Source organism: Salinisphaera sp. C84B14, from assembly GCF_040361435.1.
Taxonomy (GTDB): Bacteria; Pseudomonadota; Gammaproteobacteria; order Nevskiales; family Salinisphaeraceae; genus Salinisphaera.
Genome location: NZ_APNL01000019.1, coordinates 1 through 55,889, shown reverse-complemented (window position 1 = coordinate 55,889; position 55,889 = coordinate 1). Strand labels below are relative to the sequence as shown.

Sequence of the window (55,889 nt, the reverse complement as noted above, 5' to 3'; positions counted from 1 at the left end):
CATGCGCACCGACGGTGCTTTCATACCTGGAAATAACGGCCAAAGTGCGAAGAAGTTGAACCCTCTCAGCGCCCGTACGGCTTAGAAAAGACGGCTCAGATCCGCCCCTTCTGCCCTGGCGAACTGCTCGGGCTTCGCGGCGGGCGCCGGCGTATCCGCAGGCAGCGTGCTCATGATAGAAACCAACTTGTTCGCATAGGCCGGATCGGTCGCATAACCGCAGTTCTGCAGTGCCCGTGCGGCGTGTTCAGCCGTGGGCGCATCGACCACCGGCTTGTAGCGCGGCGACTGGGTCAACAGACGCGCATAGTCCGAAAAAGCCTGCTCGTAGGAATCGTAGGCACGGAATTCGGCCTGCGTGGTGTAGCGCCGCGAGCCGGCATATTCGGTAGTCGTTACGCGCGCGGCGTCGCCGTCCCAACCGTTGGCCTTGATATTGAACACGTTAAAGCTCGGGCGTCCGTCGGCACGCGTGATCTCGTGCTTGCCCCAGCCGGTTTCCAGCGCCGCCTGAGCAAGAATCAGGCGTTTCGGAATGCCGGTTTCGCGGGCAGCGACCGCGGCCGCGGATTCCATGCGATCCAGAAAAGCGTTGACGTGATCGGGCAATACGGCGCGACGTACTGTGTCGGTAGCCGACGCCTGAGTGTCCGCCACGCTACGCCGGGTCGCGATGGCCTCGTTGACCGCCGCCTGCAGGGGCGGGCGCGGAAATTCCTTGCGCGCAAGATCGTCCGCGGGTGCGTTATCGGCACGACGTGGCTCGACCGGATCCGAGGCCCGCAGCGGCTGTGGCGTGGCATTGGGAATCGAAGCCAGAAAGGAATCGACCTGACTTTCAGGAGGCGTCGATGCCGTGTTCTTGCCCTGCAGCTGCTGGGTCAGCATATCGGCCAGGCCGATGCCGCGCTGCGACAGCGTCTGTGCCCACTGCTGATCCATGAGCGACTGATACATTTCCGAGCGCTGGCTGTTGAGCAGGCCACTCTGCGGGATGGCATCGCGCATCTGCTTGAGCATCTTCTGCAGAAACACGGCCTCGAACTGCTTGGCGGCCTCCTTGATGCCTTCATCCGGCGAGTTGCGTGCCGAATACTTGAGCTTGGAGACGCCATTCATGCTCAGGGCGAAATCGCCGCTCATGCCTGTGTTCGTCATCTAGATGATCTCCAGCTCGGCGTTCAGCGCACCCGCGGATTTGAGCGCTTCCAGAATAGCCATCAGATCGTTGGGCGTAGCCCCCAGGCGATTGAGCGCATCCACCACCTCGCGCAGCGACGCGCTTTCGGTGATCGTATGCAGCGTACCGCTGCCCTCCTGGACCGAGATATCGGCATTGGGCACAACCGCGGTCTGACCGCCCGACAATGCGTTCGGCTGACTGACGATCGGGTTCGAGTCGATTACCACCGACAGGCTGCCGTGGGCGATCGCGGCGCTGTTGAGGGTGACGTTGCGATTCATCACGATCGAACCGGTACGCGAATTGATCACCACGCGCGGTACTTCCTGGCCCGGGGTTACGTCCAGTGCCTGCACACGGGCAAGAAACGCTACCTTGGCGCCTTCGTCCACCGGCGCGCGCAGGGTGATGGTGCGGGCATTCTTGGCGGTGGCGATATCGGAACCGAACGCCTGGTTGATGGCATTCATGGTGCGCAACGCCGTGTTGAAGTCGGCACGCTTGAGGGCAAGGTCGATTTCACCACCCATGGCAAGCTGCGTAGGCACGGTGCGCTCGATGGTCGCGCCTTCCGGGATACGACCGGCGCCGGTCTGGTTGACCTGCACGCTGCTGCCGCCCGCGCTGGCGCTGATGCCGGGAGCAAGAATATTGCCCTGGGCCAGCGCATAGATATTGCCGTCTGCGCCCTTCAAGGGCGTCATCAGCAGGGTGCCGCCGCTCAGGCTCTTGGCGTTACCCACCGAGGAAACCGTCACATCCAGCTGCTGGCCGGTGCCCGCAAACGGCGGCAGGTCGGCCGTGACCATCACCGCGGCGACGTTCTTGAGCTGCATGTTGGTGCCGGCCGGCACGGTCACACCCAGCTGGGTAAGCATGTTCTTGAGCGCCTGGCTGGTGAACGGCGTCTGCGTGGTCTGGTCGCCGGTATTGCCCAGGCCCACGACAAGGCCGTAGCCGACCAGCGGGTTGGAACGCACGCCGCTGAAGGTGGCGATATCGCCCAGGCGCGCGGCCTGGGCGGTGCCGACCATCAGCACGGCGCCCGCGAGTGCCAGCAGCAAACGTTTGCAACGGCCGATCTGGATCATGTCTTGTCTCGCTCGTAAAAGGAGGAACAAACGATTCATCAAAGAGTTAAAGCGGCGACAGGTTCAGGAACACGCGCTGCAGCCAGCCCATACGCTGGGCCTCGTCGATATAGCCATCGCCGTAGTACTCGAGCCGCGCGTTGGCCACCTGGGTGGAGATGACGGTGCTGTCGGCCGAGACCGTGCGCGGATTGACCACGCCCGAGAACAGGATGTATTCCACGCCCTGGTTGATGCCGATACGCTTCTCGCCGGCCACCTGAAGATTGCCGTTGGGCAGTACGTCCATAACGGTCACGGTGATCGTGCCGGTGAAGTTGTTGGAGGCATTCGCACCGCCGCTGCCGTTGAAGCTGTTGTCGCCGGATATATCGGTCCCCTGAGCTTCCAGCAGGCTCTGCAGCGCTTCCGGGATCTGGGTGGGCGTAAACTGGACCGACCCGTTGCGGCTGGCCTTGGCCGCCGAACTCTTGGACGCGCTCACCGCCTCATCCAGCACGATGGTGAGAATATCGCCGACCTGGGTCGGGCGCCGGTCCTCGAACAGCGGCTTGGTATAGCTGGCTCGGAAGATGGAGCCGTCGGCCGGCGGCGCCGGCGGCAGCTGCGGCGGCGCCGTGGTCGGACCTTCGACCACGTTCTTGCGCGGCAGCTGCGCACAGGCCGAAAGCACGCCCAACGCCGCCACTATGACGACCAGACGAAGAATCCGCGAAAGCAGGCGCGTGCTGGACATCGTCGGCTCGTTACAGCTGGGCCAGACGCTGAAGCATCTGGTCGGAGGTTTCGACCGCCTTGGAGTTGATCTCGTAGGCGCGCTGGGTGGCGATCATGTTCACCATTTCCTCGACCACGTTCACGTTCGAGGTTTCCACGAACTTGTGCCGTAGCAGACCCGTGCCGTTCAGGCCCGGAATGCTGTCGTTGCGCGGGCCCGAGGCCGTGGTTTCGCGATACAGGTTGTCGCCGATGCTCTGCAGACCGGTCGGATTGATGAACGTGGTCAGCTGCATTTGGCCCACCTGGACGTTCTCGGCCGTACCCGGCTGGGTCACCGATACGGTGCCGTCGGTGGCTACGCTGATCGACAGCGCGTTTTCCGGAATGGTGATGGCCGGCTCGACCGGGAAGCCCGTGGCGGTGACCAGCTGACCGTTCTGGTCGATCTGGAACGAGCCGTCACGCGTGTAGGCGTTGGTGCCGTCGGGCATCTGCACGGCAAAGAAGCCGCGGCCGTCGATGGCGACATCCTTGGAGTTGCCGGTTTGCTCGAGGTTGCCCTGCGAGTGCAGACGTTCGTTGGCCACCGGCTGCACGCCGGAGCCGATCTGCAGGCCCGAAGGCAGGTTCGTCTGGACCGACGACAGCGCGCCGGGCTGGCGCATGTCCTGATAGAGCAGATCCTGAAAGACCGCGCGCGAGCGCTTGAAGCCGTTGGTCGACACGTTCGCCAGGTTGTTGGCGATGGTGTCGAGTTTGACCTGCTGGGATTCCAGACCGGTCTTGGCAATCCAGAGTGAGCGAATCATGCGTTTTCCCTCGTTGCGCCGGGCGGTATGCCCGTGCGCGATTCGTATCTAAAAAAACCTAGCTCAGCGAGAGCAGCTTGTTGGCGCTCTGATCGTTTTCATCGATGCTGCTGATCATCTTCATCTGCATTTCGAAGCGACGGGCGTTTTCGATCATCGACACCATGGCTTCCGTGGCATCGACGTTGCTGGCCTCGATCGCGCCACTGACAACGCGTACCGTGTCGTCCGCCGCAAACGGCGCGCCGGGCGTGCCGTCTTCGTTGTTGCGCGGATGGAACAGGTTGTCGCCGCCGCGTGCGATCTGACCGGGCTCCGGGTTGACCAGCTTGAGACGCCCGATCTCGGCGATCGCGTCGGGCTGATCGCCCGCACCGATGGCCGAAATCGTGCCGTCCGGCGCGATCGTGACCTGGGCCCCGAGGGGCAGCACCAGCGGTGCACCGAACTCGCTGAGCACCACATTGCCGTTGCTGCGCAGCAGACCGGTCGAGTCCATCTGCAGCCCGCCTGCGCGGGTGTAGGCTTCCTCGCCGTTCTCGGCCTGTACCGCCAGCCAGCCGTCACCGTCGATGGCCACATCGAGACTGCGGCCGGTGTTGGTGATATCCCCGGGGGTCAGATCGGCCCCCGGGGTGGTGCTGGCCGTGATCGCACGCGTCGCCAGACCGTCGCCATTGACGGGCACGGCCCGGAACATCGACAGCTGGCCACGAAAACCCGGGGTCGAGGCGTTGGCCATGTTGTTGGCCACGACGGCCTGGCGTTCCAGGGTCTGGGTGGCGCCGCTTAGCGCGGTATAAAGCAGTCGATCCATGGCGTGACGTCCGGCGGTTGAAGCGTGCTAACGAAACGATCAGCTGCGACTAGCGCAGGTTGACCGCGGTCTGCAGGACCTGATCCTGCGTCTTGATGGTCTGCGCATTGGCCTGATAGTTACGCTGCGCGATGATCATCTCGACCAGCTGCTGGGACAGATCCACGTTGGAAGCCTCGAGGGTCGAACCCAGCAGGCTGCCGAACTGACCGGTACCGGCCACACCCAGACCGGCCTGACCGGATGCCGCGGTTTCCACCCAGGCATTGCCGCCCACCGGGGACAGCCCCTGCTCGTTACGGAAGCTGGCCAGCGCGATCTGGCCCAGGTTGATGGCCTGACCGTTTGAGTAGCTGCCACGGATCATGCCGTCCTTGCCAACGTTGATCGCGGTCAGATCACCCGACACATAGCCGTTCTGCTGCGGCGTGCTGGCAGAAAATTCCTGCGCGGTCTGCGAGGAGCCGGCGAAATCGAAGCTGAAGTCGATCGGCGCCGAACCGTTCTGCGCATTCAGGCTGTAGGACACCGACGAGCTGCCCAGCGTGTCGGCCTTGTTCTGCTGACCGGCTTCGACCAGGTTACCGTTGGCGTTGAAGCTCAGGGTGCTGGCCGGCAGCTGCTGCACATAGCGGATCTGGCCGCCCGAGAAGCTGCCATCCGGGTTCGCACTCGCGCCCGATACATAGGCGGTGTAGTTGTTGCCGCCGTCGCTGAAGCTATAACGCCCGTTGCCATTGGTCACCGGGTCGAAGCCGTTGTAGGTTTCGTTGGCATCGACCGTGCGCGGCAGGTTGGACTCATCGCCCAGCGCCATTTCGCCGTTCACGCTCCAGCTGTTGGACGCGGTCTTGGTGAAGAACAGGTTCACGCTATGCGCGTTGCCCAGCGAATCGAACACGGTGTTGGGCGTGCTCCAGTTGTAGCTTTCGGCATTGTCGGCGTTGAACGGGCCCGTCTTGGTCTCGGCGCCGGCATCCAACGCGGTGGCCAGGGAAGCCTCGGTGGTGGCCTTGGCGTTCATGCGCTCGGTCGGAATGACCAGAGGCACCGGATTGCCGCCAGCCGCCACGGTGGGCTCGGCCGCCGGATTGTTGAAGTTGGTCACGTTGTACCCGGTCAGCAGCGCGCCCTGGGCGTTGGCGATATTGCCGTCCTTGGTCTGCTGGAATTCGCCGTTGCGCGAGTACAGGGTCTGGGCGCCGTCGGTCAGACGGAAGAAACCGCCGCCGTCGATCGCGATGTCGAGGTTGCGGCCGGTGTTGTTGAGCGCACCGCCGGCAAAGTTCTGGGTCACGCCGGATACGGTGGCGCCCAGGCCGGTCTTGGCACCGGCATAGATGTCCGCGAATTCGCTGCGACCGGACTTGAAGCCCACGGTCTGCGAGTTGGCGATGTTGTTACCGATACTGCTCAGGCTGCTGTTGGCCGCGTTAAGACCGCTGACCCCTTGCGAAAAACTCATGGTGCTTTCCTCGTGATTCGAGTGTTGAGTATTGCCCGATCGCGGGCGTGATGATTGATCGATTAGCGTGCGTTTACGCCCGCAATTCGCGATACCTGGAACTAGATGATCTGGCGGATGGCGTCGAGATCGACCAGCCCCTTGTGCGGGCCGAGATCGAGCTTGGCCCCGTTCTCGCCGGCGACCACGCCGCTGACATAGCCGGTCGATAGCGGCTCGACCGGCACCGACTCGCCGTCGGGGCCGACGGCCTCGATGGCAAAGCGATAGTTGCCCTTGGTCACAACGTTTCCAGAGGTATCGGTGCCATCCCAGGAGAACGACTGGGTGCCGGCCGGCTGGTCCTTGTAAGAGGATTCGTGCACCACGGTGCCGCTGCCGTCGGTGATGGTGAGCTTGACCTGGCTCGCCGGGCCATCGAGATCCATGCCGAACGGCAGCGACGAGCCCTGCTCGCCCACGCTGATGTCGTTGCCCGGCACCAGTACGCCGCGCCCGATCAGGGCACTGGCCTGGAGCTGCTGCGACTTGCCGATCTGGCCGTTGATCGCGGCCAGGGTGTCGTTGAGGTCGTTGATGCCGCTCACGGTGTTGATCTGCGCGATCTGCGAGGTCACCTGCGAGTTGTCCATCGGGTTGAGCGGGTCCTGGTTCTGCATTTGTGCAACCAGCAGCGTCATGAACTGCTCGCTCATGTCCTTGGCGCGGGTACGCGACGCCGAGGTCGTGGCGGTGGCGCCGCTCGACGCATTCAAAGAACCCAGAATATCGGTAGCCATAATGATTGGACCTTGTGGTTATTCGCCGAGCGACAACGTACGCAGCGCCAGCTCTTTGCCGGTGTTGAGCACTTCGATGTTGGCCTGGTAAGAACGTGACGACGAGATCATGTTGATCATTTCGTCGGTGGGATTGACGTTGGGCATCTGGACATAGCCCTTGTCGTCGGCCAGGGCATGCCCCGGGTTGTATTCCTGACGAAAGGGCGCATCGCTTTCGATGACGTTGGATACGCGCACGCCGCCGATGCCCTCGGCGCTGCCGGCATTGAGTTCGAACATCACCTGCTTGGCGCGGTACGGCTCGCCGTTCGGCCCGGCCACGCTGTCGGCGTTGGCCATGTTGCTGGCCGCCACGTTCATGCGCTGCGCCTGGGCGGTGAGCGCCGAACCCGCGGTGTTGAAAAGATTGGAAATCGACATTCTTATCCCTCGTGGTTAGACGCTGATCAGCGCTCGGGCTGCATGGCGGCACGCAGACCCTTGATTTGCGAGCCCAGAATCTGAAGGTTGGCGCGGTAGTGGACGGCGTTGTTCATGAACTCGACGCGTTCGACGTCCATATCCACGGTGTTGCCGTCCAGGCTCGGCTGGTATGCGTTGCGATAGGCCAGCTGGGTGCCATCGATGCTGCCGGGGCTTGCCGCGCTCATATGCCCGGCCGACGTGGTCTTCAACGGCACCGCCGGCGTGGCGTTATCGCCGGCGGCTCCGATTACGCGGTCGAGTTCGGCGCGAAAATCGAAGTCCCGCGCCTTGTAGCCCGGCGTATCGGAGTTGGCGATATTCGCCGACAGCACGTCCTGGCGCTTGTCGCGCAGATCGAGTGCGTTCTTGTAGAAACTCAGCGATGCTTCGAGTCGATCGAGCATGGTGGCTGCTCCCCTCATGGCCTGCAGATGGTTTTGCGAGGCTCATACTAAGAGGAGGTCTGGCAAGTCCATGACCAGAACAGGCACCAATTTGGGCTCTAATTCACCGAATGGTACGACCGCGACCGGCCCTAGAATTCGCCAACACGAGATCACCGCTGCCCATACGAGCCACTACCGCATGAACCCGGCCCCCGCCCGTCGCAAAGCACGCATCGCACTACGGCTTCTGGCCGTGGCGTTGCTTGGCTGCGTCACGTGGTCGGCCCAGGCCGACGACGCGGCGTTGCAGCAGCTGCTGACCGATTATCTGCGCAGCCAGACGGCGGCCGAGGGCGAGGTGGACATTTCGGTGACCATGCCCGCGATCGCCATGCCAGCATGCAAAAACCCGCGACCGTTTTTGCCGGGGCGCAATCCGCGCGTTGCCGGCAATATCACGGTTGGCGTGCAGTGCCCGGGCGATCGCCCGGCCACGCGCTATTTCCAGGCGCGCGTGAACGTGATCGCCGACTACTACGTAGCCGCCCGCGACCTGATGCCCGGCGATGTGATCGGCATGGCCGATATCCGGCGCGAACAGGGCGACCTGTCGCGCCTGCCCGGCAATGTCGCGACCCGCCCGGAGGCGCTTGTCGGCATGTCGGCAAGCCGCCGCGTCGCCGCAGGGCGCGCTTTGAGCGAATCCATGGTCCATGCGCCCGTGGCGATCAAGCGCGGCGAGCTGGTACGCGTCGTGGCCGTGGGCCCCGGCTTTTCAATCACCACCGAGGGCAAGGCCCTCAATGCCGCACCGCTGGGTGGCGACGTGCGGGTGAGCACACAGGAGGGCTCGATTGTCATCGGCCGGAGCACGAACGAGAATACGGTAACGATCACGCGTTGATCCGTTGTGCGCGATATCGACGTTTCTGGATTAAAGAAATAAATCCGAGCGCCGATGTTTGCGCCATGGCACGCACAATCGTTCCAGCAGGAACGTTCGAGGAATACAGCCGTGAATATCGACCCGACCCAGAACACACCGCGTATCGTCAACACCGAGACGCGCGACATCAAGAAGACCGACGAAGCCAAAGCCGGCGCCCAGGCGCCCGCAGCGGCCGCCTCGGCCCGTTTTCAGGCCTCCGGCATTTCGGATGCTTCGCAGGATATCGACATGGCGCGCGTGAACGAGATTCGCGACGCAATCAGCCAGGGCAAGCTCGAGATCCGTTCCGACAAGATCGCCGACGGCCTGATTGCCAGCGCCCAGGCGTTGGTTTCCGGCAAATCATAACCAGGACAACATCATGAACGACCCCTTCGCGATCAATCTGCAACAGCATCACGACGCTCTGGGCGAGTTCATGACCGTGCTCGACAAGGAGCAGGCGTTGTTCACCGAGGCGCCGGTCGCCGTCGACGCTCTGGCGCGGCTGACCGAGCGCAAGGCCGCCCAGGCCAACACGCTGGAGCAGCTCGACGGCCAACGGCGGGCAATGCTGGCCGAGCGCGGCTACGACACGGGCCGTGACGGCGCCGGCCAGCTTGCCGCTTCGTTGGGCTGCGATGCCATCTGGCAGGCACTGCTCGAACGTATCGAAGCCGCGCGCGCCCAGAACCAGATCAACGGCCTGGCCATCGAAACCCGGCTGGACCACACCAATCGCACGCTGAGCTTTCTTCAGCGTGAGACGGGCCAGACCCTGTACGGGCCGAACGGGCGCACCCGTGCCTATGGCTCAAGCCACAGCCTGCGCAACGGCGTCTAGCCGAGTTGTTGTTAGGCCGACACCAAGACAGCTGACTGCGTCAGCTGTTTTCAACCTCATAGAAAAATAGACGCCGGGCGCTGCCCGGCGTTTCTGTTCAATGGCTTCGCAGCGGCTCGTCAACGGGTTTACGCCGCCTGCTGCATCTAAAATGTGCTTACCTAGGGCGTGTCGCCATGAGATAAGGCGGCGCATCGGCCGTGGCGATTGATGCCACCAGCCCGCCCAGCGAAGCTCTGCACAACCTGTCGCGGTCGCGCCGGCGTGCTTTGCGCGTGGCTGGCGAGGAAAGGCGCGCGTCGGGTGCTTGTTGCACGCGAGCGCGCCTTGACGAAGACCAGACGCGCAAAGCCCCGGCCCGCAAGGGGTTCGGCCTCAAATGCGATCCGCGCGAGGTTATGCAGAGCTTGCCTAGCGGAAGTTGACCATCAAAGTCAGTTCCTTGCCCTCGAGCGGCGCGCGCGTTGCCGGCGGGCCGTCGATCAGGAATTCGAACCGAAACCCGGTCGCCACCGGCAGACCCTCGAACGCCATGCTCTGACCCCGCGCCTGGGCGGCATCGATACAGCGACCGCCACCGCATAGCCGTACCTTGAGTGCGCGCGGCCGCCAGCCGGCGAAGTCGTAGTGCCATTCCACCCGGCTGATCGCCCTACCCGCCAGTGGCGTATCGCCCTTCGGCGATAGCGTGTCGCTGGTGTAGCGCAGGCCCTGCTGGCGCAGGGTGGGCGTCTGGCTTTCGGCAACCCAGCGCCCGGCCGCCATGGCCGGCACGCATGCGCTGGCCAATAGCAGCGCCAGAATCATCGCAGGGCAACGTTTCGTCGCCATGCGCCAGCGCCTAGCGCCCACCGATAAGCATATTCACGCGCACGCTGCGATCGTCGGGGATTTCGTTCTGCGACAGCACCACGAGCTGGCGCATGCGCCGGCGGAGGAAACGGGTCAGCAACGGCCGCAGTTCGTGCTGGACCACCAGCACCGGCGGCAGTCCCCGCTCTTCCTGACGCGCGACCGAATTCTCGACCTGCTGGACGAGCGTATCGGCCAGACCCGGCTCCATGCCGCCGCCGTTGTGCAGCGCCTGCATGAGCATCTGCTCGAGCTTGGCGTCGAGCGTCATGACTTCCAGCTGCGGGGCGGCCCCGTACCAGTGCTGCACGATCGAACGACCGAGCGACATCCGCACCATGGCCGTGAGTTCGTTGACGTCCTGGGTATGGCCGGCGTTGCCCGCCAGCACATCCAGAATACGGCGCATATCGCGAATCGAGACATCTTCTTCGAGCAGGTTCTGCAGAATGCTCGTAATCGTGCTCAAGGGCACCAGCTTGGGCACCACGTCATCGACCAGCGCCGGATTATCGGCCTTCACCCGATCCAGCAAGGACTGGGTTTCGCTGCGCCCGAGCATGTCGCTGGCGTGCTGGGCCAGCAGATGATTGATATGCGTTGCAATCACGGTCGAAGCATCGACCACCGTATAGCCCTGGACCTCGGCCTGCTCGCGATGGCCGTCCTCGATCCAGACCGCCGGCAGGCCGAAGGCCGGATCGGTGCCGGCCCGGCCTTCCAGCGTGCCATGGGCCTGCCCGGGATCGATGGCCAGCCACTGGCCGGGATAGGCCTCGCCACGGCCGATTTCAACGCCGTTCAGGGCCAGGCTGTAGCTATGCGGCTGAAATTCCAGGTTGTCGCGGATATGTACCACCGGCGGCAAAAAGCCGACTTCCTGGGCAAACTTCTTGCGTACGCCCTTGATGCGCTTGAGCAGCTCGCCGTCCTGATGCGCGTCGACCAGCGGGATCAGCCGATAGCCGACCTCCAGGCTCAAGGGATCGACCAGCTGGACATCGTCCCAGCTCGCTTCCTTGGTTTCGGCGGTGATCGGGGCGGCCGGGGCCTGCTGCTCGGCCTGCGCCTGGGCGACGCGTGCCTGCTTTTGCAGATACCAGCCCAGCCCGCCCAGCAGCGCGGTGAAGAACAGGAATACCAGGTTCGGCATGCCCGGTACCAGGCCCAGCATGCCGAGCACGCCGGCCGACAGATACAGTACCTGCGGATTGGTAAACAACTGCGCCAGCATCTGCTGGCCGACGTCCTGTTCGGTGCTCACGCGCGACACGGTCACGCCGGCCGCGGTCGAAATCACCAGCGCGGGCACCTGGGCGACCAGGCCGTCGCCGATGGTGAGCAGGGTATAGGTCCGGGCGGCCTCGCCGGCCGACAGGCCGTGTTCGCCCATGCCGATGATCAGGCCGCCGATGAGGTTGATGACCATGATCAGGATGCCGGCGATGGCATCACCGCGCACGAACTTGCTGGCGCCGTCCATGGAGCCGAAGAAATCGGCTTCCTGGGCGATCTCCTGACGCCGTTCCTTGGCCTGCTGTTCGTTGATCAGGCCGGCGTTGAGGTCGGCGTCGATGGCCATCTGTTTGCCGGGCATGGCGTCGAGAGTGAAGCGCGCGCCCACCTCGGCAATACGCCCTGCACCCTTGGTGATCACCATGAAGTTGATCACGATCAGGATGCCGAACACGACGAGACCAACCGCGAAGTTGCCCCCGACCAGAAACTGGCCAAAGGCCTCGATGACCTGGCCGGCAGCACCCGCGCCGGAATGGCCGTTCATGAGCACGACCCGGGTCGACGCCACGTTCAGCGACAGCCGCAGCAGGGTGGCAAACAGCAATACGGTGGGGAACGCGGCAAAGTCGAGCGGCTTCTTGGTGAACATGGCCACCAGCAGCACCATGATCGACAGCGCGATATTGAACGTGAAGAACAGATCCAGCACGAACGGCGGCAACGGCAGGATCATCATCGCCATGATCATGAGGATCAGAATCGGCCCGGCCAGCATCTTGTACTGGCCGGCGCCGCCTGCCCCGAGGCGGCCGAACATCGTGTTTAAAGCGTTCATGCGTTGCTGTCTTCCTCGTCCGGGTCGAGCCCGGGGGGCACGGCTATTGCCGTGGGTTTGACCGGCGGCACCCCGCCGCCCTGTTGATAGCGCTTGAGCTGGAATACCCAGGCCAGCACTTCAGCCACCGCGGTATACAGCGCGGCCGGAATTTCCGTATCCAGATCGCCGTGGCGATACAGCGCGCGTGCCAGCGGCGGCGCCTCAAGCAAGGGTACGCCCGATTCCGCCCCCAGTTCACGGATTTTGGCCGCTACATTGTCCGCGCCCTTGGCGACCACCCGCGGCGCGTTCATCTCGCCGTCGCGATAGGACAACGCCACCGCGTAATGGGTCGGGTTGGTCACGATCACGTCGGCGGTGGGCACTTCGCTCATCATGCGTCCGCGTGCCATCGCCTGCTGCTGCTGACGGATCTTGGCCTTGAGCTGCGGATCGCCCTCGGATTCCTTGTGCTCGTCCTTGATCTCCTGGCGGCTCATGCGCAGCTTTTTGTGGTGGCTCCACAGCTGGTAAGGCACGTCGATACCCACGACCACCGTGAATGCCAACAGCATCAACGCGCAACAGGTCACGATCAGGGTCAGCGCGTGCAACAGCGCGCCGTGGCCCTGCTCCTGGGCGAGCGCCAGCAGCTGGTCGAGATGGGTATAGACAAACCAGACGGCCACCGAACCAATCAGCACCGTCTTGGCAATCGCCTTGACGAGTTCGATCAGCCCCTGGGAGGAGAAGATGCGCCCCAGACCCTTGATAGGGTCGAGTTTCTTGGCATCGAACTTGATCGACTTGGCCGAAAACAACCAGCCGCCGAGCAGCGTAGGCGCGAGCAGCGCAATCACAACCAGCGGCAGGGTAATGGGCGCGAGCGCGCCGAGCGTGGTCAGAACCTGCGCCCACTGATGACTCAGCAGGCGGCTGCTGTCCATGGCCATGGCGGCATCGAAGCGCATGCTGGACTGCATGACGGTCATCATCTGCTCGCCCATCCAGCTGGACATCAGCCATAGGCTGGCCAACCCCACGCACAGCAGCAGAAAAGTAGCCAATTCGCGCGAACGCGGAACCTGGCCGTCCTCGCGCGCCTTTTCCAGGCGTCGCGGGGTTGCCGGTTCTGTTTTTTCCGCATCGCTTTCGTTGGACATGCGCTACTCGAGGGGCCGCTGCCCATTTGAGCAGGCAACGGCCGAAGTTTCGAGTGGGCATTATGCAAAGCGCGCGCGCAATGCGATTGCGCGAACAGCGGCGTTAATGCGCGCTTATCGTCGGATGCGGGGGATGCGGGCGCCGTCGCGCCCGTCTTTGTCAGAACCCGAGGCTGTCCAGCAGGTCGTCCACCTGTGACTGATCGGTCACGATATCGGCGTTGCCTTCGGTCTGGATCTGCGGACCGTTGAGCAACGAGGCGTTCTCGCCGTTCTTGTCGCGTAGTTCAGCCTCGCGCCCGCGTACACGGTCTTCCGGCAGATACTGCAACAGCACGTCGATGAGCTGCTTTTCGATATCGCGAATAACGACCACGAGTTTCTTGATCACCTGCCCGGTGAGATCCTGAAAATCCTGGGCCATCATGATGTCGTGCAGCTGGGCGCTGGTTGCCTGTGTCTGCTCCGGCACCCATTGCAGGTAGCTGCGGGTATCGCGAACGAGTTCGCGCGCGTCGGCCAACTCGATCGGCGACTCGAACCACGACTGCCAGCGCTCGTCGAGCTTGACCGCACGGTTTTCTATCTCGCTTTGTAGCGGCTGTGCGACTTCGATCGACGACAACGCCGTCTCGGCCGCCTGCTCGGTCATGGTGGCGATATAGTTGAGCCGATCACGCGCATCCGGAATGGCGTCGGCCGCTTTTTCCACCTCGCGATCGAGTCCCAGCTCGCGCATGCTTTCGTTGAGCGCGCGGGTGAGATGGCCGATACGATCGATCAGCTCCTCGGCCTGCGCGGGGGAGGCCTGTTCGGCCGAATGACTGTTTTCCATGATGCTGCCTTCTCCTGCCCGTCGGGCACGCGCTTACATGCCGAGTTTGTCGAAGATCCGCTCGAGTTTTTCTTCCAGCGTCGCCGCCGAAAACGGCTTGACCACATAGCCGCTGGCGCCTGCCTGGGCCGCAGCGACGATGTTTTCCTTCTTCGCTTCGGCGGTGACCATGAGCACCGGAAGATGCTTGAGCGTATCACTGGCACGAATACGCTTGAGCATTTCCAGCCCGTCCAGGTTGGGCATGTTCCAGTCGGAAACCACGAACTGGAACTTGCCGGTGTTGAGCTTATCCAATGCCTCGGCCCCATCTTCGGCCTCTTCGACATTGTTGTAGCCCAGTTCCTTGAGCAGATTGCGCACGATGCGGCGCATCGTGGAAAAGTCGTCGACGACGAGGAAGTTGAGGTTCTTGTCCGCCATGGCGATATCTCGGTTTGTTAACTGGCCTGTGGGTGTGTGAGCGGTCGTGCAGGGCCTGGCCCATGCTGTGTTCAGATGCGCAATGCGCGACTTTCCGGACCGGCGAGCAGCGCCAGCGCATGGCGCGCCATCTCGTCGATCGGCACCACCGCCTGGGCCGCGCCGATGGCAATGGCTTCGCGGGGCATGCCGAAGACCACGCAGCTGGCTTCATCCTGGGCGAGCGTGGCCGCACCGGCCTCGCGCATCCGCAAAAGTCCTTGCGCGCCATCCTTGCCCATGCCGGTCATGAGAATGCCGATCGCATTGCGCCCGGCATGTTTTGCGGCCGAGTCGAACAGTACATCGACCGAGGGCCGATGACGGTTGACCGGCGGCCCCGCCTCGAGGGCCACCACGTAGTTCGCGCCGCTGCGCGCCAGGCGTAGATGGTTCTCGCCGCCGGGTGCGATATAGGCACGCCCGGGCAGCACCCGTTCGCCGTGCTCGGCTTCCTTGACCTGGATACGGCACAGCGAATCCATACGCTTTGCAAACGAGGCCGTGAACCCGCCCGGCATATGCTGGGTGATCAGAATCGCAGGCGCGTCGGCAGGCAGAGGTTCGAGAAACTCCCGAATGGCTTCCGTACCGCCGGTGGATGCACCCACGATAAACAGCTTTTCGCTGGACACGCGCGGCGCGGTCAACGGCTGGGCGTCGGCAGGCCGGCTGGTGGGTCGACGCAGGGTCGCCCGGGCGGCGCCGCGGATCTTTTCCACGATTTCATGGCCGCTCTGTACCAGCCCGCGGCTGAGATCGAGCTTGGGCTTGGTGACGAAATCGACCGCGCCCAGCTCGAGTGCCTGCAGGGTGATATCCGAGCCGCGTTCGGTCAGCGACGACAGCATGATGACCGGCATGGGCCGCAGTCGCATGAGCTTGCCGAGAAAATCCAGGCCGTCCATGCGCGGCATTTCCACGTCCAGCGTGAGCACGTCGGGGTTGTGTTGTTTGATCAACTCGCGTGCGACCAGCGGATCCGGCGCGGTGGCGACCATTTCCATATCGTCTTCGTTATTGACGATTTCGGTCACGAGCTTGCGAATGAGTGCCGAATCGTCGACACACAGCACGCGAATGGGGCGTTGAGCAGTTTTGGTCACGAGGCCGTCTCCTTGCGCCCAGTCTGGGTCGATGCCTGCGCAGGGACAACCCTGGCCGCGACCGGCAGCACGGGTACGAGCTTGTTCGCCAGCAACACATCCTGCTGGACCATGCGGCGCTCGCCGCCGCGCAGTCGACGCAGCTGTACGCGGCCGGTGGCCGGAAAATAATGCACCTGTCGGGCGCAGTCGCCCTTGAGTTCCTGGGACAGCACGGCGATACCGCAGTCGTCCAGATATTCGAGAATGAAAGCGGAATTGGCCTCGCCCACGCGGGCACCCTGCATACCGCTCATGAGCATCGCGCCGCCGAATACCTTGGCTTCGATCCGCTCGCGGCGCGCGCCCTGGCGGTAGAGCGCCTCGAGCAGGGTGTCCATGGCGTAGTCGCCATAGCGCATGGACCGCGCCTCGGCAGAGTCCATCTCGGCGCCTGCCGTAGGCAGCATGAAATGATTCAGCCCGCCGACACCGGCCACCGGGTCGCGCAGACAGGCCGCAACACAGGAGCCCAGCACCGTGGTCAGAACCACGTCGTCCCGGCTGATGGCATATTCGTTAGGCAGCACCCGAATGGCATCCATGCCGTGACGCTGATCGAAATAGGTGTGCGTCGACGCTTTCTCGATCGGCCTGCCTGACTGGCGCGCGCTCATGCCGACACCTTCGTCGCACGCAGGCCTTTGCCGAGAGCGCGCTCGTAGACGGTATGACTGCGCAGACGCAGCGACTGCGTGATGCTGGAGAAATTCTCCGAATGCCCCGCAAACAGCAGACCGTCTTCGCGCAGCAGCCCCGCGAAGCGTTCCAGCAGACGTGCCTGGGTGGCCTTGTCGAAATAGATCATCAGATTCCGACAGAAGATCACGTCGAGCGGACCTTCGATATTCCAGTTCGCGTCGAGCAGGTTGAGCGCACGAAAAGTGATGTTCTGGCTCAGGCTCGGCTGCACGCGCACCATGCCGGCGCGCTCGCCCGTGCCCTTGAGAAAGAACCGCTGCAGCCGCTCCGGGCTCATCTTGCTGACATCGTTCATCGAGTAGATACCGCGGCGTGCGACTTCAATGGCGCGCGTATCGATATCGGTGGCGAGAATACTCGCCGCACGCGAGCCCGTGCCCATCGCCTCGGCCAGCGTGATCGCGATCGAGTAGGGCTCTTCGCCGGTAGACGCCGCACAGGTCCAGACCTTGAGCGGCTCTTTTCGTGCGTTCGCGTGCGCCGCCAGCAACGGGAAATGGTGGGCTTCGCGAAAGAACGAGGTCAGATTTGTCGTCAACGCGTTGACGAACTGTTCCCATTCGGGGTGATTCGCATCGGCCTGAAGCATGGCCAGATAGTCGCGAAAACGCGTATGGCCGAGCACGCGTACGCGTTTGGCCAGCCGGCTGTAGACCATTTCGGTCTTGTGAGGGGCCAGTGAAATACCCGCGCGCGCATGTATGAGCTTGCGCACGCACTCGAAGTCCTCGGCGGTGAGTAGTAAATCACGTTCGGTCTGAACAGCCAGCACGGGTGTGCCTCCTTGCGGTACGTGGCCTGCATGAACCACCGCCGAATACACGGGGTATCGACGGATGAGCGGGCCTGTAGCTAGCATCGACCGAAAGCGGTTTTTCTTTAATACACTACTTAATCAGAAGGTTATGAAAACAAAAAAAACGCCACGCCCAGACGGCGCAGCGCTTTTCGGCGATGCCATGAACCCATCGGCTTCACACGACGCCGGGCTCAGGCGATGGCCTCGACCTCTTCAACGATGGCCAGTTCGCTGCTGCTCATCATGCGATCGATATCCACGAGAATGAGCATGCGGTCATCGACGCTGCCCAGGCCAAGCACGTGCTCGGTCGCCGCGGCGACGCCGAAATCCGGCGCGGGTTTGATCTGCTCCGGGGTGAGCGTGAGCACGTCGGACACGCTGTCGACGACCACGCCGACCACCCGCTCGCCCACGTTCAACACGATTACGACGGTATGCTGGTCGTAGGCCGCATTCTCCAGACCGAACTTGATGCGCGCATCGATAATGGGAACGATACTGCCGCGCAGGTTGGTCACGCCCTTGACGAAATCGGGCACGTTGGCGATACGGGTTACCTGGTTGTAGCCGCGAATCTCCTGCACTTTGAGGATGTCCACGCCGTATTCTTCGCCACCCAGCGCGAAAACCAGGACTTCCATGTCCGCAGCCGCATCACGCGCTGCGTCGTTAGCAATGACTTCAGCCATGTCGTTTACTCCGTATAACGTCATGTATGTATGAGAATCAGGCCAGCGCTGCCCGCTGTACCTGGGTTTCGCTCTGACGACCTGCGCGGGACAGCGCAACCACGTCGAGAATCAGGGCGACGCTGCCGTCGCCGAGGATGGTGGCGGCAGAAATGCCGACGACCTTGCGGTAGTTCGTTTCAAGATTCTTGACCACTACTTGGCGCTGACCGAGCAGCTCATCCACGAGTAGCGTGAAATAGCGGCCCTCGCTTTCGATCACCATGACGATGCCGCGCAGCACGTCGCTCTGGGCATTGTCGATATCGAATACGCGATGCATTTCCACCAGCGGCAGATATTCGCCGCGCACGTAGACCAGCTGTTTGTCCTGGCCCACGCGCTTGAGCTGGTCGGCCTGGACCTGCATGGATTCCTTGATCGCGCCGAGCGGCATGATGAACACCTCTTCGCCCACGCGAATGAGCATGCCGTCCATGATCGCCAGCGTTAGCGGTAGCACGATGCGAATGGTCGTGCCCTGGCCGAACGTGGACCGAATATCCACATGGCCGCCGAGTTCCTGAATATTGCGCTTGACCACGTCCATGCCGACGCCGCGTCCCGATACGTCGGTGACCGCCTCGGCGGTCGAGAACCCCGGCGCGAAGATCAGCTGCCAGACTTCGTCATCGCTCATCGAATCGCTGACCGCCAGCCCGTTCTGGCGCGCCTTGGCCAGAATCCGTTCACGGTTGAGCCCGGCGCCGTCATCGGAAATATCGATGAGGATGCTGCCGCCCTGATGCTGGGCCGCCAGTGTCAGCGTGCCGGCGGCGGGTTTGCCGGCGGCCTTGCGCCGTTCCGGCGTTTCGATGCCGTGATCGAGGCTGTTGCGCACCAGATGGGTCATCGGATCCATGATCCGCTCGATCAGGCCCTTGTCGAGCTCGGTCGATTCGCCCTCGGTGACCAGGTTGATTTGCTTGCCCAGCTTGCTGCTGAGGTCGCGTACCAGCCGTGGGAAACGGTTGAAGGCATAGTCCATGGGCATCATGCGCACCGACATCACCGCTTCCTGCAGATCGCGCGCGTTGCGCTGGAGCTGGTTGAGCCCTTCGAGCAGTGCCCCGTGGGCCTCGCTGTCCAGACCGCCAATGGTCTGTTCCAGCATGGACTGCGTAATAACCAGCTCGCCGACGAGGTTGATGATTTCGTCGACCTTCTCGGTGGATACCCGCAACGAACTGGATTCCGCCGACGATTTATTAGCCGCTTTGGGCTTGCCGGCGGCCGCCGGTGCAGCCGTCGGCGCCTTGTCCTCGGATGCGCTGGCCTTGTCCTGCGGCTTGTTGTCGCGTTCGGCGGCCACCGCTTCGCTGACCGCCTGGGCCACCACATCCTCGGCCTGGGTATCTTCGGATTCGGCGCTATCGGCGACCACCGCTTCGGCCGCGCCGAAGCTCAGCTGCTCGGCATCGATGATGAAGCACAGCACCGATTCGATATCATCAGCCGCGGCCGGCTGGGCCAGCATCACGGTCAACGTATCGCCTTCGTAGGTCTGGCTTTCGATGTCGCCAAAAAGCCCGAGCTCTTCGACCAGCGTCGAGCACTTGTCTTCTGCGATACCGCTGATCGAAACCGACCGGACCATGCCTTCAGGCAAGGCAAGCGGGCCGGCCGCTGCCACGTCGCCTACCGGCTTGTCGACGGCCGACGCGACGTTCGCCAATGCGGCACTGCCCTGCTCGTCGAGCGTTCGTAGCCGCTGGGCCATGTCTTCGTATGCGTTCTGGTCGGGCTCTTCCGAGGCCCGATAGGCATCGATCTGGCCGGCGAGCACGTCGCGGCATTCGAGAAACAGGTCGATCGCGGGACGGTCGAGCACGAGTTCGCCATGACGCGCTCGGTCGAGCAGGTTTTCCAGCAGATGCGTGGTCTCCTGCAAATGGGTAAACCCGAAGGTGCCCGCCCCGCCCTTGATCGAATGGGCGGCCCGAAAGATGGCGTTGAGGTCTTCGCTATCAGGCGCATCAATATCGAGATTGATTAGCAGACGCTCCATTTCATCGAGCAGCTCGTCCGCCTCGTCGAAAAAGGTCTGATAGAACTCGGCGATATCTAGTGTCATGCTTGATTATTCCGCTTGCACTGGTGAGCGAACTGTCCCAGCAAATATCGTTCAATCGCGCGCGACCTTTAGCCTTCGATCAAACAATTATTAATTCGTCATCCGGGCAGCTGCCTTGATCCGCTGTTTTCAAGACGATGAGAAAACAGACGCCGCCACCTGCCGGTCGTTTATTTACAATGACTGCACGACCGCTGGACGCCGCGCTCATGCATTCGCATACGCGCGTTCAGCTCGAAAATCGTCTGTCGGCATACCCGGCGGATAGATGGCAATTTGCTGCGATTCAGCCCGATTGCCCTTCAACGACGACCTTATTCGCATCGGCCTTCACCATGCGATCGGTATCCGGCACTTCGGCATCGACAGACAACGTGTCGCCGACCGGCAGGCTCTCTTCCTCGAACCGGTGCTGGGCGTGCTCATTGAGTACCAGAATGCTGATCCGACGGTTGCCGGGCGCGGCCGGTGAGTCGATACCGGGCCGGCTCGCGGTGGCGGCCGCGCCAATGACCCGTATCAGCTTGTCGGCCTGCATGCCGCCCTGGATGAGCGCACGCCGCGCCGCGTTGGCGCGGTCGGTCGACAGCTCCCAGTTGCTGTACTGGCGATCGCCCGAGGCAAATCGCAGATCGTCGGTATGCCCGGTCAGGGTGATCGGGTTGGGAAACTCGTTGAGTTTGGGCGCGATTTTCGATAACAGCGAACGGATATAGGGCGCCGGCTCTGCGCTGCCCAGCTCGAACATCGGCCGCCGGTTATCGTCGCTGATCTGAATCAGCAGTCCGTCTTCCACCACCTTGAGACTGAGCTGCGAGCTCAGGTCGTCCAATGCGGGATCCGAATGAATCATCGATTCCAGGCTGTCCTGCAGATCACGCAACGGCCGATGACTGGGCCGGTAGTTGGTCGCATTCGGGGACGTCAGCGATACCTCGCCTTCCGAATGCATGGGATCGTCGCCGCCGCCGGGAATGGCGCTGTTGCTGGCCGAGGCCTTGTCGCCCCCCATCATCGCGACCTTGAGCGGCGTACGGAAATAGTCGCCGACTTCTTCGCGCTCCGAGGCACTCAGGCCGGACAGCAGCCACATGACCAGAAAGAACGCCATCATCGCGGTCATGAAATCGGCATAGGCGATCTTCCACGCGCCATGGGAGCCATGACTCGCCGCCTTCTTGCGGCGAATGACGATCGGTCGTTTATGCGGATCGCTCACGAGGACGCCTGGGCCGAGCCGCCGCTCTTGACGCCGCGCACGTGCTCTTCAAGCTCGCTGAAGGACGGGCGCTCGGTCGAGAACAGGGCCTTGCGGCCAAACTCGATCGACAGCGGCGGCGCGTAGCCGTTGAGGTTGGCCAGCAGCGTCACCTTGACGCTCTGCATGATCTTGACGACCTCTTCCACCTGCGAACGCACGCGCGCGGCCAGCGGACTGACAAAACCGTAGGCCAGCAGAATGCCCAGGAACGTGCCGACCATGGCATGGGCGATCAGCGGGCCGATTTCGGACGGGTCGAGCGCGGCCGAGCCAAGCGCGTGGACCACGCCCATGACCGCGGCCACGATGCCGAAAGCCGGCAACGAATCGCCCATGGCCGCCAGGCCGTGGGCCGGAATCTCGGCCTCGTGCTGGAAGGTTTCGATCTCGTGGTCCATCAACGCTTCGATTTCGAAGGCGTCCATGTTGCCGCTGATCATCAGGCGCAGATAATCGGTCAGGAAGTCCATGACCAGCTTGTCCTGAACCAGCTTCGGATAGGCCGAAAACAGCGTGCTTTCGCTCGGGTTCTCGATATCCTGTTCGAGCGACATCATCCCGGACTGGCGCGCCTTGGCCAGCAGCAGATAAAGCAGGGTCATCAGATCCACGCAGATCTCCTTGGAGTACTGCGAACCGCGCATCAACCGCGGCAGGGTGCGCATGGTCGCGCTGATGCCCTTGCCGTTATTGGCCGCAACGAACGCGCCGATACCGGCGCCGAAGATAATGACCAGCTCGGCCGGCTGATACAGCGCGCCCATATGCCCGCCGACCATAGCGTAGCCGCCGAGCACGGACCCGATGACGATGACGTAACCCACGAGTATTAGCACTGTCGCCTTCCCTGACTGGACATGGCCGTAGATACGGACCGGCAATCTCTAGGAAGGTTAGCGGCCGACAGGCGACGAGCTTGAATGAATCGATACCGCGAACTGGCGTCGATAGCGCGTGCTTATTCCTTGGCTGCGCGCTTTTTCGTCTTCTTGAGCGTCTTGCCGGCCCGCGATGGTGGCTGGCAAATACCGCAGACAAAATCCTGATCGAGGCTATAAGCGCGATTCACGAACTTGCCCTTGCAGCGGTTGCATACCGACAGCATCATCATGTCGCTTTCGAAAAAGCGCACCAGCATCCAGGCCCGGGTCAGGCTGAGTACGGGCTTGCCATCCTCCTGCAACGGCGTCTGCTCGTTGTAGAGACGATAGGCATTCACCACCGCTTCCATGCGGCTGCGTTCCTCGCGGCGCCGCAGATAGCGATAGGTGTTATAGAACAGCGACGAGTGGATATTGGGCAGCCAGGTCACGTACCAGTCGGTCGAGAACGGCAGCATGCCCTTGGGCGGCGAAACGCCGTGAATTTCCTTGTACAGGTTGATCAACCGTCGCCGACTGATGTCGGTTTCGGTCTGTAGCACCTGAAGACGCGCGCCCAGCTCAATAAGCTCGATGGCCAGGCCGATCTGCTTGGCTTCGTCTATGACGCTTTTGCTGGTCGTGCTCATGCGGCTCGTGGCTACCCTTCGCCGCTACCGCTTTTACGCTCGGCTTCGCGATCAGCTTCACGGCGCGGCTGCTTGCGCCGCGCGGGTACGTCGCCGCTTTCAGCGGCTACCGGATCGCGGCGATCGCCGCCCTCGCGACGTTCACCACCGCGGCGATCGCTTTTGCGCTTGTTCTGCGACGACAACAGAATGCCGGCATGCAAGCGCCGCATGTCGTCATCGCGCGGTGCGTTGACCAGCGCAAAAAGCTGTTCGGCGCTATCCAACGAGAAATGGCAGAGAAGCTGATTGCAACGGGCGAGTTTGGCCAGATCGGCCACCGGAATCTGGCTGAGCAGATCCGCCATGTCCTCGTCGATTTTCAGCCGGAACATGGCCAGCTCCCGATCGGTATTGATCAGACGCTGCATAAGAATCAGATAGGACAGATTCAGATCGCGAACATCATCGAGTAGATGATCAACACTCATTCATGCCTCCCCGCAGAAGCGCCGTGCTGCACAAAGCGGCCTCTTGAATTGTGGGCGAATCGCCTGCTTGAAACGGCCGTCCTCTACGTGTGCGCCCTGCCTCTTCGCACCGACCGTGGATTATGTACGTGAAATTTTCCACGTTTCAAATGTGAAAACGCACATTTCCCGGTTAAATATTCCCAAACACCATCATCAAAATGCTACAGGGCGCTGCAAAAAGCAAAGACATACAGCGCCGACCTGTCGCCATTAGGCGACAGCCCATTATTCCATATTGAATTGTGTACGGGTAAGACGAGCGCAAAACGGTCGTCTATGACGCGATCTGCGCTGAGTTCTACGCGTTCGCTTCGGCTGCGGTTTCCAGCCGGTATACCCAGGCCAGCAGCTCCGCCACGGCCAGATACAGCTCGGGCGGGATACGATCGTCGAGATCGACGCGCATGAGCAGACGCACCAGTTCGGGCGAACGGTGCACATGCAAACCGTGCTTTTGCGCGCGGTCCATGATGGCCTGGGCGATGTCGCCATAGCCCTTGGCCACGACGCGCGGTGCGTCGTCGTTTTCGCCGTAACGCAGGGCGACGACGCTGGCCCGGTCGTCTTCTGCACTGGATCGATCGAGAGCGCTCATGACAGGCCTGCCTCCAGTAGTTCGACGTAGGCACGGGTGAATCCGGCCTGTTCGAAGCGTTCCTTCAATTCACCGGTTGCAGGCGAAACCGCCGCGGCCCCCTGCTCGCTCGATGCATAGGCATAGACCTCGATGCCCCCACCGGCGAGATTGAGCGCGACTTCGATCGTACCCAGCCGGGGCAGATCAAGGCTCAGGCGAGTCGAGAAAGAGGGCTTGTCGTCTGCTTCAGACTTTCGTCCCTGGCCGTCGGCGGCGTCGTCGCTGTTCTCGTGAATCTCCCAGCGCATGTCGACACCCGGCCAAGCCGCGCCATGCCAACGAAACACCGGATTGCTGAGCACGTCGAGCTGCTGACGTACCACCGAGAGCAGACGCTCGTCGACGACATCGCCGCGGCCGTTGTCGCCGCGTGCGTCAGCCGCGCCGCGCTCGAACGCGCCCGGGGCGAGCAGCGCATTGGCCTGGGATTGCGCCGCCACAGCCTGGCGGGCGCCTGGGCCCGACATACGAGCCGAGGAGGAAGCAGACTCACTTGCGGCAGACGCCGGCTGTTTCTGGTTATGCGGTTCCTGAAGCAGTTCCGACAACGGACGCTGGCCTTCGAACCACTTGCTCAGATGCGACTCGTAAAACAGCCCGCTATGTGCGACCTGCTGCCCAAGAATGGAGGCCAGAATCGGCGTGGCCGGCACGCGCGCAGCGCCGAACAGCGCGGCCGCATGGGCCGGCGTGGTATGCGCCACGGGTGCGTCGCGGCGCGCCAGCAATGAAGCGATCAAGCCACCCTCGCGGCTGAGCTGGGCACGGGCGGATTCGCCGCTCGTGTTAGAGGACTGGCCCGGCTCGGGCCGGGCTGCGGGCAGATAACGCCCGCTCTGTGCGATTTCACGCGTAGCCGGCCCGTTGGGCGCGCGCCGCGCCCCCGCGTTGCCGGCCGCGGCGTCCTCGGTCGGCGCGCCGCGACCGCGCAGGCCGTCCGAAGCCGTGCCCGGAGTCGGCCGATCGAAGCCGTCCGTTCTAACGCTGGCCACGGGGTCCACAGGGCCGAGCGGGACATTCGCTCGCGCGCCGGTAAACCGCGCCATGTCCGCACGGCGCCCGAGCACCTGCGGCAACAGCGTATCGAGCATCGGCGTGATCGTGCTCACAGCAGCATCATCGCTTGAACGTTAGAACCGGCACGACCGGCGCTAGCCGATCGCGGCCTTTTCGTAGGCGTTCTTGACCCGCCGCTGCGAGCGCGCCTGACAGATGGCGCCGGATAGTTCGTCCATGCGCTGCTGTAGCCGATCGCGCAGCTCCTGCTCGCTGGCCGCGATCTGGATCAATACGGCACGCTTGGCTTCGCGAAACGCTTCGTTGACGGTCACGTCGTATTCGATGTTCATCAGCGTTTCCACCTGGCAGAGGTGTTCGCTTTTCATCTCGACCAGCTCTTCCCAATCGCCGGCGACGGCGATCTCGATCATGCGCTGGTTGAGCTCGAGCAGCGCGGCGTAGCCGGCGACGATTTCCTGTTGCTGTTGATTCATGGCCTCAAGCCTGCTGTAGCGAAGGGGCGGACTGGACGGCAGCAACCGACGGCATCGACGGGGCGGTGCCGATCTGCTTCCATGCCGAACCGATATCCTCGAGCAGCGTGTCCACGTGCGCGATCTTCGACGCATCGCTATGGATATTGGCACGGATCAAAGTGCGGGTCATATAGTCGTAAAGCGAATCCAGACGCTCGGCGATCTCGCCACCGCGCTCGATATCCAGCGCTGCCCGCAGGCCGAGTTCGATGATGTCGATGGCCTTGGACAACGCCTGGCCCTTGCCGGCCGCGTCGTTCTGGGAGATCGCCCACTGCGCACGCCCGAGAGCGCTGCGCGCGCCGTCGAACAGCAGTACGATCAACTGGTGCGGGCTGGCACTCATGGCGTCGGTCTCGACGCCGAGTTTCTTGTATGCACTTGCCGCGCGATTTGCGTAAGAAGCCATGAGCGTTCCTTGCTATTAATGCCTAATCGCTCGATTTGTTGAGCGATGCGAATTGCTGGGTGAGGTAATTGCTGGTCGAGTTGATCGACGCCATGATCGAGTCGAGCTGCACGAACTGCTTTTGATAGCGCGCGATGGTGGAATCGATCGACTCCTGTTCGCGCTCCATGCTTTCTGTGAGATTGTCGATGCGGGTTTTCATGCCGTTGCTGGCCGACTGCAGCAGACCCTGCTCACCGGCAACGGCATCCAGCGTGGATACCAGCACCTTCGACAGACCGCCGCTTTCGTCCTTGCCGGCCAGCAGCTGACCGACATCGGCGAGGTTGTTCGCCAGCGCCTTGTCGAGCTTTTCGTCGTCGATCTTCATGGTGCCGTCGCGCTGCAGGCTGATGCCGATTTCCGCCAGGCTGGAAAAGGCACCGCCGCTGATCGGCGTGTTCAGCGCACCGCGCACGCGCGTTTCCGCGGTTCGCGCGGTCGAGTCGCCCAGCAGCACGCCGCTGATCTCTTTCTCGCTGTCGAAGGCGGTGAGCTTGTCCGACAACGTATTGACGCTGTTATAGGCCTTGACGAACTTTTCCAGCGCGGCTTTCACGGAATCCGTGTCGCGGGTGGCGGTCAGCGACTGGGGCTCGCTGGTGGTCTTGCTCAGCGTGAGGGTCACGCCTTCGATGGCTTCCTCGACCCGGTTGGTCTGGCTGACGATCGCAATGCCGTTGACCGAAAGCTTGGCGTCCCGCGCAGCCACGGTCTGGCTCATCGCACCGCTGCCCGCCGTGCTGTCGTAGTTGAGCAGATCGCCCAGCGGGGTGGAACCGTCACCGTTGCTTTCTGCAACGCTCACCGAGATCTGCGAAGCCGTGCCGGTGGTGTTGGACGACAGCACCAGACGGTACGGGGTGCCGCTGCCGTCGTTGACGATGGAGGCGTTAATACCGATATCGGCGCCGTTGATCGCGTCGCGGATGCCGGACAGGCTGCTGTCGGCGCCAGCCAGATCGATATCGACCGTTTCGCTGACGTTGCCGGACGCATCGCCCAGCGAAAGCGTGATCGTGCCGCCGCTGCCGATCTTGTCGTCCACACTGGCCTGGCCGGCGCTGACCAGCGACTGGCTGCGTGCCAGCTGCTCGACTTCGATGCTATAGCTGCCCGGATCGGCCTTTTCGCTGGCGACCGCCTTGAAGGCATCGCTATCGGTGGTGGTCTTGACCCCTTCGTAGAGGCTTGCCTTGCCCAACGATTCGGCCGCGGTCTGGAAATTGGCCAGCGAGCTCTGAAGCGTGCCGTAGGCGGACAGCTTGGTGTTGTAGCTGCTTGCCTGTCGCTGCAAAGGAACCAAGCGCTGCTGCTCGGAGCTGCGTAGCCCGTCGAGCAACGAGCTCAAATCCAGTCCGGAGCCGATTCCGAGTGACGATGTAACTGCCATGGCGTACCTGCGAATAACACGTGCTCGATACAACGAGCTGGGTTGCAGAGCCTATCGGCGCCGGGCCACGAATCCTTTAACGTATGAGCCGCCTTATGAAACTTTTTTTGCCGCGCCCTACAACGGGGCGACGGCACAAGGGGTTTCAGGGCGTGGTGGACCAGCGCCGCCCGCCTTCGACGGCCTTCTGACCCTCGGGGCACTCGACCTGGCGTGTTGAATAGGTACGGCCGCTTTCGCCCGCGCAGCGGGTGGGCCGATCGGGCTGACCGTCGTAGCCGTCAAGCTGATAGTTGTCCGGCCAGTAGTTAGACGGCCAGTGCTCGGTTTGCGGCTGTAGATAGATATGCACGCCGGCATCGGAATCGCCATGCCCGAAGCCGGGACGTGGCCCATGGCCATGGGCTCTCGTATGCGGCTGCGAGGTTTGCGGCTGGGCGGGCTGGGCCCATAGCGGCAGCGCGCCCAAAGCGGGCAGCCCCAGGATCAGGGCAGCAGCGCCGGTAGCGATACGATTGAGGCGTTTCATCCTGCGATTAACGGCGGCGCGATTTCATTCTTGAGCCCAGCGGCCGCGACGCGTGTCAGGATTCGTCGTCGGCGCGATCGCGCCGAGCGGTCGAATCCTGCTTCTCACGCCATTCTTGCAGGCTTTCACTGCGTTTTTTCGGCCCCGGCGCGAACAAACCCGACAGGGCCCGGCCGACATTGCGATTGAATGCACGCACGTTGTCGTAGATGCCATCCGCGCTGTGCTGCGTGCCGAACCAGCCGGATATGGTGCGATGCGCGGTCTGCAGGCCAACGGTGCCGGTATCGACCACTTGCTCGACGCTTTCCTGGCGGCGACGAAAGCGGTTCCGTGCACTCACCAGCAGCCCGGCATCGCCATAGCCGGCTGCCAGCACGCGAAAGCGTTCCCGGGTGTCGGCGATGGCCATGTTCAGCCGTATCGCGGCGACGATAACGACGATGAAGGCAAGACTTACCGCGGCGACGACGATCATGAGCCGGTGGGGTGGAAAATATCCAGATGGGCTTCGACACCCTGCGAGGCGAGCTGTTGCTTCATCTCGCGCGCCACGATCTCGTACACCCGTCGTCGGATCATGCGCGGGGCCACGCCCACCAGCGCCGCGCCCCAGCGTGAACGCGCCCGGGCCAGGGTCATGGGGTTGATCACCTCCACGATGATGCGACTGCCGCTGACCTCGGCCAACACCCCGGCGAGCTCCTCGTTGGCGTGTTCGAGATCGTGCGCGAGCTGCGCGATCTGTGCATTGAGCGCATCGAGCCGGCGATAGGCACGCCAGAGCAGATACCCCGTCCCTGCCAGAGCGAGCGCGAATACGATGCTGATACCGACTGCAAGCGTCATGGACCGTGTTCCTGACCGTGCCAATAGTCGATGTCAGTGTGACGCCATCCGTCACGCCATGGCAACTGTCGTGCGCGGCGGCACTCGGTACACTGACCTTATTGCACCCATGGACGCACTCATGACGACATCCCCCGACGCCAGAGATCTCGAAGGCTGCCGTATCGGCGTGCCCGAATCGCGTCAGCTCGACCTGTTCGCCGACATGCTCGAGCGACGCGGCGCGCTGACAGTGCGCTGCCCGCTGGTGGATATCCGCGACACGCCGGACCAGGCGCACGTGACGCGCTGGCTCGACGACGTCATCGACAACGGTCTGGACGAGATGATCTGGCTGACCGGCGAAGGCCTGCGCCGCCTGCGCGACTTCGCCGAACGCGACGGCCAGACGCGACTGACGGCGTTCGTCGAACGGCTGGGTCAGGCGCGCACGATCACGCGCGGGCCCAAGCCCGTACGCGAACTGCGCGCGCTCAAGCTACGCAGCGACGTGGCCGCGACCCAGCCAACCACGGCCGGCGTCATCGAAGCGCTCGCCGATGCCGACCTGGCCGGCCATCGCGTCGGCGTGCAGCTGTATGGCAGCGATCCGAACACCCCGCTGATGGATTTCCTGGGCGACAAACAGGCCCAGGTGAAGGCGGTGGCACCCTACGTCTATGCCGACGAAACCGAAACGCCGCAGGTTCTGGCGTTCATTGACCGTATCGTGGCGGGCGACATGGATGCGGTGGCATTCACCAGCTCACCCCAGATCAAGCGGCTCTACAAGGTCGCCCGGGCCAACGACCAGGCCGAGGCGCTCACGCGCGCCCTGAACGGGCTCTGCGTGGCGGCGGTCGGTCCGCTCGTGGGCGAACGCCTTGAAGCCGAAGGCGTACAGGTCACGCTCATGCCCGAGAGCAACTATTTCATGAAACCGCTGGTACGCGCGATGGTGAGCCACTTCAAGCCGGCATGAGCGGGTAAGATCGCGTTTCGCCCACTGCTCAACGCTTCCCATGGCCAAGAAAAGATCCGCCCTGCCCGTTGCCTGTGCCCTCGGCCTGCTTGCGCTGCTGCCGTTCGTCGCCGGCCTCTATCACGCTTATAGCGGCTACTCTCTGGATGCACGCACCGCATTGCGCTGGCTGCTGCCGTATCTGGCCACTATCGTGGCCTTCATCGGCGGCGTGCAATGGGGGCGCATGCTCGCCGCCGGGCGGGCCTCGGCGCTGGACATGACGTTAGCCGTGTCGCCGGCCATCGTGGCCTGGGGCGCGCTGCTCACTGCCGCCCCCTGGCGCGCCATCCTGCTGATCGCCGCCCTGCTTGCCGCCTGGCTGATCGACGAACACGGCGCGCGGCGTGGCTGGCAGAGTCGCGGTTTCCTGCAGCTGCGTCGGCTGCTCACCCTCGTGGTGACGTTCTGCGTGGTCGCCATCGCCTGGCGCGTCGCCCGTGGCTGACACGCGGCTGCCGCCTCTCGAGATCGCCGAGCATACGCTCGCGGCCGGCGACGGCGGCTGTTGTCTTGTCACCTCGGTACGCGCCGAACGCGTAGCAACCCGGGCGCCGGTGGTTCTGGTATCCGGGATGTTCACCGGCCGGCGCTTCTGGCTGTCCGAGCGACAGATCGGGCTGGCCGCCTATCTTGCCAGGCGCGGCTACGAGGCATTCATCGTTCAGCGCCGCGGGCTGTCGGATTCGCCGCCCTGCAGCGCCCGCGCCGGGCTGATCGACCACGTCAAATACGATCTGCCCGCGGTACAGGCGCACATCAAAGAGCGCTACGCACAGCCGGCGTTCTGGATCGGTCATTCCTTCGGCGGCGTGATGTGCGCGCTTGCCAGCGCCCGCTATCTCGAAGCGCAGGCGATCGCCGGACTGGTGCTAATTGCCAGCCAGTTCGAGGTCGACAAGCGTATGCTCGATTGGCCCGCCAATCGGCTCACCCGTGGCCTGGCCTGGCTGCTGGGGTATTTCCCCGCCCGCGCGGCCGGTCTTGGCCCGGAAAACGAGCCGACCGCAGCGTTGATGGATGCAACCCACTGGGTCGAAACCGGCCGCCGAAATGCCTATCTTCGCGACACGCTCCGGCGTATCGACCAGCCCGTACTCGCGGTGTCCGGGGCGGCCGATCGTGTCGATCCCAGCGCCGGCTGCCGGCGTTTCATCGATCACTTTTCCAGCGTCGACAAACGCTTCGAGCAGGCGGGCACCGCCACCGGCTACAGCATCGACTTCGATCACCCCGGTATCGTGGTGAGCAAGCCTGCCCAGGCAGAAATCTGGCCGTTGGTGGCCGACTGGCTGGACCGCCGTGCGGCCATGAAAAAGCCGGCCTGAACACAGGCCGGCTCGATATCATCGCAGCAAATAGCGGCGATTTTAGGCGCCGATCAGGCTCTGGCCGCAGACACGCAGCACGTTGCCCGAAATACCGCCTGCACCCGGCGTCGACAGGAAGGTAATCGCCTCGGCCACATCGCGGGGCGTGCCGCCCTGCGACAGCGACGACAGCCGCCGGCCGCCTTCACGCACGCCAAACGGCATCTCGGCCGTCATACGGGTTTCGATGAAGCCCGGCGCCACGGCATTGACGGTCACGCCGCGATCGCGATCGGTGGCGCCGCGGCGTTCGACAAAACCGATCAGTCCGGCCTTGGTGGCACCGTAGTTGGTCTGGCCGCGATTGCCGGCGATACCGCCGATCGAGCACAGACAGATCACGCGACCATATTCGTTGATGACGTTCTCTTCGCCGAGCAGGGCATCGACCTTGATGATTGCCTGCAGGTTGATGCTCATCACCATGTCCCAGTAATGATCGGGCATGTTGGCCAGCGTCTTGTCGCGGGTCACGCCCGCGTTGTGGACAACGATATCCACGCCGCCAAACTTCTCCTTGAAGAAGTCCGCGATCTGGCGCGGCGCGTCATCCGCGGTGATATCCAGCGGCAGCGCGGTACCGCCGAAACCGGCGACGGTTTCCTCGAGCGTTTCCTGATCCTGGGGAATATCCAAGCACACCACGGTCGCGCCTTCGCGCGCCAGGCGCTCTGCGGTCGCCGCGCCAATACCGCGGGCCCCACCGGTAACCAACGCCACCTTGTCCTTGAGCGGCTGGGTGGCGGGCACGGCCTCGGGCATGCGGCCGGCCTTGGTGACCGTCAGCGGCTGGCCATCGACGAACGTGCTGTAGTCCGAAAGCAGGAATCGCAGCGGCGCGGCCACGCGATCCTCGGCACCCGGCTCGACGTAGAGCATGTTCGCGGTCGAACCAAGCTGACCGATTTCCTTGGCCAGCGAGCGCACGAAGCCTTCCACCGCACGGGCCGCCGCGGCCGCGGAGACGCTTTCCATCGCCGACGGCAGACTTGAAAGCACCACGATACGGGCGTTGCGCGTGAGCTTGCGCGCCACCGGATGGAAGAAGTCGTAGAGGGCATTCAGTTCGGCGACATCGGCCATGTTCGTGGCATCGAACACCAGCGCGTCGAACTTGTCCTCATCGCCCGGCGTGGGCTTGTCGGCACGCTGTACGTTGGCGCCCGCGGCTTCCAGCGTGGTACCCACACCCGCGATCGCGGCCGCGTTGGCCGTCGCGCCAACCAGAATCTTTTCGTTGTCGAGAAAGCGCTCCTGATATGCGCCTTCGTCCCGCGCGAGTTCGGTGGGCGTGGGCAAGCCCAGCGTCTTGATGACATTGCGAACCGTCGAGTTCGACGAAGCACGGACTAGAAAATCACTCATTTGGACTCCTCGATTGGTTGGCGCTGACGCGGCCCATAGCCGGTCATCGTGCACCGCAACATGATTAAGTTTAGGGCACCCGCTTGTCAAAACAAGTCGGTTGCCGCGCAATTTCTGGCAAAAAGGGGGCGCGGACGCCCGAGACGGGCGCATTCGAACCCGTTCCCGATTCGTTCAAAGCCGCCTGCGTGCAACCCCGGCTTGATGTAGCATCGGATAAAACATCGGTTTTTCGAGCGCGCCGACCGCGCCAGCAACGCGCCGGCGCGCGGCACGCGAGGCTTGCACAGACATGAACGGTGACGACGATCGTCTGCCCCTGGATTCGCGCACACAGGCCGTGATCGACGGCCTGCCGCCCGACGAGCGCGAGCACCTGCAGACGTTGATGAAGAATGCGGCCCGCCATCAGCGCACCCTGCTTGAAACCGCGCTCGACGAGGCCGTGGGCATGGTGCCCGCGCCGCTGCGTAAACGCGTACAGAAACTGTTCCTGGGCCCCTCATGAGAAATCTGGCCACCCAGGCTGAACTGGTAAAACTCGCGCGTATTCTGCAAACCGACACCGGCGAACTCGAACATCTGGACTATCTCGAAGCCGAACGGCTGCGTACGCTGCGTGAAGGCATCACCGAAGCGCTGTTCGAAAAGTTTCGGCCGACGTTCACCGGCTTCGCCCGGCTGTCGTCGATCGTGCCGCTGGCCATCAGCGCGCGAATTGCCGAGCGCGTGCTCGGGCCAATCCTGGCCGGGCGTATTGCCGGCGAGATGGCGCCCGACAAAGCCATCGACCTGGCCGCGCGACTGTCCGACAGTTTCCTGGCCGATACCTGCCTGCATATCGACCCGGTACGCGCGCGCCCGATCATTGCCGGGTTTCCGGTGGATCGCGCGATCGCGATCACCCGCCTACTACTGGCGCGTGGCGAAATCATCACCATGAGCCGGTTCGTGGACGTGCTACCCGAACATACCCTGTTCGCAGCCACCGATGCGATCGAAAACGAGAGCGACCTGCTCAAAATCGGCTTTTTTGTCGAGGAAAGCACACAGCTGGATCGGGTGATCGCGCATCTGGACCGCGACCGCCGCGAGGCCATCGTGGCGGCGGCCGCGAGCGAGCAACTCTGGCCCGAGGTCCTTGCCACACTACTACGCATCGGCGAGCACGCCAGGCTGGCCATGGCCGAGCTGGCCATGACCCAGAACGCGGCCATACTCGACTCGCTCATCCGCGCGGCTGCCCAGGACGATCTTTGGCCGGCATTGCTGCAGATCGCCGACGAAATGCCCAGCCGGCTCATCGGCACGCTCGCCAGCGAACCGGCCTTTACCGACGCAGCCGTGATCCGCAGCGTAATCGACTCGGTGATCGCCAACGATCTTTGGGCTCGGTTTCGTAATCAGACCACGGCCATGGGCGAAGAGCGCCTCGCCCGCGTGCTGGAAGTGGCCGCCAACGAGCGCAAGCCCTTTCTCTGGGAGCTCGACCGACGCCTTCAGGCGGATGACGCGGACCGCGACGCGCTGACCAACGCGAGCGCCCGACTTTCGGCCGAAACGCGACAGCGTGCGCATGGCGCCTGCGCCGGCGGCCTGCTCGCCGAAGCGCTTGCCGACGCCGGGCGTAGCACCCCCGACAGCTCCAGCTGAATCCGCGACCCTGGGGCGCCAGGCCCCTGGCCTGGCGCCGGCCGCGGCCGCTGCGCTCGTCGCCCACATGCGAGCCGCCTGAACGGCCTAGCCGTATTCGGCTTCGACCTTGTCCACTTCGGCGATGTATTCCTGCATCGCCTGTTCGCTGTTCTTGCCTTTCATATCGGCCCAAGCCTGCCATTTATAGCGGGCAATCGGGTTGAGCATGCCGGGTTTCTTGCCCTGGACGTCGCCGTCGGTGGCCTGGCGGTAGAGCGCGTACATCTTGAGCTTGTAGTCGTTCGACGGCTTGAATCCCCCGTCCTCCGGCGCATTGCGCACCTTTTCGACGGCTTCCTGAAAGCGGCTTTCCAGATCGGACATAGAGATTAGGGCTCCTGTTTTCGGATTAATGGGTGGCCGGCTTCAGGCGCGGTGCCAGCCAGTCGTGGATCGCGGCATAGACATCGTCGTGATGCACTAGCGCGAAGTGATTCATGCCGTAGAAAATTCGGCCGTCCTGGTCGCGGGCGTTGAACCGACGGCTGGGGGCATCGGCATGGCCCACCGCGCTCGACACCGGCACCAGCAGATCGCCGAACCAGCGACCCAGCGGGTCGTCGCCGCGGCGCCCCAGGGTCGCGGCAACCAGAAAGTGGCCGACATGATCGGGCGAGGCGAGCGCTTCGGGCGGCGTGGGTCGGGCATGCGTGTCCTGCTGCCAGTCCTCGTCTCGGAGATAGCCCAGACTGAGATCCTTGACCCCGGCGCTGCGAATCTCGCCAAGCGCGGACAGCGGCCGCGTATAAGGCAGCCGCGTGAGCGTATGGGTGAACTGACGGCCCAGACGTTCGAGCGGCGCGCCCAGATGCGGCGAACCCAGCAGGACCAGGTCGGTCAGCGTATCGACCCAGTCATGGCCGGCCTGCTCGGCATAGTGGCAGGCGCTGCGCGCGACCAGCCCGCCCATGCTATGGCCGACGATGGTCAGCCGTTCGATCGCGGCCGGGTAGCTGGCATGCAGTGCCTGCAGCAGCGCCGCGAAATCGCGACCATTCTGGGAAATATGGCGCCCGCTGTTGTAGCGAAGACGTAGCGCCGTATAGCCGAAGTCGCGCGCCAGGCGCTGGCCGAAGTCGTCGCGCCCGGCCTGGCGCCACTGCTGATCGTTCATGCCCAGACCGTGGACCAGAATCACCACGCGTGGACTGGGCTCGGACAAGGCGGCACGCAGGCCGGGCACGCTCGGCTCGATGGCGCGCCCGGCTTCATCGACGAGCGTCATGGTGAGCGCAAGCTCATTGTCACTGCGCTCGAGATAGTCGCCGAACGCCCCGTTGAGCGCGCTATGCACGCCCAGCGCGAGCCGCTGCGGCATGTCGCGTTTGCGCCCGGGCACCAGCGTTTCGGCCAGCCCGGCCACCTGGCGCACGCCGAAGAAGCTGAGCCGGCCGATATCGCGTACCCGGCCGTAGACAAAATCGCTGCCCCGGCCAATCGGCCGCGCCGGTGGAGCCAGTCGGCTCACGGTTCGGGTTACGGCCTGGTGGATACCGTTGACGATATTCACCGAGCCGACGAAGGCGTCGGTTGCCATCGACAGCCCGCCGCGCAGCCAGACACCGCGGTCGGCCACGGTGCGTGATGCCAAGGGTTTATGCGCCATCTCGGTGGCGCGCGATTGTTGCTTTGTCGTCTTCGGATCGGCCATGCGGATCAACCTCGACATTGCCAGGACAACGTACTCAAAAGCTGGCCGAGCGCCAGCAGATGGCCCCCAAGGATGGACTTGCCGGTCACCAGCAGCGATACCGCGATATCGCGATCCGGGTCCGCCCAGCCCAGGATGTTCATGAAGCCCAGGTGACCGTAGGCGCTGCCGGTCATCGGCCCGTACAGGCCGAACGGGTTTACGCCCAGCATCAGGCCTTCGCTGTATCGCATGGGAATCTTGAGCGTATGGTCGTAGCGCAGGCGCACCGCGGGCTTGATCGCGCGGCGAATGGTGTCCGGCTGCATGACCTGACGGCCGTCATAACGACCGCCATCGAGCATCATCTGGTAAAAGCGCGACAGCTCTTCGGCCGTAGAATAGAGGTTGCCCGCGGGAACGACCGCGTCCATGAAGTAGTCGCGATTGGAAATATCGACCACTTCTGCAAAATCGGCGGACAACGCCTGGCGGGCCAGCATGGAGATGGGAAAGCGCACCGGCTGACCGGCGACATAGTTCGTGGCCACGCGACCACGCGAGCGACCGTCCAGCCCGTAGGTGAAATAGCGCATCCCCAGCGGCTGACGAAAGCGTGTATCCAGATAGTCGGTGAAGGACATACCGGTCACGCGCCGAATGATTTCGGCAAGAATGAAGCCCCCGGTTATGGCGTGGTAGGCCAGACGTTTGCCGCCCTTTTCGGCCGGCGCCGCGCAGATCAGTTCGATACACCGTTGCCAGTCGAGCAACGTCTCGGGGCCGTCCGCGGGATCCACGTCGAACATGGGGAAACCGCCCTGATGCGAAAGCACCTGGGCGAGGGTCGTACGATCCTTGCCGCCGCCGGTGAACTCCGGCAGGTAGCGCGACACCCGATTATCCAGGTCTACGCCGCCCTCTTCGGCGAGCTTGTGCATCAGCATGGCGGTAACCGCCTTGCTGGCCGAGAACAGACAGATCGGCGTATCCGGCTCGGCCAAACGCGCATGCGGCCCACGGCTTTCGCCGGGGCCACCGCCCTGGGCATAGCCGATCGATCGGTTCAACACGATCCGGCCGCGCCGGCGCAGACAGAAGGTGGCTGCCGGGTAGGCCCCCGTCCGATAGAGCGCTTCCACGCTCGACCAGATCGAATCGACCGCGCCCGCGGTCAGCCCGACCTGCTGGGGCGCGACTTCGGCGGCGGCATCCACACCCGTGATACGGGCAAGGCTGCCACCGCCGACGTCGACCAGCTTGGCGCCGAGCAAGCTTCGGGTCATGAGGCGATACGCAGATCCGCTGGCCGGCCCTCTTCGCGCCGCGCCTTTTCAGACAGCGGATTCGCCAGATATTCCTTGCTGAAGTCGTCGGTGAGCAGCACGTCGTAGCGCATCCGATCGTATTCGCGAATCTGCTGAGCCTGATCGGCCGACAGCAGCTGCTTGGCAACCGCACTTTCAAGCTGCTCTTCGACGGTTTCGCCTTCGATCTCGCCATGCTTCACGCCGCGCAGAAACTCGCTGTAGAAGCTGTCGACTTCCTGCAGTTTCTCGAAGGCGTTCATCAGACGACCGGTCGGATCGTTTTCACCGCGGCCAATGTAGAGATCGTAGCTCATGCGCTTACCGAACGGCGTATCCAGCTTCATGTTGAGCATCATGTCGCAAACCGCGGCATTCATGCTATCCGTCGGGCCGGAGAAACGGCGACCGCGCGGCAGGGCGATCAGCTTGAGCACCGGGCGCGCCGCCTTGATCGGGTAGTTGCGCACGAACTCGTGGAAAGCGTTCTCGATCGCGTGCAGGTGATATTCCATCGCCCAGGTCGCATGCACCTTGTCTTCGTCGGTGCCGCCGTTGACCTCAAACCCCTTGAGCGTGGCCGAGGCCATGTACAGATGGCTGAGCACGTCGCCCAGGCGCGCCGAGGTCGACTCCTTGAGCTTCAGGGCGCCGCCCAGCGTGCCCATGGACAGGTCGGCACAGAAGGCCAGCGCCGCCGAGAAACGCTCCATGTGGCGATAGTAATCGCTCATGGCGTTGTTGACCGGCGCCTTGGCTAGCCGCGCGCCGGTCATGCCCAGCGTAAAGGCACGCACCGCACGGTTGACCGAATAGCCCAGATGGGAGAACAGCAGACGGTCGAATTCCTGCAGGCCGGCATTGAAGTCCGGATTGTGGGCCGCTTCCATCTCGCTATAAACGTACGGATGGCAGCGGATCGCGCCCTGGCCAAAGACCATGAGGCTGCGCGTCATGATGTTCGCGCCCTCGACGGTAATCGCCACCGGCAGCGCCTGATAGGCCGCGGCCAGATAGTTGCGCGGACCCATGATGATGCCGCGACCGGAATGAATATCCATGGAGTGGGTAATGACGGTGCGCATCATCTCGGTGGAGTGATACTTGATCATCGCCGTGACCACGCTCGGCGTGCAGTGATCCACGCCCGAAGCCGTGAGGTTGCGCACGTTTTCCAGGATATAGGCATAGCCGCCGATCACGCCCAGGCCTTCGCGCACGCCCTCGAAATTGCCGATTTCGGTACCGAACTGACGACGAATACGCGAGTAGGCGGCGGTGATGCCGTACATACCCTTGCCCGTAGCCGTGGACAGCGCCGGCAGCGAGATACCGCGACCGGCCGACAGGCATTCGACAAGCATGCGCCAGCCCTTGCCGGCCTTGTCCGGGCCGCCGATGATCGAATCGATCGGCACGAACACGTCTTCGCCCTGGATCGGGCCGTTCATGAACGTTGCACCCGGGAAGTGGCGACGACCGATCTTCACGCCCGGCGTATCGGTGGCCAACAGCGCACAGGTAATGCCGTAATCGACCGTGTCCGGATCGCCCAGAAGGCCGTCCGGATCCTTGAGCTTGAAGGCCAGGCCCATCATGGTGGCAACCGGCGCGAGGGTGATATAGCGCTTGTTGAAGCTCAGCGACAGGCCCAGCACCTCTTCGCCGTCGACGGTGCGCTTACACACGATGCCGGTATCCGGCATCTTGGTGGCATCGGAACCGACTTCCACGCCGGTCAGCGCGAAGCAGGGCAGCTCCTTGCCGGAGGCCAGGCCTGGCAGCCATTTCTCCTGCTGTTCCTTGGTGCCGTAGTGGGTGAGCAGCTCACCCGGGCCGAGCGAGTTCGGCACCATGACCGTCACCGCCGCGGTCAGCGAACGGGTCGCGATCTTGGCCACCACACAGGACTGCCCGTAGGCCGAGAATCCCAGGCCACCATGCTTCTTGGGAATGAGCATGGCAAAAAAGCCGTTGTTGCGGATGTAGTCCCAGACGTCCTCGGGCAGGTCCTTGAGCTCGAAGTTGACCTGCCAGTCGTCGATCATCGCGCACAGCTGCTCGGTTTCATTGTCGAGAAACGACTGCTCCTCGGCGGTCAGCTTGGTGAGTTCGAAATCGTGCAGCTGTTTCCAGTCCGGACGACCGCGAAACATCTCGGCTTCCCACCAGACGTCGCCGGCTTCAAGGGCTTCCTTCTCGGTCGGCCCCATTTCCGGAAGGATTTTGCGGAACACGCCGTAGAGGCGCTTGGTCATCAGCGCGCGGCGCACCGGCACGGCATTGAAGATGGCCAACGGCACGCCGACCACGACGGCGGCTACGGTCACGCCGATCGGCCCGAGCACGCCGGTTGCCCACAGCGCCGCAACGGCTCCCACGGTCACCGCGCTGAATACCGCGAGCGACACGCCACGGTAGAGCAATGTCCAATACAGGCCAACGAGTACTAATGCGACAATGAGTGCTGTCATGACTATGGCTTCCATCTTGAACGGGTTGTCATCACCACTTACGCCCCTATCTCACTCAGGCAGCGCAGCGAATCCCGTTTTCGAAAAAGAATTGTTTTCAGATCATAGCAAGACGACTCGGCTCGTCAAGCAGGCTCAAGCACGTGAAAGAAACAGATCCAAAATCTTCCAGTCGTAAGCCGCGCCGGCGCGGTTATCGTGGGCTCAGCGCAGAGCAGCTCAGAACACAGCGCTATCAGCGACTTATAGCCGCTGGCACCGATTTGTTCGGGGAGCGCGGCTATGCAGCCACGCCGATCGAGGCCGTGTGTTCGCATGCCAAGGTATCGACGCGCCATTTCTACGAACAGTTCGAAGGCCGCGAATCGATCCTGCACGCCGTACACGCCGAACTGGTCCAGCGAATGGATCAGATCGTGCGGACATCGCTGACGGAAACGCGCACACCCCTAACCCAGCGGGTGGCCGACACCATCGAAGCCGCGGTGTATTTTCTGCTCGACGACCCGCGTCGCGGCCGCATTATCTGTATCGAGGCCGTAGGCGTATCCGAAGTCATGGAGAAAAAGCGCCGTGAAACGACCCACCAGCTGGCCGAGATCATCCGCCGCTATGCCGAGCTGATGGCCGAGAACGGCGTGATTCCGGCACGCGATTACCACCTGCCGTCGGTGGCGCTGGTGGGCATGTTCAACGAGCTGATCGCGGAATGGCTGACCGAGAACACGGGTCTGAGTGCGGCCGAGATGGCGCGCGAAGCCAAGATTCTGTTCCGGGCGATGATCTTCGGGGCCCAGCATTACGAAGCCACCCAGTCGGGCGACGACGATTTCGATACCGCCGCCTCCAGCTCCGCCGGTTGAATCCCGCCAGCCCCCGCTAAGCGAGGGCCGGCGCGCAGTCGGGCCCGTGCTCGCCGCTAGGGGGTGGCGTCATGAGATATGACGTCGCATTGCCCGCGCCGGGCGTGTCAGGCAAGGCGCGGGCCGCCGATGCGCCGCCTTATCTCATGACGACACGCCCTAGAGCTGGATATCGCCGTCGGCCAACGCGTCGCGGGTGGCGTCGTCGATCGGCTCGTAGCGATCAGCGCCGCCCTTGAGCATGTAAACGGGCTCGTCACCCTCGGGGCTATAAGCCTGCTTCTTGAGGTCGACCTTGCGATATTTCATGGTGCCGGTGACTTCCTGCTCCGGACGCAGGCGGATGAACACGGGCACCGCGTAGTCGGGTAGCTCGTCGCGCAGATGGCTGACCAGCGCGCCCCAGTCGATATCCTCGAGATCGCGTACCGGCGTAATAGCGGCCATGCCGGCACGGCCGTCGCTATGCGGCACCTCCACCCCGTAGACCACCGATTCCTCGATCTGGCTGAATGCGTTAAGGGCATTCTCGACCTGGGTGGTCGCCACGTTTTCGCCCTTCCAGCGGAAGGTATCCCCCAGGCGATCGACGAAGGCGATATGCCGCATGCCCTGCCGGCGCACGAGATCGCCGGTGTTGAAATAGCAGTCGTCCTGTTTGAAAACGCCGCGGAAGAGTTTCTTCTCGCTGGCTTCCGGGTCGGTATAGCCTTCGAAGGGCGCGAAATCGGTCACCTTGTTGAGCAACAGACCCGTTTCGCCCTTCTTGACCTCTTTCATACGGCCGTTGCTGTCGGTGACCGGCTCCTCGGTTTCGGAGTCGTATTCCACCACGGCAAACGGCAGCGGACAAAAGCCGGCCGTACGATCCATGTTGAAACCGTTGACGAAGATCAGGTTGCCCTCACTGGCACCGTAGAACTCGCATACCCGTTCGATGCCGAAGCGTGCCTTGAACTCGTCCCAGATATCCGGCCGCAGGCCATTGCCGATGACCGCCCGAATGGCGTGGTTGCGGTCGTTTTCATGCGGCTCGGCCTGCAACAGATAGCGACACAGCTCGCCGATATAGCAGAACACCGTCGCCTTGTGATGACGCACGTCCGGCCAGAAATTGCTGACGCTGAACTTGGGCGCGAGCGCGAACGTCGCGCCGGCACAGAGCACCGACGACCAGGACACGGTCAGCGCATTGTTGTGATAGAGCGGCAGCGGGCAGTAAAACCGGTCTTCCGGGGTCAGTCGCAGCCCTGCCATGCCCAGCCCCGCACCGCCGCGCAGCCAGCGTACGTGGCTCATGCGCGATGCCTTGGGCATGCCGGTGGTACCCGACGTGAAGATATAGAAGCAGGTGTCCTTGGACGACACCTCGGCGGCGTCGTCGAGATTGCCGGTCGGTTGGTTGGCGGCCTCGGCAACGAAATCGGTCCAGCCCTCGGGCGCCGGCTCGGTGGCCGCCCGGCTGCTGCTGGGCACCAGCCATAGCGGGCTAAGGTCGGCGATGCCGGACTCGCCGCGTATTTCGTCGAAGGCTTCGAAAAGTTCGTCGCCCACGAGCATGGCCTTCGGCTTGACCGTACTCAGGCTATGCGCGAGCACGTCGCCGCGCTGTTTGGTGTTACACATCGCCGCGGCCGCGCCGAGCTTGGCCAGGGCCGCCACGATGAAAAGGGTTTCCGGCCGGTTGTCCAGCAGCACCCCCACCACGTCGCCTTTTCCTATGCCGCCCGCCTTGAGGGTGCGCGCATAGCGGTTCGCGTTGGCGTTGAGCTGGGCATAGGTATAGCGCTCGTTCTCGAACGTGATTGCGTCATGCTGGGGACTGCGTCCGGCATGACCTTCGATCAGCGTCGCGATGGTGATGTTGTCGCGGAACCTGGACTTGAGCAGAAGGCCCGCGCCCATGAGCAGCCGGTCGACCCCGCTGAGTTTGTCGGCGGTGGGTTTCAACACGTCCCAGACACTCAGCGTGTCGCGCTCGGATTCACTCATCGACCGGTCTCCTCGTGGGTCAGGTTTCTGTATGTAGAAACGATATATTTTCGGCTTTATCAGCTTAACAGCACGACACGCACTCGGGCAGAGCCCTACGCGCTAGCCACCGCCGGCCGACGGGCGTGCGGACGCCGGATCCAGCGGTCTGCAGTCCTGCCACAGGGCCTTGCCGTAGTCGCTCATGTGGACGCTAAAGCGTTGAAGCCGCGGATAAAGCCGCATGTCGCGACGGACCCGATCCATGGTGTTTCGTAGCTGGGTGTCGGCCATGAGCAGCTCGTACTGATCCGCCAGGCGGTCGTCTTCGGGGCCGGCTTCGAACACGCCCAGCGCGAGCAGTTCGCTCATGTATTGCGGCACGTAGTCGCGCAGCAGCACGCCGGCATCGCGTCCGAGCGAGCTGGCGTTGGACAGCACCACCACGCTCACCGGCCCGGCCGGCAGTCGCCCGGCGGCGATATGGCATAGCGGCGCGATTTCGCGATCGGCCAGCAGCGCCATCATCGCGACCTGATCCGGGACGAGCCGGGCCAGGGTCTGGCGATACATCCATACCCGGGCCGCTTCGGGATCGACACCGCGCGACTGCGCGATCAGCCGCGCCATCATGTCGCGCGGGGCCGGCCCCTCTACGGTTGCAGCGCGCGTGCGCGCACTGTTATCCACGCCGTCGTCGGACATCGCATCCAGGCGCTGCTTGAGTTCGGCCATGGCCCAGCTTTCGGCATCCTGAAAGCGGCGCACCGCAGAACCGGCCACTGGCCATTCCTCGGCAGCGCGTGCGGCCTGGCGCAAAAACTGGAACGCTCGCGGCGTTCGCACCGTCAGATTCTTTCTGCCCGCCATCGTCTATCTCCAAATCGAGACGGCCGCGCTGTGCACGGCCCGTGTTGCCGACCTCATCCCAGGCCGGTCATGCCGCCAAAACGCTCCATGAAAACGCTCGAGAAGAGCACGATCAACTGGAACCAGCCCACGGCCAGACCCAGAGCCGCGCCAACCGCAATCAGTATCCACTCGTCTTCCTCGAACGCGGGCCGCAGCATGCCTTCGAACTGGCGCGGCGTGAGGCTTTGCAAACGCGTGACCAGCGTTTCCCGTATCGCCATGGCGTCTTCGGCATAGCCGGTCATATGCGATAGCGTCTGCGGCATGCGAGCCACCACCTCGGCCACGGCGTCGGCCTTGATCTGCTCGTATTCGTCGCTGCCCCAGGTCCAGTTCACGAACGGACGGGCTACGCTCGCACTGGAGTCGATCGCACGCTGCACCTCGGTCTGAACCAGCGCGAACAGTTTATCGGCATAGGGGCCGGTCAGAATCTCTTCGAGAATATTGGCCGGGGTGAGAATCTGCGTGGCCACGAGGTTGCCGTAGTCCGCGGCGACCTCCTGTTGTCGCTTGAAGAACAGGCCTTGAACCGTGAAGCCAAAAATACGAAAACCGCGCTTGGGATTGAAGATCATCTTCAAGGCCAGCCAGTTGGTGGCCCAGCCCACGAGCAGCCCGAACAGCGGCAACAGCCACCAGGCCTGGAAGAACACCCAGATCAGCATCTGGATCAGGCCGAAGGCAAATCCGAAGTAGGCGCCGGAACGACCGATGAATACGAATTCGTTGCGCCCGGTTTCCAAAAAGATCCGGTTGAGCAGATTCTTTTCGCGCACCAGCACGCGGGTGATCATGCCCTTGAGATCGAACATGTAGCGCACGTTGCTGCGCACTTCGTTCATCAGCTCGCGGATGATCGTGGGCGCTTGGGCTCGTACGCGCCGCTTGATCTGGCTTCGCACTACCAGCGGCAACGCCTCCCACAGGGTGGGATGGTGCCGATACATCACCGTATCGGTGATTTCATCGGTCAGCTCGATCATCGGGGCTTCGAGTTCGTCGGCGACGCGCGCCGGATCCAGCCGGCTGAAGATCTCGTCTTCGGTAATCAACGACTCGGTGATCGTATCCACCGAAATGCCGGTCATCTTCGAGGCCTTGCGCGGCACGATGCCCTGCCAGCCGAGCCACGGTTTATACGCACCGATGAACTCGACGGGATAGAACATCATCTTGATCGCCACGACGTTGGTCACGTAGCCGACCACGGCGCTTATCACCGGCATGGAAATATATTTCCAGGTCTCGACACTCAGATAGAGAAAACTGCCGTCCATGCATCGGTGTGGCGCCCATCCATCGCAGGACCGGCGCCATGCTCCTCGAACTTGTCGTCGTTATTATGATGCGCTCAACCCGAGCGGCGTATCGTCGCCGTTGTCATCGGGCGATGTCGATCATAGCAGCCGCACACCTTCGCACCGCCTGCCTCGACACACAAATCGCAAAACGACGCGTCAGCCGGCGATTCCGGCCTCGGGCGCACCCCGCAGGCGCGCGTTGATACGCGCGAGTTCGTCAAAATTCAGTACCCCGGCCGCCGCGCGCAGGCGCAAGCGTGCCAGCGCATGGTCGTACCAGGCCTGCTTGCGATCGGCGCGTCGCTGCACGAGCGCGATCTGCGCATCGATCACGTCGAGCACCGTTCGATTGCCGAGCCGATAACCCGCCTGAGCCGCCTCGAGCGCGGTCTGGCCCGAGGCAATGGCCCGATCGAGCGCGTTCAGGCGGCGCTTCGTGGCCTGAACGTTGCGGTAGGCGTTGTTGATATCGATAAGCAGCTGGCGCCGTGCCGAGATTACGTCCAGGCGCGCCTGTTCGGCGTTGTATTCGGCTTCGGAAACCGCCGCGCGCGTGGATCCGCCAGCGAATAGCGGCATTTCCAGCTCGACGCCGACCGAACGGGTTTCGTCCACCAGATTGGCCTGGCCACCGGCGCCGAGCGGGAACAACTGCTCCTGGCGCCCAACGCGCCCGACCAGATTGACGGTCGGCAAATGGCCGCCGCGTTCGGCGCCGATCTGTTCGCGGGCCGCACGCCAAGCGGCTTCCGAGGCCGCCACCTGGGGCGAACGTTCCAGCGCCACGGCCAGCCACGCCTCGCGATCGCGCGCGCTGTCGTCGCGGCCCGGCGCGGGCATGGCTTCGTCGACCTCGATACCGGACAACGCCTGCGGCGCGCGACCGGTCAACGAGATCAGCGCATCGCGCGCGCTGGCCAGCTGGTTCTCTGCATCGATGGAATCGACCAGGGCACTGTCGAGGCTGGACTGTGCCTCCTGCTGGTCGGTGATCGGATCCAGGCCGGCATCATAGGCGGCCTGGGCCCGGTCGAGCTGGCTTTGAATCGAGCGCTGCTGCTCGCGCGCGGAATTCAAGGCATCGCGCGCGGCCAGCACGTCGAAGTACGCCTCGGCCACCCGCACGATCAGCGTCTGCTCGGCGTTGGACAACGCCAGCACCGCCTGATCGCGGCGCGCATTCGCCGCGTCCTTGTTCTGCCAGGCCGTCCAGTTGAACAGCGGCTGGGTCAGATTCAGCGAATAACCTTTCTGATCGGAGGTCGTCGGCCCATCGTTGCCGCCAAAGAAGCCGCCCCCGCCGGCAAAGCCGGTATCGCCGCCTTCGGGCGACTCGAAGGTCTGCTCCTGTTCGACGCGCGTGTAGCTGGCGCTAGCCGACAGCGACGGCAGCAGCTGACCACGGGCCTGACGATAGCGTGCATCGGCCGCGCCGGACTCGGCGCGCGCGGTGAGCAGTTCGGTATCGTTGCGCAGAGCCTGATCGTAGGTATCGAGCAGGTTCTGCGCGGCGTGGGCCGGCAGCCCCCCGGCCATGGCCAGCAGCGCGATACCCATCGCCGGCGCGCGATAGCGGCGATTGCCTGCTCTCATGCAGCCTCTCCACGACGTTTCGAAAAGCGCGCACCCACGCGGGCGCCCAGCACCAGCATGCAGGGGGTGAGCACGAGCGTAAGCAGCGTCGAAAACATCAGCCCGCCTACGATGGCCGTGGCGAGCTGGGTCCACCACTGGGTCGACGGCGCGCCGAAGGTGATCGAACGCCCGACGATGTCGATATTCATCTGCAATACCATGGGCAGCAGGCCAAGAATCGTGGTCACCGTGGTCAACACCACCGGCCGAAGACGCTCGGCGCCGGTCTGGATCACCGCATCCCAGGCATTCAGGCCCGCGCTGCGGTTCACGTTGTAGGTGTCGATCAGCACGATGTTGTTGTTGACCACGATACCTGCCAGCGCGATGACGCCGATACCGCTCATCACCACCCCGAACGGCTGGCCGGCGATCAACAGGCCCAACAGCACGCCGACCGTGGAAAACATCACCGCCGACAAGATCAGAAACGACTGGTAAAAACTGTTGAACTGGGTCAGCAGAATCACGCCGATGAGTGCGACCGCCACGCCGAACGCCTTGGACAGAAAAGCCTCGGCGTCGCGCAGGTCCTCGTCCTCGCCCTTGAAGGCGATATCGATACGGGGATTGAGCTCGGCTGCCTCGACGTGATCGCCGATCCAGGCGCGCAACGCGTTGAGCTGGTCGGCAACGAGCGCGCCCGGCGCCACGCCGGATTCGATCGTGACCGTGCGCTGGCCACCGGTACGCTCGATATTCTCTACCTTGGGCGCGGCCACGCGGGTGACGAAATTGGACACCGGCACCTGCCCGCTCTCGGTTTGCAAACGCAGGTTGTCCAGCGAATCCAGATTGCGCGAATCCTCCGGGAAGCGCACGCGGATATCGATTTCGTCGCTGGCGTCGTCGGGCCGGTATTCGCCGACCTTGACGCCCTGGGTGACCAGCTGGATCGCCTGGCCGATGGTGGCCACGTTGGCGCCGTAGCGGCTGGCCTCGGCCCGGTCGACATCCATGCGCCATTCCAGCCCCTGGCTCGAACGCGTGTCCTGAATATCGGTGAAACCGCCCACCTCGGCCATGCCGCGGCGTACGAAATCGGCTGCCTTGTCGAGGGCGGGCATGTCCGGCCCGGAAATCTGCAGCTCTACCGGCTTGGCCTGGGTCGGGCCCTGGGCCTGTTCCTGAACCTCGGTACGGATCCCGGGAATGCCGGCAATACGCTCGCGTACATCGGCCATGATTTCGCCGGCCGGCCTGCGCACGCCCCAGGGCTCGAACTCGAGCTGAATCTGGCCGATCACGTCGTCGGCCGTACCCTGGCGAAACGATTCCTGGCCGGCGCCGGTACGTGTATAAACCGACGCAAACCCGGGCATGGCCAGGACCCGATCCTCGACCTGGCGCACGAGCCGATCGGCCTCGGCGATCGATTGCTGGCCGCGGGCGTGAATCTGAATCACGGCATTGTCAGGCGAGATATCGGGAAAGAACTCCACGCCCTTGCCGAGCTGACCATAGGCCAGGATCGCGGCAAAGAACAGTACCACCGCGCCGATGGCGGTCTTGCCCGCGTGGCGGGCAAAAAACGACAGCGTGGCGACATAGGCCCCGGTCGCGCCCCGCAGTTTCTGGCCCGGCTGCCATACCGCCTCGGCGCCGCCCGGCGCGGAACCGCCGATCACCGCGCCCAGGGTCGGCACGAAGATCAGCGCCATCAAAAGCGAGGCGCTCAAGACCGCGATCAGGGTGATCGGCATATAGCGCATGAACTCGCCGACCACCCCCGGCCAGAACAGCAGCGGCGCGAACGCGGCCAGGGTGGTCGCGGTCGAGGAAATGATCGGCCAGGCCATGCGCTGGGCCGCGTGCATATAGGCCGACATCCGGCTCTCGCCTTCGGCCAGGAAGCGGTCGGCGAGCTCGACCACCACGATCGCCCCGTCCACCAGCAGGCCGAGCGCGAGGATGAGCGCGAACAGCACCACGATGTTCACCGAAAGCCCCATCGCCGCCAGGGTGAGAATACCCAGCAGAAACGAGCCGGGGATCGATACGCCCACGAGCGTGCCGGCACGCAGGCCGAGAATGCCCACGATCACGATCATCACCAGCAGAATGCCGCTGATCACGTTGTTCTGCAGATCCCCCAGCAGACGCGTGACGTCTTCGGATTCGTCCTGTGAAAAGTTCACCTGGATCGCATCCGGCCAACCCTGCTGCATGCGCGCGATCGCCGCACGTACCGCCTGATTGGTATCGATGATGTTCGCACCGATGCGCTTGGTGATTTCAAGCGCCAGCGTGGGCTGGCCGTTGAGCCGGGCAAAGCTCTCGCGGTCGGCAAAGGCGCGGCGTACGCTGGCCACGTCGCCCACGGTCACCACCTGATCGTCGGCGCGTTTGACCGCGGTATTGCGCAGCGCATCGAGGTTGTCGATCACCCCCGGCACCTTGATTGAAAAGCGTCCGCTGCCGGATTCGAGCGCGCCGGCCGGCACCAGCTGGTTGTTCTGCTGGACCGAATCGAACACCTCCTGCAACGACAGCCCGTAGGTTTCGAGCTTGAGCGGATCGATATTGATCTCGATCTGCTCTTCCCGGTCGCCGGCGATATCGGCTTCGAGCACGCCGGGGATGGACTCGACTTCGTCCTGTACGTCCTCGGCGAGCGAAACCAGCACCCGTTCGGACACATCGCCGTACAGATTGACCACCAGCACGGGGAACAGGGCCACGTTGACCTCGTTGACGGTGGGTTCCTCGGTGTCGCCGGGTAGATCGGCCTTGGCGATGTCCACCTGGTTGCGCACATCGTCGAGCGCGTCGTCGGGGTCGAAGCCGGCCTCGAATTCGAGGATAACGCTGGCATGCCCTTCCGAGGCGGTGGCGCTCATTTCCTTTAAGCCTTCGATGGAACGCAGCTCCTGTTCCATGGGCTTGACCAGCAGACGCTCGGCGTCCTCCGGCGAAATGCCTTCATGCGCCATCGACACATAGATGGTCGGAATGGTGATATCCGGCGAGGATTCCTTGGGAATATCTCGATAGGCGATGCCGCCTGCGATCAGGATCACGAGCAGGCCGAGCACCACCGTGCGCGGCCGTGAGAACGCCGCCGCGATCAGCGCGTTCATGATCGCGTGTCGGCGTCGTTCGTGGCTGGCTGCGCCTCGTCGTTCGGCGCTGCGGCATCGGCCGCCCCGGCCGCGGCATCGGCGTCATCGACGATCTGCACGGCATCACCCGCGCGCACGAAGCCCTGGCCGGTGGTGATCAGGCGCACGCTCTCCGGCAGCCCGGCCAGCCAGAGCCGGTCGTCGCTGCTTTTGACGATATCGGCGCCGTGAAAGGCCACGCGGCCGTCTTCGTCGATCGTCTTGATGCCCATCTCGCCGGCTTCGTCGAGGGTGAGCAAGTCGGCCGCCACTTCGTGCGCCTCGACCTGTTCGAGCGGCAGAATGAGCTTTGCCGAAGCGCCGGCCACAAGCCGGCCGCCGGGATTATCCACTTCCAGTTCCACCGGATAGGTCCGTGTGGCCTCGTCGGCTTCGGTGGCCACATAGCGCACCGTGCCCTCCACCATGCGGCCGTCGATCAGGCGCGCGCGGCCGGGCTGGCCCGGCTCGACGAAGGCGACGTCCTTTTCGGCCAGATCGCCGCGAACCACGAACGGATTCTGCTGGATGACGCGGGCAATCTCGTCGCCTACCGCGACATAATCGCCCACTTCCACCGGCCGTGTTTCCAGCACGCCGGCAAACGGCGCCCGAACGACGGTGTTGTCGATATCCTGCTGGATATTGGCCAGCTGGGCCTGGGCAGCTTCCAGATCGGATTTGGCCTGGGCCAGATCGGTTCGGGTCTGATACCCCTTCTCCGACATCTTGCGTACGGCTTCATACTGCAGCCGGCGCTGTTTTACCACCGCACGGGCTTCGTTGCGCGACGCCCCGCGATCGTCGAGGGCGATACGTGCGAGCACTTCGCCCGCCTTGACGCGGGCACCGCGCCGGGCGCTGATCGAGTCGATACGCCCGGCCGTCTGGGCGCGCAGCGTGACTGCGCGATCGGGCGCGGTACGGCCATTGAGCTCGACTTCGCGCCAGACCTGTTCGGCCGTCGATGTCCGTACCGCCACGCTTACGGGCTGGGCCTGATCGGCCTTGGGGGCGGTTTCGCCTGTCGGCTCCCCGCCGCCCACCATGCCGGAAGCCAGCCACGCCGCCAGTACGACCACGATGATCAGCACGATCCAGATCGGACGTATCGTGGGCATGCGACTCATGAGCGCTGCCCGCGGGAGATGCCGTCAGTGCGGTCGGCAAGATGTTCGATCAGCTCGCGAATGTTTTCCCTCGCCGTGTCGATGAAGTGGTGCATATCCGCCAGTCGTGTCTGTGCGCCGGCCCAATCGGCCGGCAATTCGCGCTCAGCCTGGGCGAGCGAGGCACTCATCGTGCCCATGCGTTCCACATCCCCCTCCAGCAGGCGCAGGTAATGTCGTTCGGCCAGCCGATAATAATCCTGACGATCGCCGGGCACCGCCGTGGCTTCGAGAACGCCGAGATTGCGCAGTATCCGCGCGTTCGTACTCACGCTCGCACGCGATACCTGCAATTCCCGGGCCAGCCTGGCCAGACTCGCCGGCCCGTCGTGGATAATGAAATAACCGAGAATGCGCCCGGCAATACGCGGCATGCCGTCGCTCTGTGCCGCCAGGCCCATGCGTTCGATAAAGCCGCTGACGGCCTGGGGGGTGTCGCTCATGGCGTGAAAGCCTATAGCGCCGCAATCATTCAATCAATACTGAACGAAACGAACGACGCATGCCGCTTGCATCCGTACCCGGCTACGGGCCTACCGTTTGTCGTCGTTCAGCCACTCGCCGCGCCGGTCGGCGGCGCAGACAGGAAGATGTATGGATTGGCTCTCCATGATCGGCGACACGATCTACACGATCGCGGGCATGGGCTGGAAGATGCTCTGGGCGCTGGTGCTCGGTTTCGCGATTTCCGGTGCCGTACAGGCTTTCGTGCCCAAGCACCGCATGGCCCGTGTCATGGGCGGGGATAGCCCGGCATCCCTGGCCCGTGCCGGCTTTTTCGGCGCGATCAGTTCATCGTGCTCCTATGCCGCCGCGGCCATGAGCCGCAGCGTATTTCTGCGCGGCGCCCATATCACGGCCGCGATCGCATTCATGATCGCGGCCACCAATCTGGTGATCGAGCTGGGCTTCGTGCTCTGGTCGCTGATGGGCTGGCAGTTCGTGGTCGCGGAATTCGCCGGCGGTATCGTGCTGATCGCGATCATGGCCCTTTTGATGAAAAGCTTTGGCCCGATTCGCGGTTTCGAGCGCCTGCGCGAGGCCGAATCCGACCAGGCCGATCAAGGCGAAGACGACACCGTGCCCAGCCTGTTCAGCCTGGAGGGCTGGCGCATGGCCGCATCACGCTTTGCCATGGACTGGTCGATGATCTGGAAGGATATCGTCATCGGCATCGTGGTCGCCGGCACGGTGGTGGTCTGGGTACCGCAGCGCTTCTGGCAGGCCGTATTCCTGTCCTCGGGCGATCACGTCAGCTGGCTGCAGATGATCGAAAACGCGCTGGTCGGCCCGCTCGTGGCGGTATTCAGCTTCGTATGCTCGGTCGGCAACGTGCCCATGGCGGCCGCACTGTTCAACGGCGGTATTTCCTTTGGCGGCGCCCTGGCCTTCATCTATGGCGATCTCATCGTCATTCCCATGCTGCTGGTCTATCGCCAGTATTACGGCACCCGCCTCGCCCTGCAGCTCGGCGCGATCCTCTATGTCGCCATGGTGCTCACCGGCTTTCTCATCGACGTGATATTCACGCTCGGCGGCTGGGCACCGCAGGCCACCGCCACCACGGTCGGCTCCATGACGTTCTTCGAGTTCGATTACACCTTCTGGCTGAACCTGCTGTTCATCGGCGTCGGCCTCAGCCTGTGGCGGCTGTCGAAACAGGCCAAGGCGCCGGCCCACTGCTGTCACCACCACTGAGCCGCTGCGTGGCGGCTGCGCCGACGTGCCCGGCGCGGCGCGCGTTACTTTGCTTGACGTCATACGAGCGCCGAGGATGAGCGACAACACATCGCATCACCGGACCTGGCGATGAGCAATGACACCGGCGGTATAGACAAACCCACGCCCGAGGCATGGTTTCACGTGCCCGAGCACGGCGAAAACAGCAACGTGGAAACACGCCTTGCGGCCCTGGAAGGCTATCTCACGCCCAACAGCCGCTTTTTCGTGCGCAGCCACAACCCGACGCCGCGTATCGATGCCAGCGGTTGGCGCCTGCGGGTACATGGCGACGGGCTTACCCGGGCGCTGGAACTCGACTACGCGGCGCTGCGCGCCATGCCCCAGATCGCGATGACCCGCGCCATCGAATGCGCCGGCAATGCCCGCGCCTTCTTTGCCGAGCGCTACGGCCAGCAGGCTGGCGGCGCCCAGTGGCATACCGGCGCCATCGGCGTGGCCGAGTGGTCCGGGGTGCGTCTGCGCGACGTGCTTGAACGTGCCGGCATTACCAAGACGGCGCGCGATGTGCTGCCGGTGGGCCTGGATGAGAACGCCTTTGCACGACCGCTTCCCGCGGCCAAGGCAATGGCCGACGATACGCTCATCGCCCTGACCATGAACGGCGAACGCCTGCCACCCGATCACGGTTTCCCGGCTCGGCTGGTGGTCTCCGGCTGGCTTGGGGCGGCCAGCATCAAGTGGCTGGGCGAAATCCGGGTATCGACCCAGGCGTTGCATACCCACTGGAACACGCGCGACTACACCCTGGCCGGGCCGGACTACCCGGCCCAGCCACCCGCCGACGGCATCCCGATTACGACCATGCCGGTGATGAGCGTGATCGAACTCGACTGGAACGCCGAACTGCCCGCCGGCGAACACACGCTGCGCGGACGCGCCTTTTCGGGCGAAGGCCAGGTGCGGCGCGTCGAATACGCCGTGGATGAAGACCCGTGGCGCGATGCGCGCCTGGAAGCGCCCAATATCGCCGGCGCCTGGGTGCGCTGGGCGTTCACGTGGCGGGCGACGCCCGGGCCGCACGTCATCCGCATTCGTGCGACCGACGACAACGGCCATGTTCAGCCGGCCTCGGTGCCCTGGAATGACCACGGTTGTCTGTACAACGCGGTCATTGCCCACCCGGTACGCATCAGCTGAGGCATCGGCCGGCCGATCAAGACCTGCACGCCGTCGGCGGACAATGCACCGGTCGAGGGTTTTGGTCGCGCTGTGCGCCCCCATGATCGAAGGCCGGCCTGTCGGTATCGGCTGCCGATACCCCCTCCACGAGATTTATCGATGACCGAACACCCTGCCCATGCCTTGCCGCCCATCGAAGCCGTGATCTACGACTGCGACGGCACGCTCGTCGACAGCGAGCTGCTCAACGCCCGCGGCGTTGCCGAGATGTTCGAAGCCGACTACGGCATCGCACTCGACGCCCGTGCGATCGAGTCCGAGTTTCGCGGCGGCCAGTTCGAGCAGATGATCGATACGCTGGCCGAGCGCCATGGCGTGGTCATTCCGGATGATTTCACCCCGCGCTATCGCCGCCAGATGATCGACCTGTTCTATCGCGAGCTACAACCCATGCCGGGTGTACGCGCTGCGATCGAAGCGATCGAGCTGCCCCGCTGCGTGGCATCGAGCGGACCGGAGAAAAAGCTCGCTGCCGCGCTCGATGCAACCGATCTGGCCCGCTATTTCGGCGACTACGTCTTCAGCGCCTATACGATCGGCGTGTGGAAGCCGGAGCCGGATCTATTCCTGACCGCAGCGGCCGCGCTCGATGTGGCGCCCGAGCGCTGTGCGGTGATCGAAGACAGCGACGCCGGCGTGATCGCGGGGCACCGCGCCGGCATGCAGGTATTCGGCTACGACCCGCACGGCGCGATCGCCAGGCATCCCGATATCGCACTGACCCGCTTTGTCCATTTCGACGAACTGCCGGGCCTGATCGCCGCCCGGCACGGCGAACACGCCGCGCGCGACTGAGCCGCTGCCTGCCGAGCTGCGAGCTCAGTCCTCGCCGAAGTGCCAGTACTCGATCGCGCGGCGCACGCAGAACACCGGCACCGCCTGCTCGTCCACGCTTCGTACCAGCGCATCGGCCTGCCCGCCATCGAGCACGAACATCAGCTCTTCGGGCTCATCAGCCTGTTCGAAAAAATGCGCCGAATGGGTATGCCCGCTATGGCCGGTGCCCTGGGCATCGACACGGCGCGTGCTGTGCTCGATGCCCTGTTCTCGTGCCAGTTCTGCGACCGTATCCAGTACCGGTTTGCCGTGATGGCGGCGCGACCGCGGCGCCATGAATATCAGCTCGAAGCCTTTCATCTTCCGTTGCTCCTGTTCATCGTCCAATCTGGCGCAACAAGGCCACTGCGCCCATACCCAGGCCGGTCATCGCCAGCGAGCCGGCCACGTGTGCGGCGATACCGACGAAGGCCCAGCCCAACCGGCCGCTCTGAATCTGGGTGAAGATCTCGGCCGAGAAAGTAGAGAACGTGGTCAGCGCACCAAGAAAACCGGTAACGATTGCCAGCTTCCAGAACGGCGACAGATCGGGCATGGCCGCAAAGGTGGCGATCGCCATGCCGATCAGGCCGGCACCCAGCAGATTGGCCGCCAGCGTACCGGGCGGCAACGCCGGGAACAGCGCGTTCAGCGCCAGACCCAGCGCCCAGCGCAGATTGGCGCCGCAGGCCGCGCCCACTGCGATCGCAAGAATGGAGACGGGTATGGACATCCGTGTGTACGCCCTTGAACCGAAGCAACAAGGTTACAAGCATGGGGCCCGCTCTGTCCCCTATGCCGCCAGCTCACAAGTGACGATGGTCGTTCACGAGAGGTTCAGCCCCCGGGCGTAACCGTGAATACCCAGGGCTCGTCACGGGCCTGATATGCAAACCACGAGGAGATCCCATGTATAAGCAATTCGCCATCGCGACAGCTACGGCACTGGCATTGACCGGGGGCATCGCACTGGCCGATACGGCCACCGACGCCGATAGCGCCACCGGTACGAGCCCCGGCGTGAATGCCGACGTGGGCGTCGATACCGGCGCCAATACCCAGTCCGGCACCGCCGGCGGCATGAACGGCACGGACGGGGCGGTCGGTGGCCAGGCCGGCGGCAGCACCTCGATCGGAGCCGATGTCGATACGGATACCGACGTCGACACCTCGGCCTCCGACGACCGCATGGATGATGACGATATGGACGGCGAAGCCGGCATGTCCTCGGACACGTCCGCGGCTGCCAAGGCCAACGCCGGCGCCGAAGGCGGCATGGATGCCGATAACGACGACCAGTAACCTCCGCCCGCTGGAAGGCAAAAAGCCCGTGTCGCGTGCGACACGGGCTTTTTTTTGGTTCATCGCAGAT

58 protein-coding genes are annotated in these 55,889 nt (G+C 63.6%); 13 read left to right on the top strand and 45 right to left on the bottom strand.

The annotated features are described in order from the left end of the window. Positions 1-81: 81 nt before the first annotated feature. The 9 genes from flgJ to flgB all read right to left on the bottom strand — a co-directional run bounded on the left by flgJ (position 82) and on the right by flgB (position 7,736). Positions 82-1,158, bottom strand: coding sequence for a flagellar assembly peptidoglycan hydrolase FlgJ (flgJ, locus tag C84B14_RS15190; protein ID WP_353225339.1), 1,077 nt, complete (start codon positions 1,156-1,158; stop codon positions 82-84). Continuing rightward, positions 1,159-2,274: a flagellar basal body P-ring protein FlgI gene (locus C84B14_RS15185; protein ID WP_348767189.1), complete on the bottom strand. Its 1,116-nt coding sequence runs from the start codon at positions 2,272-2,274 to the stop codon at positions 1,159-1,161. A 46-nt stretch (positions 2,275-2,320) separates the two neighbouring features. Next, on the bottom strand, positions 2,321-3,010 hold the full coding sequence (locus C84B14_RS15180) for a flagellar basal body L-ring protein FlgH (protein ID WP_348767188.1): 690 nt from the start codon (positions 3,008-3,010) through the stop codon (positions 2,321-2,323). A gap of 10 nt (positions 3,011-3,020) precedes the next feature. Continuing rightward, entirely contained in the window at positions 3,021-3,803 is a 783-nt protein-coding gene (gene flgG / locus C84B14_RS15175) for a flagellar basal-body rod protein FlgG (RefSeq protein WP_293627629.1), read from the bottom strand. A gap of 58 nt (positions 3,804-3,861) precedes the next feature. Continuing rightward, on the bottom strand, positions 3,862-4,620 hold the full coding sequence (gene flgF / locus C84B14_RS15170) for a flagellar basal-body rod protein FlgF (RefSeq protein ID WP_353225336.1): 759 nt from the start codon (positions 4,618-4,620) through the stop codon (positions 3,862-3,864). Positions 4,621-4,669: 49 nt separating this feature from the next. Continuing rightward, a complete protein-coding gene (locus tag C84B14_RS15165) occupies positions 4,670-6,085 on the bottom strand; it encodes a flagellar hook protein FlgE (protein ID WP_353225334.1) in 1,416 nt (471 codons plus the stop codon). Between the two features lie 101 nt (positions 6,086-6,186). Beyond that, the gene (locus C84B14_RS15160; protein ID WP_353225332.1) at positions 6,187-6,864 is read right to left on the bottom strand and encodes a flagellar hook assembly protein FlgD; all 678 of its coding nucleotides are present in this window, start codon (positions 6,862-6,864) and stop codon (positions 6,187-6,189) included. Between the two features lie 18 nt (positions 6,865-6,882). Continuing rightward, entirely contained in the window at positions 6,883-7,287 is a 405-nt protein-coding gene (flgC, locus tag C84B14_RS15155; RefSeq protein ID WP_353225330.1) for a flagellar basal body rod protein FlgC, read from the bottom strand. Between the two features lie 26 nt (positions 7,288-7,313). Then, positions 7,314-7,736 carry a flagellar basal body rod protein FlgB gene (gene flgB, locus C84B14_RS15150; RefSeq protein ID WP_353225328.1) on the bottom strand — a complete coding sequence of 141 codons (423 nt, stop codon included), beginning with the start codon at positions 7,734-7,736 and terminating at the stop codon, positions 7,314-7,316. Between the two features lie 181 nt (positions 7,737-7,917). Between flgB and flgA the strand changes: the two genes are divergently transcribed. From flgA to C84B14_RS15135, 3 genes are all read left to right on the top strand, one after another. After that, entirely contained in the window at positions 7,918-8,622 is a 705-nt protein-coding gene (gene flgA, locus C84B14_RS15145; RefSeq protein ID WP_353225326.1) for a flagellar basal body P-ring formation chaperone FlgA, read from the top strand. Positions 8,623-8,733: 111 nt separating this feature from the next. Further along, positions 8,734-9,015: a flagellar biosynthesis anti-sigma factor FlgM gene (gene flgM / locus C84B14_RS15140; protein WP_348767181.1), complete on the top strand. Its 282-nt coding sequence runs from the start codon at positions 8,734-8,736 to the stop codon at positions 9,013-9,015. A gap of 13 nt (positions 9,016-9,028) precedes the next feature. Then, the gene (locus C84B14_RS15135) at positions 9,029-9,490 is read left to right on the top strand and encodes a flagella synthesis protein FlgN (protein WP_348767180.1); all 462 of its coding nucleotides are present in this window, start codon (positions 9,029-9,031) and stop codon (positions 9,488-9,490) included. Positions 9,491-9,901: 411 nt separating this feature from the next. On the opposite strand, the gene C84B14_RS15130 is transcribed toward C84B14_RS15135, so the two are convergent. From C84B14_RS15130 to C84B14_RS15025, 22 genes are all read right to left on the bottom strand, one after another. Continuing rightward, positions 9,902-10,321 (bottom strand): flagellar protein FlhE, encoded by a 420-nt coding sequence (locus C84B14_RS15130; protein ID WP_353225323.1) that lies wholly within the window; start codon positions 10,319-10,321, stop codon positions 9,902-9,904. Positions 10,322-10,331: 10 nt separating this feature from the next. After that, entirely contained in the window at positions 10,332-12,416 is a 2,085-nt protein-coding gene (gene flhA / locus C84B14_RS15125) for a flagellar biosynthesis protein FlhA (RefSeq protein WP_348767178.1), read from the bottom strand. Then, positions 12,413-13,561, bottom strand: coding sequence for a flagellar biosynthesis protein FlhB (flhB, locus tag C84B14_RS15120; RefSeq protein ID WP_348767177.1), 1,149 nt, complete (start codon positions 13,559-13,561; stop codon positions 12,413-12,415). Before flhB ends, flhA begins: the two co-directional genes overlap by 4 nt. Positions 13,562-13,721: 160 nt before the next feature. Continuing rightward, positions 13,722-14,396, bottom strand: coding sequence for a protein phosphatase CheZ (gene cheZ / locus C84B14_RS15115; protein WP_353225320.1), 675 nt, complete (start codon positions 14,394-14,396; stop codon positions 13,722-13,724). Between the two features lie 33 nt (positions 14,397-14,429). Then, positions 14,430-14,819: a chemotaxis response regulator CheY gene (cheY, locus tag C84B14_RS15110; protein ID WP_348767175.1), complete on the bottom strand. Its 390-nt coding sequence runs from the start codon at positions 14,817-14,819 to the stop codon at positions 14,430-14,432. 71 nt (positions 14,820-14,890) lie between these two features. Then, the gene (locus C84B14_RS15105) at positions 14,891-15,964 is read right to left on the bottom strand and encodes a protein-glutamate methylesterase/protein-glutamine glutaminase (protein ID WP_353225318.1); all 1,074 of its coding nucleotides are present in this window, start codon (positions 15,962-15,964) and stop codon (positions 14,891-14,893) included. Beyond that, positions 15,961-16,620 carry a chemoreceptor glutamine deamidase CheD gene (locus tag C84B14_RS15100; RefSeq protein ID WP_353225316.1) on the bottom strand — a complete coding sequence of 220 codons (660 nt, stop codon included), beginning with the start codon at positions 16,618-16,620 and terminating at the stop codon, positions 15,961-15,963. Before C84B14_RS15100 ends, C84B14_RS15105 begins: the two co-directional genes overlap by 4 nt. Continuing rightward, a complete protein-coding gene (locus tag C84B14_RS15095) occupies positions 16,617-17,477 on the bottom strand; it encodes a CheR family methyltransferase (RefSeq protein WP_353225314.1) in 861 nt (286 codons plus the stop codon). Before C84B14_RS15095 ends, C84B14_RS15100 begins: the two co-directional genes overlap by 4 nt. Before the next feature lie 218 nt (positions 17,478-17,695). Next, complete coding sequence (locus tag C84B14_RS15090; protein WP_348766632.1) at positions 17,696-18,196, bottom strand: chemotaxis protein CheW; 501 nt, start codon at positions 18,194-18,196, stop codon at positions 17,696-17,698. A 37-nt stretch (positions 18,197-18,233) separates the two neighbouring features. Beyond that, positions 18,234-20,309, bottom strand: a complete 2,076-nt coding sequence (gene cheA, locus C84B14_RS15085) for a chemotaxis protein CheA (protein ID WP_353225312.1) — start codon at positions 20,307-20,309, stop codon at positions 18,234-18,236. Between the two features lie 286 nt (positions 20,310-20,595). After that, positions 20,596-21,528, bottom strand: a complete 933-nt coding sequence (motB, locus tag C84B14_RS15080; protein WP_353225310.1) for a flagellar motor protein MotB — start codon at positions 21,526-21,528, stop codon at positions 20,596-20,598. Next, positions 21,525-22,406, bottom strand: coding sequence for a flagellar motor stator protein MotA (gene motA, locus C84B14_RS15075; RefSeq protein ID WP_348766629.1), 882 nt, complete (start codon positions 22,404-22,406; stop codon positions 21,525-21,527). Before motA ends, motB begins: the two co-directional genes overlap by 4 nt. Positions 22,407-22,528: 122 nt before the next feature. Further along, positions 22,529-23,080, bottom strand: a complete 552-nt coding sequence (gene flhC, locus C84B14_RS15070; RefSeq protein WP_348766628.1) for a flagellar transcriptional regulator FlhC — start codon at positions 23,078-23,080, stop codon at positions 22,529-22,531. A gap of 11 nt (positions 23,081-23,091) precedes the next feature. After that, entirely contained in the window at positions 23,092-23,550 is a 459-nt protein-coding gene (flhD, locus tag C84B14_RS15065) for a flagellar transcriptional regulator FlhD (protein WP_353225308.1), read from the bottom strand. A 340-nt stretch (positions 23,551-23,890) separates the two neighbouring features. After that, positions 23,891-24,187 carry an EscU/YscU/HrcU family type III secretion system export apparatus switch protein gene (locus tag C84B14_RS15060; RefSeq protein ID WP_353225306.1) on the bottom strand — a complete coding sequence of 99 codons (297 nt, stop codon included), beginning with the start codon at positions 24,185-24,187 and terminating at the stop codon, positions 23,891-23,893. Then, positions 24,184-25,338, bottom strand: coding sequence for a flagellar hook-length control protein FliK (gene fliK / locus C84B14_RS15055; RefSeq protein ID WP_353225304.1), 1,155 nt, complete (start codon positions 25,336-25,338; stop codon positions 24,184-24,186). Before fliK ends, C84B14_RS15060 begins: the two co-directional genes overlap by 4 nt. A gap of 42 nt (positions 25,339-25,380) precedes the next feature. After that, positions 25,381-25,722 (bottom strand): flagellar protein FliT, encoded by a 342-nt coding sequence (gene fliT, locus C84B14_RS15050; protein WP_348766624.1) that lies wholly within the window; start codon positions 25,720-25,722, stop codon positions 25,381-25,383. 4 nt (positions 25,723-25,726) lie between these two features. Then, the gene (fliS, locus tag C84B14_RS15045; protein ID WP_348766623.1) at positions 25,727-26,173 is read right to left on the bottom strand and encodes a flagellar export chaperone FliS; all 447 of its coding nucleotides are present in this window, start codon (positions 26,171-26,173) and stop codon (positions 25,727-25,729) included. Between the two features lie 22 nt (positions 26,174-26,195). Then, positions 26,196-27,605, bottom strand: coding sequence for a flagellar filament capping protein FliD (gene fliD, locus C84B14_RS15040; RefSeq protein ID WP_348766622.1), 1,410 nt, complete (start codon positions 27,603-27,605; stop codon positions 26,196-26,198). 145 nt (positions 27,606-27,750) lie between these two features. Further along, a complete protein-coding gene (locus tag C84B14_RS15035; RefSeq protein WP_353225301.1) occupies positions 27,751-28,134 on the bottom strand; it encodes a hypothetical protein in 384 nt (127 codons plus the stop codon). Positions 28,135-28,189: 55 nt separating this feature from the next. Beyond that, positions 28,190-28,612, bottom strand: coding sequence for a hypothetical protein (locus C84B14_RS15030; protein ID WP_353225299.1), 423 nt, complete (start codon positions 28,610-28,612; stop codon positions 28,190-28,192). Further along, complete coding sequence (locus C84B14_RS15025; protein WP_348766619.1) at positions 28,609-28,983, bottom strand: hypothetical protein; 375 nt, start codon at positions 28,981-28,983, stop codon at positions 28,609-28,611. Before C84B14_RS15025 ends, C84B14_RS15030 begins: the two co-directional genes overlap by 4 nt. Positions 28,984-29,104: 121 nt before the next feature. Between C84B14_RS15025 and C84B14_RS15020 the strand changes: the two genes are divergently transcribed. From C84B14_RS15020 to C84B14_RS15010, 3 genes are read left to right on the top strand one after another with little or no spacing between them, the layout of a single operon-like run. Continuing rightward, positions 29,105-29,944 carry a uroporphyrinogen-III synthase gene (locus C84B14_RS15020; protein WP_353225297.1) on the top strand — a complete coding sequence of 280 codons (840 nt, stop codon included), beginning with the start codon at positions 29,105-29,107 and terminating at the stop codon, positions 29,942-29,944. A 40-nt stretch (positions 29,945-29,984) separates the two neighbouring features. Next, the gene (locus C84B14_RS15015) at positions 29,985-30,431 is read left to right on the top strand and encodes a DUF3429 domain-containing protein (protein WP_348766617.1); all 447 of its coding nucleotides are present in this window, start codon (positions 29,985-29,987) and stop codon (positions 30,429-30,431) included. Further along, positions 30,424-31,311 (top strand): alpha/beta fold hydrolase, encoded by an 888-nt coding sequence (locus C84B14_RS15010; RefSeq protein WP_353225295.1) that lies wholly within the window; start codon positions 30,424-30,426, stop codon positions 31,309-31,311. The genes C84B14_RS15015 and C84B14_RS15010 overlap by 8 nt, the downstream gene beginning before the upstream one ends. A 42-nt stretch (positions 31,312-31,353) precedes the next feature. On the opposite strand, the gene C84B14_RS15005 is transcribed toward C84B14_RS15010, so the two are convergent. After that, entirely contained in the window at positions 31,354-32,718 is a 1,365-nt protein-coding gene (locus C84B14_RS15005) for a 3-oxoacyl-ACP reductase (RefSeq protein ID WP_353225293.1), read from the bottom strand. 292 nt (positions 32,719-33,010) lie between these two features. Here C84B14_RS15005 and C84B14_RS15000 point away from each other — a divergent pair, with 292 nt between their 5' ends. Together C84B14_RS15000 and C84B14_RS14995 are read left to right on the top strand one after the other, a co-directional pair. After that, positions 33,011-33,226 (top strand): hypothetical protein, encoded by a 216-nt coding sequence (locus C84B14_RS15000; RefSeq protein WP_348766614.1) that lies wholly within the window; start codon positions 33,011-33,013, stop codon positions 33,224-33,226. Continuing rightward, positions 33,223-34,371 (top strand): hypothetical protein, encoded by a 1,149-nt coding sequence (locus tag C84B14_RS14995; protein ID WP_353225291.1) that lies wholly within the window; start codon positions 33,223-33,225, stop codon positions 34,369-34,371. The genes C84B14_RS15000 and C84B14_RS14995 overlap by 4 nt, the downstream gene beginning before the upstream one ends. Positions 34,372-34,458: 87 nt before the next feature. On the opposite strand, the gene C84B14_RS14990 is transcribed toward C84B14_RS14995, so the two are convergent. From C84B14_RS14990 to C84B14_RS14975, 4 genes are read right to left on the bottom strand one after another with little or no spacing between them, the layout of a single operon-like run. Beyond that, complete coding sequence (locus C84B14_RS14990) at positions 34,459-34,737, bottom strand: acyl-CoA-binding protein (RefSeq protein WP_348766612.1); 279 nt, start codon at positions 34,735-34,737, stop codon at positions 34,459-34,461. A 25-nt stretch (positions 34,738-34,762) separates the two neighbouring features. Continuing rightward, the gene (locus C84B14_RS14985; RefSeq protein ID WP_353225289.1) at positions 34,763-36,064 is read right to left on the bottom strand and encodes an alpha/beta hydrolase; all 1,302 of its coding nucleotides are present in this window, start codon (positions 36,062-36,064) and stop codon (positions 34,763-34,765) included. A 5-nt stretch (positions 36,065-36,069) separates the two neighbouring features. Then, entirely contained in the window at positions 36,070-37,329 is a 1,260-nt protein-coding gene (locus tag C84B14_RS14980; RefSeq protein ID WP_353225287.1) for a serine hydrolase domain-containing protein, read from the bottom strand. Beyond that, positions 37,326-39,824, bottom strand: coding sequence for an acyl-CoA dehydrogenase (locus tag C84B14_RS14975; RefSeq protein ID WP_353225285.1), 2,499 nt, complete (start codon positions 39,822-39,824; stop codon positions 37,326-37,328). Before C84B14_RS14975 ends, C84B14_RS14980 begins: the two co-directional genes overlap by 4 nt. 143 nt (positions 39,825-39,967) lie before the next feature. Between C84B14_RS14975 and C84B14_RS14970 the strand changes: the two genes are divergently transcribed. After that, on the top strand, positions 39,968-40,687 hold the full coding sequence (locus tag C84B14_RS14970) for a TetR/AcrR family transcriptional regulator (protein ID WP_348766608.1): 720 nt from the start codon (positions 39,968-39,970) through the stop codon (positions 40,685-40,687). Positions 40,688-40,846: 159 nt separating this feature from the next. On the opposite strand, the gene C84B14_RS14965 is transcribed toward C84B14_RS14970, so the two are convergent. From C84B14_RS14965 to C84B14_RS14935, 7 genes are all read right to left on the bottom strand, one after another. Then, complete coding sequence (locus C84B14_RS14965) at positions 40,847-42,679, bottom strand: long-chain-acyl-CoA synthetase (protein WP_353225283.1); 1,833 nt, start codon at positions 42,677-42,679, stop codon at positions 40,847-40,849. A 102-nt stretch (positions 42,680-42,781) separates the two neighbouring features. After that, a complete protein-coding gene (locus tag C84B14_RS14960) occupies positions 42,782-43,528 on the bottom strand; it encodes an Abi-alpha family protein (protein ID WP_353225281.1) in 747 nt (248 codons plus the stop codon). Positions 43,529-43,581: 53 nt separating this feature from the next. Further along, positions 43,582-44,850 (bottom strand): DUF445 domain-containing protein, encoded by a 1,269-nt coding sequence (locus tag C84B14_RS14955; protein WP_353225279.1) that lies wholly within the window; start codon positions 44,848-44,850, stop codon positions 43,582-43,584. A 180-nt stretch (positions 44,851-45,030) separates the two neighbouring features. Continuing rightward, positions 45,031-46,467 (bottom strand): TolC family outer membrane protein, encoded by a 1,437-nt coding sequence (locus C84B14_RS14950; RefSeq protein WP_353225278.1) that lies wholly within the window; start codon positions 46,465-46,467, stop codon positions 45,031-45,033. After that, the gene (locus C84B14_RS14945; RefSeq protein WP_353225276.1) at positions 46,464-49,589 is read right to left on the bottom strand and encodes an efflux RND transporter permease subunit; all 3,126 of its coding nucleotides are present in this window, start codon (positions 49,587-49,589) and stop codon (positions 46,464-46,466) included. Before C84B14_RS14945 ends, C84B14_RS14950 begins: the two co-directional genes overlap by 4 nt. Further along, entirely contained in the window at positions 49,586-50,740 is a 1,155-nt protein-coding gene (locus C84B14_RS14940) for an efflux RND transporter periplasmic adaptor subunit (protein ID WP_353225274.1), read from the bottom strand. The genes C84B14_RS14945 and C84B14_RS14940 overlap by 4 nt, the downstream gene beginning before the upstream one ends. Then, positions 50,737-51,222, bottom strand: coding sequence for a GbsR/MarR family transcriptional regulator (locus C84B14_RS14935; RefSeq protein ID WP_353225273.1), 486 nt, complete (start codon positions 51,220-51,222; stop codon positions 50,737-50,739). Before C84B14_RS14935 ends, C84B14_RS14940 begins: the two co-directional genes overlap by 4 nt. A 151-nt stretch (positions 51,223-51,373) precedes the next feature. Between C84B14_RS14935 and C84B14_RS14930 the strand changes: the two genes are divergently transcribed. The 3 genes from C84B14_RS14930 to C84B14_RS14920 all read left to right on the top strand — a co-directional run bounded on the left by C84B14_RS14930 (position 51,374) and on the right by C84B14_RS14920 (position 54,496). Continuing rightward, complete coding sequence (locus C84B14_RS14930) at positions 51,374-52,477, top strand: permease (RefSeq protein ID WP_353225271.1); 1,104 nt, start codon at positions 51,374-51,376, stop codon at positions 52,475-52,477. A 111-nt stretch (positions 52,478-52,588) separates the two neighbouring features. Next, positions 52,589-53,659: a sulfite oxidase gene (locus C84B14_RS14925; protein WP_353225269.1), complete on the top strand. Its 1,071-nt coding sequence runs from the start codon at positions 52,589-52,591 to the stop codon at positions 53,657-53,659. Between the two features lie 141 nt (positions 53,660-53,800). Next, positions 53,801-54,496, top strand: coding sequence for an HAD-IA family hydrolase (locus C84B14_RS14920; protein ID WP_353225267.1), 696 nt, complete (start codon positions 53,801-53,803; stop codon positions 54,494-54,496). Between the two features lie 24 nt (positions 54,497-54,520). On the opposite strand, the gene C84B14_RS14915 is transcribed toward C84B14_RS14920, so the two are convergent. Together C84B14_RS14915 and crcB are read right to left on the bottom strand one after the other, a co-directional pair. Further along, on the bottom strand, positions 54,521-54,838 hold the full coding sequence (locus C84B14_RS14915) for a DUF190 domain-containing protein (protein ID WP_348766355.1): 318 nt from the start codon (positions 54,836-54,838) through the stop codon (positions 54,521-54,523). A 16-nt stretch (positions 54,839-54,854) separates the two neighbouring features. Then, positions 54,855-55,250, bottom strand: coding sequence for a fluoride efflux transporter CrcB (gene crcB / locus C84B14_RS14910; protein ID WP_502949915.1), 396 nt, complete (start codon positions 55,248-55,250; stop codon positions 54,855-54,857). Positions 55,251-55,426: 176 nt separating this feature from the next. Between crcB and C84B14_RS14905 the strand changes: the two genes are divergently transcribed. Beyond that, positions 55,427-55,819 carry a hypothetical protein gene (locus C84B14_RS14905; RefSeq protein ID WP_353225265.1) on the top strand — a complete coding sequence of 131 codons (393 nt, stop codon included), beginning with the start codon at positions 55,427-55,429 and terminating at the stop codon, positions 55,817-55,819. Positions 55,820-55,889: the final 70 nt, after the last annotated feature.

Coding starts and splice junctions, on each gene's coding strand:
- flgJ (WP_353225339.1), bottom strand. CDS start 1,158: ATGACGAACACAGGCATGAGCGGCGATTTCGCCCTGAGCATGAATGGC.
- C84B14_RS15185 (WP_348767189.1), bottom strand. CDS start 2,274: ATGATCCAGATCGGCCGTTGCAAACGTTTGCTGCTGGCACTCGCGGGC.
- C84B14_RS15180 (WP_348767188.1), bottom strand. CDS start 3,010: ATGTCCAGCACGCGCCTGCTTTCGCGGATTCTTCGTCTGGTCGTCATA.
- flgG (WP_293627629.1), bottom strand. CDS start 3,803: ATGATTCGCTCACTCTGGATTGCCAAGACCGGTCTGGAATCCCAGCAG.
- flgF (WP_353225336.1), bottom strand. CDS start 4,620: ATGGATCGACTGCTTTATACCGCGCTAAGCGGCGCCACCCAGACCCTG.
- C84B14_RS15165 (WP_353225334.1), bottom strand. CDS start 6,085: ATGAGTTTTTCGCAAGGGGTCAGCGGTCTTAACGCGGCCAACAGCAGC.
- C84B14_RS15160 (WP_353225332.1), bottom strand. CDS start 6,864: ATGGCTACCGATATTCTGGGTTCTTTGAATGCGTCGAGCGGCGCCACC.
- flgC (WP_353225330.1), bottom strand. CDS start 7,287: ATGTCGATTTCCAATCTTTTCAACACCGCGGGTTCGGCGCTCACCGCC.
- flgB (WP_353225328.1), bottom strand. CDS start 7,736: ATGCTCGATCGACTCGAAGCATCGCTGAGTTTCTACAAGAACGCACTC.
- flgA (WP_353225326.1), top strand. CDS start 7,918: ATGAACCCGGCCCCCGCCCGTCGCAAAGCACGCATCGCACTACGGCTT.
- C84B14_RS15135 (WP_348767180.1), top strand. CDS start 9,029: ATGAACGACCCCTTCGCGATCAATCTGCAACAGCATCACGACGCTCTG.
- C84B14_RS15130 (WP_353225323.1), bottom strand. CDS start 10,321: ATGGCGACGAAACGTTGCCCTGCGATGATTCTGGCGCTGCTATTGGCC.
- flhA (WP_348767178.1), bottom strand. CDS start 12,416: ATGAACGCTTTAAACACGATGTTCGGCCGCCTCGGGGCAGGCGGCGCC.
- flhB (WP_348767177.1), bottom strand. CDS start 13,561: ATGTCCAACGAAAGCGATGCGGAAAAAACAGAACCGGCAACCCCGCGA.
- cheZ (WP_353225320.1), bottom strand. CDS start 14,396: ATGGAAAACAGTCATTCGGCCGAACAGGCCTCCCCCGCGCAGGCCGAG.
- cheY (WP_348767175.1), bottom strand. CDS start 14,819: ATGGCGGACAAGAACCTCAACTTCCTCGTCGTCGACGACTTTTCCACG.
- C84B14_RS15100 (WP_353225316.1), bottom strand. CDS start 16,620: ATGAGCGCGCGCCAGTCAGGCAGGCCGATCGAGAAAGCGTCGACGCAC.
- C84B14_RS15090 (WP_348766632.1), bottom strand. CDS start 18,196: ATGGCTGAAGTCATTGCTAACGACGCAGCGCGTGATGCGGCTGCGGAC.
- cheA (WP_353225312.1), bottom strand. CDS start 20,309: ATGACACTAGATATCGCCGAGTTCTATCAGACCTTTTTCGACGAGGCG.
- flhC (WP_348766628.1), bottom strand. CDS start 23,080: ATGAGCACGACCAGCAAAAGCGTCATAGACGAAGCCAAGCAGATCGGC.
- flhD (WP_353225308.1), bottom strand. CDS start 23,550: ATGAGTGTTGATCATCTACTCGATGATGTTCGCGATCTGAATCTGTCC.
- C84B14_RS15060 (WP_353225306.1), bottom strand. CDS start 24,187: ATGAGCGCTCTCGATCGATCCAGTGCAGAAGACGACCGGGCCAGCGTC.
- fliT (WP_348766624.1), bottom strand. CDS start 25,722: ATGAATCAACAGCAACAGGAAATCGTCGCCGGCTACGCCGCGCTGCTC.
- fliS (WP_348766623.1), bottom strand. CDS start 26,173: ATGGCTTCTTACGCAAATCGCGCGGCAAGTGCATACAAGAAACTCGGC.
- fliD (WP_348766622.1), bottom strand. CDS start 27,605: ATGGCAGTTACATCGTCACTCGGAATCGGCTCCGGACTGGATTTGAGC.
- C84B14_RS15035 (WP_353225301.1), bottom strand. CDS start 28,134: ATGAAACGCCTCAATCGTATCGCTACCGGCGCTGCTGCCCTGATCCTG.
- C84B14_RS15030 (WP_353225299.1), bottom strand. CDS start 28,612: ATGATCGTCGTCGCCGCGGTAAGTCTTGCCTTCATCGTCGTTATCGTC.
- C84B14_RS15025 (WP_348766619.1), bottom strand. CDS start 28,983: ATGACGCTTGCAGTCGGTATCAGCATCGTATTCGCGCTCGCTCTGGCA.
- C84B14_RS15020 (WP_353225297.1), top strand. CDS start 29,105: ATGACGACATCCCCCGACGCCAGAGATCTCGAAGGCTGCCGTATCGGC.
- C84B14_RS15015 (WP_348766617.1), top strand. CDS start 29,985: ATGGCCAAGAAAAGATCCGCCCTGCCCGTTGCCTGTGCCCTCGGCCTG.
- C84B14_RS15005 (WP_353225293.1), bottom strand. CDS start 32,718: ATGAGTGATTTTCTAGTCCGTGCTTCGTCGAACTCGACGGTTCGCAAT.
- C84B14_RS15000 (WP_348766614.1), top strand. CDS start 33,011: ATGAACGGTGACGACGATCGTCTGCCCCTGGATTCGCGCACACAGGCC.
- C84B14_RS14995 (WP_353225291.1), top strand. CDS start 33,223: ATGAGAAATCTGGCCACCCAGGCTGAACTGGTAAAACTCGCGCGTATT.
- C84B14_RS14990 (WP_348766612.1), bottom strand. CDS start 34,737: ATGTCCGATCTGGAAAGCCGCTTTCAGGAAGCCGTCGAAAAGGTGCGC.
- C84B14_RS14985 (WP_353225289.1), bottom strand. CDS start 36,064: ATGGCCGATCCGAAGACGACAAAGCAACAATCGCGCGCCACCGAGATG.
- C84B14_RS14980 (WP_353225287.1), bottom strand. CDS start 37,329: ATGACCCGAAGCTTGCTCGGCGCCAAGCTGGTCGACGTCGGCGGTGGC.
- C84B14_RS14975 (WP_353225285.1), bottom strand. CDS start 39,824: ATGACAGCACTCATTGTCGCATTAGTACTCGTTGGCCTGTATTGGACA.
- C84B14_RS14965 (WP_353225283.1), bottom strand. CDS start 42,679: ATGAGTGAATCCGAGCGCGACACGCTGAGTGTCTGGGACGTGTTGAAA.
- C84B14_RS14960 (WP_353225281.1), bottom strand. CDS start 43,528: ATGGCGGGCAGAAAGAATCTGACGGTGCGAACGCCGCGAGCGTTCCAG.
- C84B14_RS14955 (WP_353225279.1), bottom strand. CDS start 44,850: ATGGACGGCAGTTTTCTCTATCTGAGTGTCGAGACCTGGAAATATATT.
- C84B14_RS14950 (WP_353225278.1), bottom strand. CDS start 46,467: ATGAGAGCAGGCAATCGCCGCTATCGCGCGCCGGCGATGGGTATCGCG.
- C84B14_RS14945 (WP_353225276.1), bottom strand. CDS start 49,589: ATGAACGCGCTGATCGCGGCGGCGTTCTCACGGCCGCGCACGGTGGTG.
- C84B14_RS14940 (WP_353225274.1), bottom strand. CDS start 50,740: ATGAGTCGCATGCCCACGATACGTCCGATCTGGATCGTGCTGATCATC.
- C84B14_RS14935 (WP_353225273.1), bottom strand. CDS start 51,222: ATGAGCGACACCCCCCAGGCCGTCAGCGGCTTTATCGAACGCATGGGC.
- C84B14_RS14930 (WP_353225271.1), top strand. CDS start 51,374: ATGGATTGGCTCTCCATGATCGGCGACACGATCTACACGATCGCGGGC.
- C84B14_RS14925 (WP_353225269.1), top strand. CDS start 52,589: ATGAGCAATGACACCGGCGGTATAGACAAACCCACGCCCGAGGCATGG.
- C84B14_RS14920 (WP_353225267.1), top strand. CDS start 53,801: ATGACCGAACACCCTGCCCATGCCTTGCCGCCCATCGAAGCCGTGATC.
- C84B14_RS14915 (WP_348766355.1), bottom strand. CDS start 54,838: ATGAAAGGCTTCGAGCTGATATTCATGGCGCCGCGGTCGCGCCGCCAT.
- crcB (WP_502949915.1), bottom strand. CDS start 55,250: ATGTCCATACCCGTCTCCATTCTTGCGATCGCAGTGGGCGCGGCCTGC.
- C84B14_RS14905 (WP_353225265.1), top strand. CDS start 55,427: ATGTATAAGCAATTCGCCATCGCGACAGCTACGGCACTGGCATTGACC.